The following is a 57,671-nucleotide window of genomic DNA, read 5'->3' on the forward strand; positions in this document are numbered from 1 at the left end:
ATTTGAGAATGGCTTTGAAGTTCCACTTGAGAGTTACTTTCATTCTGATCAAGGGTTTCATTATACACATCCAGAATTTCAAAAAGAAATTAATGAGCAAGGTTTTACACAATCCATGTCCCGAAAGGGAAACTGTTGGGACAACGCACCGATGGAATCCTTCTTTGGCCATTTGAAAGATGAAGTAGATATAAAGAGTTGTCATACCATCGAAGAATTGAATTCATTAATCAATGAATATGTGTTAAATTACAACATATCAAGATATCAATGGACACTAAAAAAGATGACCCCGAATCAATATCGAGATCATCTTTTAGCTGCCTAGTTTTTTTAAAACTGTCCACTTTTGAGGGTACAGTTCAATGATGCGGGAGTTTTTTATAGGCTTAATGACTTTTTTACTATTTTTTAGAAATGCCTAGTACTTATTTAATCAAAATTGATCTCCATCCCTATATAATAAGGCTTTTTATAAGGTGAGCAGTCTATTCGACATTCAGAATAAATTGTGATACTATTTAGCCTAGCGAAATAATCGGCTTCCGAAATATCAGAAAGAAGGGTCAACATTGGATCAACAATCATTAGCAAAGCGTAACTTGGCGATCATGTGGTTCGCCAATTTTTTTGTTGCAGGTAGTATGACTATGGTTATGCCGTTCCTCTCTTTATATATTGAAACGTTCGGCAATTTCTCAGACGACTTTGTTCAAACATGGTCAGGTTATACGTTCGGTATTACATTCTTAACTGCCTTTTTAGTCTCTCCTATTTGGGGAAGAGTCGGTGACCGTTACGGTCGAAAACCTATTTTAATCATCGCCGCCTTTGGTTTAGGAACAAGTGTCTTTTTAATGGGAGAAGTGCAAACAGTTTTCCAATTATTTTTATTAAGATTTATCATGGGAGTTTTTACTGGATTTATCCCGCTATCACAAGCCTTGATTTCAACACAAACTGAAAGAGGCATCTCGGGTCGAGTATTAGGAACTCTACAAACAGGAACCGTTACAGGAACGTTGATGGGACCAATGCTCGGAGGAATCCTCGCTGATACATTTGGCTATGCTCAAGCATTCCAGTTAACATCTGTCACGATCTTTATAGCAGGATTCTTAGTCATATTTGGCCTTAAAGAATTTAGAGTAAAAGATGATGAAAACGAACAGGAAAGCTATTCTAGAAAAGAAGTCTTTACGTTTATACTCAAACAACCAATGTTGATTTCTGTAATCATTCTATCGATGTTTATCCAAGTTGCTCACTTTGCCGTTCAACCAATCTTGGCTTTATACGTTAGTGAATTAAATGGACCAGCGAATATAGCATTCATTTCTGGAATCGCCTTTTCTATTACAGGTTTGGGAAACTTGTTAATGACAAGACGTTGGGGGCGACTGGCTGATAAAGTTGGATATGAAAAAATTCTTATCCTCCTATTGATGGCTGCAGGCATTGTCTATTTACCTGGAGCATTTGTCAATGAAGTATGGCAGCTCGTGATTGTAAGATTCTTACTCGGCGTCACGTTAGGTGGCATTATCCCTGTAAGAATGGCTTATATCCGTCAGGCTGCACCTATCAATATGCAAGGTGAAGTCATGGGCTATAGCACAAGTCTACGTTTCTTAGGTAACGTTCTTGGCCCAATCTTAGGTGGAGTCGTTGCGGGATGGTATAGTATATCAACCGTCTTTATTATGACGAGTGTCATGTTATTTGCATGTGGCGCCATACTTTTATTTATTAAATTAAAAGAAGATCACGCAAACTCTTCTATGCACTCAAGCACTAAGCATTCAACATCATAATGTTTTACTAGCATAACTTATTTGTCATGCCTGTGAAATTGCCTTAAAATACAAACAGGATGAATGAAAGTGAGGGAGTTTTTATGAAAAAAGCGTTAGTATTAGCTGGTTCCGACACAAGCGGCGGAGCTGGGATTCAAGCAGATATTAAAACGTCACAAGAAATTGGAATTTACCCAATGACAGCGTTGACGACGATTGTTGCCCAAAATCCATCAACCAACTGGGCTCATGACGTTTACCCAATAGATTATGATACCGTCAAAGCACAACTACACACTATTTTAGATGGTGTCGGTGTCGATATCATGAAAACAGGTATGCTCCCAACGGCTGAAATCATTGAATTAGCAGCAGAAGTTATAGAAAAACATGATCTTCCAGCTGTGGTGGACCCTGTTTTAGTTTGTAAGGGTCAAGATGAAGCTTTACACCCCGAAAACTCAGAGGCTTTACGTAATGTTTTAGTACCTAAAGCACTCGTTACAACACCTAACTTATTCGAGGCGGGTCAATTAGCTCAGATGTCTAATATCACAACAGTTGATGAAATGAAAGAAGCGGCTGAACGTATTTATGATTTAGGTGCAAAAAACGTAATTGTAAAAGGCGGCTCAGACGTTGAAGGCGACAAAGCGGTCGATGTCTTTTATGCAGGTAATGAGTTTATTTTAATTGAAACATCCACAATTGATACAACATATACGCACGGCGCTGGTTGTACATTTGCCTCTGCCATTACGGCTTATATTGCAAAAGGTCAAGAGCCATTAGAAGCTATTAAATCAGCTAAAACATTTATTACAAATGCGATCGAAGGTGCTTCAGAGCTCAACCAGTACGTTGGTTCGGTTAATCAATTTGCCAACCGTCACAACCACGTTAAATTATAACTGAGAAGTCGGTTTTGACCGATTTCTCAGTTTTTTATATCCTCCCCCTCCCCTTTTTAACCATTTTTATCAATTTGCGATATTGCCCATTCACATGATATAATATTATTGAATATAATTCCTATTAAACAGGTAGGAATACTATTATTTAGAGGTGACAACAACTTGGGACGAGAGTTTATGAATATATTTGATGAATGGGCAGAGTCTTATAACGACGCTGTACAAGGTCGAAACCTTGAATATCAAGATGTCTTTAAAGACTATGAATCCATTTTAAATTCTGTAGCATCAAAAGCTTCAGGATTAACTGTTGAGTTTGGAGTGGGAACGGGGAATTTATTTGAACAATTAATAGATCATCATTTGGATGTTATTGGGATTGAGCCAAATGAAAAAATGCGAGCCATTGCTAAAGCTCGTTTTCCAAAAGAACGAATATGGGATGGAGATTTTTTAATATTTCCAGAGTTAGGTCAAGTCGATTCAATTACAAGTAGTTATGCCTTTCACCATTTAACGGATGATGAAAAATTTGAAGCATTTCAAATCTATTATGACCTTCTATCTGATCAAGGTCAGATCATTTTTGCAGATACGATTTTTGAAGATGATTTATCATATCAACAGACCATTCAAGACGCTGAACAAAAAGGATATCTCAAATTAGCCGCTGATTTAAAGCGAGAATACTATACAACGATTCCGAAAATGAAATCAATTGCAGAAAAAGCTGGTTTCAATGTAAGTTTTCAGAAATTAAATGATTTTGTATGGTTAATGAATGCTAAAAAACAATGAATTCGTTATCATAAAAGTAAACATAGTATTGAGAGGAGAATGTATATGACTAAAAAAATGAACGTCGAAAGCTTCAACCTTGACCATACGAAGGTTAAAGCACCTTATGTACGTTTAGTCGGTGTTACAAAAGGTCAACATGGAGATACCATTCATAAATATGATATCCGTTTTAAGCAGCCAAACAAAGCTCATATGAAGATGGATGCCCTACATTCCATTGAACACTTAATGGCGGAGAACATTCGTAACCACTTAGACAATGTAATCGACATTGGTCCAATGGGATGCCAAACAGGATTTTATCTAGCTGTCTTAAATCATGACAACTATGAGGAAATTCTAGAAGCTCTTGAAAAAACCTTTAAGGATGTTTTAGAGGCCAAGGAAGTACCAGCTTGTAATGAGGTTCAGTGTGGATGGGCAGCCAATCACAGCTTAGAAGGTGCGAAAGAACTGGCACAAGAAATGCTTGATCAGTCTGATGAATGGTCTGATGTTTTTGGAGAGGAAGCATAATGAATGAATTACGTTTCTAATATTCAAGATTTAATTGGAAACACTCCACTTCTTGAAATTAAAAATGTCGACATCCCTAATCAATGTCGAATCTTTGCTAAATTAGAATACTTCAACCCAGGCGGCAGTATAAAAGACCGCCTGGGCATTGAATTAATCAACGACGCCATGGAAAAAGGCAAGTTAAAACCTAATGGAACGATTATTGAACCAACAGCTGGAAACACAGGAATTGGCTTAGCACTCGCTGCGATTAATAAGGGATTTAGAATCATCTTTGTTGTCCCAGAAAAATTCAGCATTGAAAAACAAACACTTATGAAAGCATTAGGTGCCGAAATTGTTCATACCGATACCGAACGTGGTATGGAAGGTGCTATTGAAAAAGCGAAAGAATTGCAAAGCCGAATTAAAGATTCCTTCTCTCCTTCCCAATTTTCCAATCCTGCAAATCCCAACGCATATTATAAAACCCTTGGACCCGAAATTTATCGTGATCTGGATGGACAAATAGATATGTTTGTTGCCGGTGCTGGTACAGGTGGTACTTTTATGGGAACAGCAAAATATCTTAAAGAACAAGATTCATCTATTAAGACTGTTATTGTAGAACCTGAAGGCTCAATTCTAAACGGCGGTGAATCAGGACCACATGAAACAGAAGGAATTGGTATGGAATTTCTCCCTAATTATATGGACACAAAATATTTTGATAACATTCATACCATCCCTGATCAAGAAGCTTTTCAACAAGTTAAAATGTTAGCAAAATATGAAGGGTTATTAGTTGCTTCATCGTCTGGATGTGCCTTTCAAGCTTGCCTAAATGAGGCTTCAAAAGCAAAGCCTGGAAGTCATATTGTCACCGTATTTCCAGACAGTAGTGAACGATACTTAAGTAAACACATTTACGAAGGATGGGATTAAATGAGAAAGAAAACACAATTTATTCATGGTGGGATCTTTGGAGACGAAACGACTGGTGCCGTATCAACCCCAATATATCAAGTCAGTACGTACCAGCAAGAATCAGTAGGAAACCATAAAGGTTATGAATACTCAAGAACAGGAAATCCAACACGTCACGCTTTAGAAGAGCTTATTAAAGATATTGAAGGTGGTAAACGAGGGTTTGCTTTTGGTTCCGGAATGGCAGCTATTACATCCGTGATGATGCTATTAAATAGTGGCGATCATGTCATTTTAACAGATGATGTGTATGGCGGTACTTATCGTGTTATGACGAAAGTGTTAAATCGCCTTGGTATTGAATCCACATTTGTTGATACAAGCGATGTGACAAAAATTAAAGAAGCTGTTCGTGAAAACACTAAGGCTCTTTTTATCGAAACGCCTACAAACCCGCTTCTTAAGGTGACAGACATTAAAGAAGCTGTTCGTGTAGCTAAAGACCACAATTTATTGACGATCGTCGATAATACGTTTATTACACCATACTTTCAAAATCCATTAGCACTTGGTGCCGATGTCGTGTTACACAGTGCAACGAAGTACCTTGGTGGCCACAGTGATGTTGTAGCTGGTTTAGTTGTCGTAAATGACGAAACATTGGGTGAGGAATTACATTTTGTCCAAAACTCAACTGGAGCTATATTAGGACCACAAGATTCTTGGTTGTTAATACGTGGAATTAAAACTTTAGGAATCCGTATGGAAGAACATGAGCATAATACAAAAGCAATTGTTGAATTTCTAGAGGATCATCCAAACGTAGAAAACGTTTTTTATCCAGGTCTTTCTCATCATCATGGCCATGAAACTGCACAAACCCAAGCATCAGGATTTGGAGCAATGGTTTCATTTGATGTAGGGACTGAAGAAAAAGCTGGAGAAGTCATCTCGAAGCTTAAATATTTTACTTTAGCCGAAAGCTTAGGAGCTGTTGAAAGCTTAATTTCTGTTCCGGCTAAAATGACTCACGCCTCTATTCCTAAAGACCGTCGTGAGGAATTAGGGATCACAGACGGTTTGATTCGTATATCTGTTGGTATTGAAGATATTGAAGATTTATTAGAAGATCTTAAACAGGCGTTATCTTAATAAAAGTCGAAGCTGTTCCAAATACTTGGAGCAGCTTTTTTCTGTTTCAGATAAACACTTTGCTCACATTACATTCATTACCTTTATCTTAAGTATTTTCTTAACATCTATTCTCCTCATTTACTGGAAAGATCTATAGTATTTTTAAATAACTAACAACCTTAATTGTGCATAATTAAAGTCGATTTTACCCACCTTAATATTGTATTACTATATACGAGGAGGATGAGTATGCAACAACAGCAAAATCCAAATAGTCAGATGAAGAACTCTAATCAAATGCCAGCTCAACAAAGCCATTCAGCTCACGAAATTTATGATGTTAAGGAGGTTTTAGGTGGATTAATTGGCGCAATGGAGCACTATAAACTTTACGAACAAGGTATTCAAGACACTCAGTTAAAAAATATTTTAAACCGACAATACCAATATATGCAGCAAACGTATAATACACTTGTAGATGCTTTTCAAACTGGACAACGCCCTCCACAACCAACAACTACGTATAACATGGAATTAAGTAATGATGTCACGTATGGATTAACTCCAGGACAACCTAAACAGCCTAAAGAAAACCCTCAACAATTCAATGATGAATGTTATTCTGGCTTTATGCTAGGTCATTTAAAACAGTGTGCTTCTGGAGCAACGATGGCCGCGCTTGAAGCAACAAACCCTGTTGTACGTCGTGTATTACAAGATAGTGTTCCAAACTTTTGTGAGATGGCGTATGAGATTTTCCTTTATCAAAATGACAATGGTTATTATCAAGTTGCACAATTTGATCAACAAACACAAAATCAGCTGTTAAACGGATTTACTCACGCTTCACAACAACAGCACTAATGAGTAAGAGCTGCCCTAAGTTTTTTATGAATAGGGCAGCTTTTGTTTATCTGTCTCCTCTTGCAATGAATCACTAGTCTCCTCTTAGACACTAATGTTTTCAATTATTGAAAATATTTAGTGAAATTTAGCCCTATTTGACTAACATATTTGAAGAAACAGAGGGTATATAAACTATAAATCATAAGAAAAGGAGGCTGATTCAAATGACTTCTAACAATCAGAATCGTGGAAGAAGCGGTGAAGAGCGTAGTAGACAAACGAACAAAGAATACGGCCGCCAAGGTAAATACTCTAAAGGAAACAAAAAGAATAGTGATTCATAATACAAAAAAGGGGCTGCCCCTAAAGTCTTATAGCATGACTGAAGGGGCACCCCTTTTTTATTGCAATCCAACGACTTGTAAATCCTCTGACTCTAAGTGACTAAGAATTTGAGGCAATGCTCGAACGGTCTCAGCATTTTCGTGCAAAATATAAATTCCGCCTGAAGAATCGACTGAGGAAAAATAACTGACTATATCTTGAGCATTTTCCGCTTCCCAATCTTTTGGATCACGGTTCCACATCACGGTCTTTAACCCATTCTCTTTTATAACTTCAACAACTTCATCATCAGCCGAACCGAATGGTGGGCGAAATAACTCTACTTGTCGTCCAACTAAACCCTCAAGACCCGTAATGGATTCAAGGATGTCATTTTCTAATAAAGGTGGAGTTAATTCATTTAAATTACGATGATCATAAGAATGACTTCCAATAATATGCCCTTGTTCTTCAACATACCGAACTATCTCGGGATAATCTTCAATATTCTTACCAATAAAGAAAAACGTTCCTGCTACACCATGCTCAGCTAAGATGTCCGCAATATCTTTCGTATATTCCGATGGTCCGTCATCAAAAGTTAACGCTACATAACCATCTGGTAGACCTGTAATATAGTCTCGGTTGACCTCATAAACCGGGAAAGCTCGCTCTCCTTCCACCTTATAAGGCATAGATAAGCAAGTAATTCCAAGACACCCCAACATAAATAATTGTTTGACCATCAATGATGCCTCACTTTCTTAAGGCATTTTTACTCGGTGTGTCATAATTTCTCCAATTATAGCAAAAATTATTCATCCTTTTTTAATCATTTCTTTTAACTCACGAATTTCCTGTCTTAAATGACTAATTTCTTCTTTTAATTTTTCTTCATCGTCATCCCCATTTTCGATCTTTTCAACTTTCTCAAAGTTATTAACAATAACACCGACAAATAGATTAAGGACAACGAAAGAACCCGCTAAAATAAATGTTACAAAATAAATCCATGAATAAGGCGCATCCTCCATCACTGGCCGCATGACACCACTAGCCCATGACTCTAATGTAATCATTTGGAACAATGTTAAAGCCGTATGCTGAATTGTACCAAAATACTCGGCATTAACATCACTATATAACACGGTTCCAATAACACTAAAAATGTAGAACACGATACCTAACAAGAGCATAATCGTTCCTAATGACGGCAGAGTCATTAATAGTGCATTCACTAACTTCCGTAACGAGGGAATGACCGAAATCGTTCTAAATAACCTTAAAACACGTAATATACGTAATACGGTAACGTACGTGGAACCAACAAAGATAAAGCTGAAGGCAACAATGACAAAGTCGAACACATTCCACCCGTCTTTAAAAAACTTACCCGTTGGTTCTGAAGCGATTAATTTTAAAATAATCTCAATGGTGAAAATCGCTAAAATCACAACATCTAACACATTCAATATCGATCCATATTGCTCATATATGTTAGGGTATGTTTCCATACCGATTAAAACTGCATTTATTAAAATTAATAAGATAATAGTATTTTGAAACGCTTTATTCTCAACAATACGTTGACTCCATACTTGCATCGGCTTACTCTCCCTTTTTTATATCCACACAATGATTATACGTTTAATAGCTAACCTGTTTCAATAGAATTAACCTTTAGGTCGTGATAAAATGATGACATCATGATGGATTAAAAAACCCGGGAGAAATTTAACTCTCGGGTTTCCTCTATCTTAAAGGAATGATTCGATGCAAAAAGCGTGGTTACAAGTCTTTATTGGTGCATTCTTTGAAGTGATTTGGGTCATTGGCTTAAAACATGCAAGCCATTACATAGAATGGGCAGGAACGATTGTTGCGATATTTATTAGTTTCTACTTACTCATTAAGGCTGGTGAAACATTGCCGGTCGGTACGTCTTATGCGGTATTTGTCGGCCTTGGAACCGCTGGTACAGTTGTTTCAGATATTGTCTTCTTCGGTGAACCATTTAGCTTTTTAAGAATTGGCTTCATTGCTTTTCTGTTAATTGGTGTCATCGGTCTAAAATTAGTAACAGAAGAACGAGGTGAAGCTTAATGTATTGGGGATCTCTGATTGTTGCAGGTTTATTTGAAATGATTGGAGTATTAATGATTAATATTTACCATCAAAGGAAAAGCTGGGGTGCTCTTGCCTTGCTTATTTTATCCTTTTCATTAAGCTTTGCATTACTTTCTTTTTCAATGAAGGTTTTACCAATGGGTACCGCTTATGCGGTATGGACCGGTATTGGGGCAGCCGGAAGTGCAGTCATTGGAATCATTTGGTTTAAAGAACGGGCTAATGCTATTCGCATTTTAATGATTGCCACTATTATAACGGCAACAATTGGACTCAAACTAATTGCTTCATAACAATAACCACCCCCTAAACGGCAGGAAATTGGTCGAATAACACGAATGTTATATTATGACGAAATTTGAAATTGCGGGTTTAGGGGGATCTAAATGGTAAATCACCAGCAACGAGAATCACTGGCAAAGCTTTATATGATGATCATCACACTAGGCGGGTGGGCCATCATCATAGGAGCTTTTACTCAACTCCATCCCACACCTGATTCACTTTTCATATTACTCTTATTAATCTTTTTCTTAGGGATCACTGAATACTACCCTTTCCCTGTATGGAAAGGTTTTACCACCATTAACTTTCCTATTATATTTATTATTTTAATCATGTATGGGCTTTCGATGACCATTGTTGTATACAGTATGATTGTTTTGGTAGTAAACTTGTTACACAAACGCCCAATTCGTTCAATCTTATTCAATCCCGCTCAATTGGTCATTAGTGTATTTATAACTTATATATTCGTCACTTCAATCTACTCAATTGATGAATTAGCTTTTACTTCGAATAGATTAGATGGCATCATGACATACCTCACCTTCCTAATCTTTTTTTACGTCATTAATAACCTACTCGTAGACATTGTATTATGGTTACGACCACAGCCATACACATTTGAAAATTGGAAACACAAATTAATCTCAGAATCTGCTAGTGGAGCTTTTTCTTTCTTATATGGAATCATCCTTTATGTATTAGGTAATCAAAACAGAGGTAGTGCGGACGTCTTTTCTTTCTTCTTCTTTTTCTCCCCGCTTATTGCGATGGCTTTAATTGGTTCTAGTTTTGTTCGATTAAACACTGAGAAGAATCGATTAAAAAGAATGTTTCGTCTAACTCGTAACTTGAACACTTACATGCTAAAAGATGGTTTTGCCCAATCCATGACTGAACTGAAAGACTTCATGAATTGTGACGAAGTGAGTCTTCTAATCAAAAGTGACGATTGGAATATAGCCTTCCCTAGCAACTATTTGTCCATCTCACGTGAGATTGAACATCAACTAGAAAACATGAAGACTATGGTAAGCTATGAACAAAAACCTGGTGAATTAAAAGGACCGCTATCTCACCTGTTCACTAAAGACATGAGATCGTTTATTTATGTCCCATTAAGAATGGATCACGAAATTGCTCGCCTTTATTTTGTAACTGATTAATAGAATCATTAGTTCTAGTTCTACTTTCCCTACATTTCTTACAAATATTCTTCTAATATCGACTATTTTTCTTAAAAAAATAAATCATAAAAATAGACGTAAAACCTTCCACGACAGGGATTTACAATTTCTTAACCTTATCTTTACACTTACTTTACAGACATTTGTCCCCATTCTTATTATGATGAATTTGTACCAAAAAATTAGAAAATTCCTAAGGGGGACATGACAATGACTAAATGGTCAAAGGTTTTCTTTCTATCGATCTTAACTCTATTATTAGTAGCACTAGCTGCTTGTGGTTCAGATGATAATTCAGATGATAGTTCAAATAACGAATCTGAAGAATCAACTGAAACTAGCGGTGAAAGCAACGAGGAAGAAACTAGTGAAAATAACGAAGAAGAAAATACAGACAGCGAAGAACTAGAAGGTAGTGTCGTCATAGACGGCTCGGGAACAGTTTATCCGCTAATGTCAAAAATGGCTGAAGAATATATGGTCAATGCTCAACCAAATGTCTCAGTCGAAGTTAGCCGTTCAGGAACAAGCGCAGGCTTTGAAAAGTTCTTAGTAGAAGACGGAACAGACTTCAACGATGCCTCTCGTTTAATTAAAGATGAAGAAGCAGAAAAAGCTGAAGAATTAGGAATTGACGTAAAAGAATTAAAAGTAGCTCTTGATGGGTTAACGATTGTCATTAACCCAGAAAATGATTTCGCAACTGAACTAACCGAACAACAAGTCATCGATATTTTCTTAGGTGAATATACGAAATGGTCAGATATTGACGATTCTTGGCCAGATGAAGAAATTCAGACTTACGGTCCAAATGAAAACCACGGAACTTATGAGTTTTTCTATGAGAACATATTAGAAGAACAAGACTTAGTTGACAGCATCAACTTACAACAAGAATATTCAACACTTGTTACATTAGTAGCAGAAGATAAAAACGCAATTGGTTTCTTCGGATTTGGTTACTATGACAACAACCAAGACCAAGTAAAAGCCGTTCATGTCGATTTCGGTGATGGCCCAGTTGAACCATCATTAGATACGATTGCTGAAGATGGAGAATATGCAAACTTCACACGTCCAGTCTTCACATATTTAAATGTGAATCAAGCAGAAGAAAAACCTCAAGTATTAGATTACGCAATTTGGCTAATGGAAAACGTTAATGATTACGCAGGTGAGGTTGGTTTCGCACCTTTACCAAATGAAGAAACAAATCAATTAGCTGAAGAGCTTAAAGAACTTAAGTAATGGCTAAAATGAGAGCTTCTCTGCTCTCATTTTAGTTTGCTTTTTCCCTGGAAGGAGGAAAGTCACCATGACATCTCATAGCCAAACGAAGAAACAAAAACTCTCAGTTAGAGAGATGATTGATCATAAGAAAAATACCAAAAGTCTATCCACCATTACCGAAAAATTAGTCCCAATCATTTTATTCTTATTTGCATTAATATCGATTTTAACAACTGTAGGAATTATTTATACGTTATTGAACGAAACAATTGAATTTTTTAAGCAAGTACCCATCATAGATTTCTTTACAGGAACGGTTCTTAAGCCGTTAAGTCAAAATCCAGAGTTCGGCATTTTGCCATTAATCAATGGAACGATTCTCTCTTCTTTGATTGCAATGTTAGTAGCTGGTCCGATTGGGATCATGGCAGCCATTTATCTTAGTGAATATGCTTCAGATCGTGTAAGACGTGTGCTTAAACCCATGTTAGAAGTTTTAGCAGGAATCCCAACCATTGTATATGGTTTCTTTGCCTTTACGTTCGTAACACCTATATTACGTTCTATTTGGCCATCAATCGACGCGACGAATATTTTAAGTCCTGGAATAGTAATGGGAGTTATGATTATCCCTATGATCGCATCATTATCTGAGGATGCAATGAGCTCAGTACCGAATTCAATGCGAGAAGGTGCATTTGCCTTAGGTGCGACAAGACTGGAGTCAACGTTTAAAGTTGTTATTCCAGCTGCCTTATCAGGTATTATTGCTTCATTTATTTTAGGAATTTCACGCGCAATCGGTGAAACAATGATTGTCACCATTGCAAGTGGTAGCTCTAAAAACTTTACCTTTGATATTACCGAATCTATGCAAACGATGACCGCTTATATTGTAGAAGTTGCCGGTGGTGAAGCACCAGCCGGATCAACGATATATTTTAGCTTATATGCTGTTGCGATGACATTATTTGTCTTCACATTAATTATGAACTTATTAGCACGCTACGTCTCTCGCAAGTTTAGGGAGGAATACTAGCATGAATTATATTGATATCCAGCAAGTACAAAAGAAAATGAATACCCGGATTGTTAAAAATAACATCCTTAAATATATATTTTTTATCTCAACAACCATTGGATTAGTCGTATTAGCTGCCTTACTCATACAAGTTTTCACACAAGGGCTAAGCGCAATCAATATGGATTTTATAACCGGACGTCTTTCTACTGAAGCAAGTAGAGCAGGAATTATGGGAGCCATCTTAGGAACGTTCTGGCTTATGGTAGTCGTCATTCCAGTAACAATCGTCATTGGAATTGGGACAGCTTTATTCCTTGAGCTTTACCTAAAAGGCGGTAAAATACAGTCTCTCATTCAGACCAACATTTCGAATTTAGCAGGTGTACCATCCATCGTATACGGAATTTTAGGATTAACCATTTTTGTTCGGGCTATGGATTTCGGCAACATCGTATTAGCAGGAGGTCTAACGCTTTCCTTGCTTATTTTACCGATTGTGATTGTAGCAGCTCAAGAATCTATTCGATCAGTGCCGCAACACTTAATGGAAGCGTCTTACGGTATGGGAGCTACAAAATGGCAAACAATTCGACGGATTATCCTTCCAGCAGCACTACCTGGTATGTTAACAGGAGCCATTTTAGCTATATCGCGTGCCATTGGTGAGACAGCACCATTAACCGTAATTGGAATTCCAGCATTGCTTATTCCGTTTCCAGGAGGCATTTTTGATAAATTCACAGCATTACCAATGCAAATTTACTATTGGACATTAGATTCATCCCTAGTAGAAGAATACGCAAACCTTGCTGCCGCAACCATTATCGTATTACTTTTACTGTTATTCTTATTAAATTCAGCTGCGATCTTTATTCGTAACAAGTTCCAGCATCGTTATTAATTTTGAGGAGTGATTTAGATGAGTTTAGCAACTGTGAAAAACCCAAGCATAAAAAAAGCTCCAGATACTAAACAGAACATCGTATTTAATACTAAAAATTTAAATCTTTGGTATGGCGATACACACGCGTTAAAAGATATCAACCTAGCGATTAATGAAAAGGAAATTACAGCCATTATCGGTCCATCTGGTTGTGGTAAATCAACCTATCTTAAAACGTTAAATCGAATGGTCGATATGGTCCCTACTGTTAAAACATCAGGAGATATTGAATACAGAAGCCAAAATATTTTAAATAAGAACTTTAAAGTGGAAGAACTACGCACTCGCGTAGGTATGGTTTTTCAAAAACCGAACCCGTTTCCAAAATCAATTTATGAAAATGTAGCTTATGGGCCTAAGATTCATGGCATCCGTAACAAAAAAATATTAGATGAGATTGTTGAAAAGAGCTTCAAAGACGCCTTTATCTGGGATGAAGTTAAAGATCGTCTAAAAGAGAATGCCTATGGTTTATCTGGTGGACAGCAACAACGTTTATGTATCGCTCGAACATTAGCAATCGAACCAGATGTCATTTTAATGGATGAGCCAACATCTGCCTTAGACCCAATCTCGACTTTAAAAGTAGAAGAATTAGTACAACAGCTTAAAGAAGATTACAGCATTGTTATTGTGACTCATAACATGCAGCAAGCTGCTCGAATTTCAGACAAAACTGCCTTTTTCTTAAACGGAGAAATTGTTGAATTTGCAGACACTGAAACATTATTCTCTAACCCTTCTGATCAACGTACAGAAGACTATATTACGGGTCGTTTCGGATAAAACTCATACGAGAGGAGCTTGCTTTTATGGTAAGGGAAAATTTTGAAGAAAAATTAAGTGCATTAAAACAACAAGTGCTTAAAATGAGTGAAATGGCTAAAACATCTTTATCTAAATCCCTTTATGCGTTAGAACATCAAGACTTGCAACAAGCACAAGATGTTATTAATCAAGACGAAAAAATTAATGCTATTGAAGATGAGATTAACGACCAAGCCATTTGGTTAATAGCGAAAGAACAACCGGTTGCAAAAGATTTAAGAAGGCTTGTAATAACGTTAAAAGTAACAAATGACATAGAACGAATTGGCGATCTTGCCGTAAATATCGCCAAATCAGTCATTCGCATTGGAACAGATACTTTACCAGAAGAAAAGCAACAAATATTAATGACCGCATCTGTCGTTGAACAGATGATTGACCTTGTAATTGAAGCTTATATTGAAGAAAATATGGAAACAGCATTCGAAATTTCTCGTATTGATGATAAAGTCGATCATCAATATGGTTCATCAATTGAAACACTTCTCACGCACATGACAAAGCATCCAGACGAAATTAGTCAAATTACACAGCTTGCTTTTATCAGTCGCTATTTAGAACGTGCAGCAGACCATGTCACGAACATCGCAGAAGGCATTATTTATTTAGTGAAAGGCAAGCATGTTGATTTAAATACCTAATCCCCCTAATTGATATATATAGGTTACCCCCTAAAGAAAAACTTGGCGAAATGCTGAGTTTTTCTTTTTTATAACAAAAAAGCGAATGAGTTGTTTTTAAACAGCTCATCCGCTTAACTTAAACGAGTTATCTGCCGGGCTCTGTTCATTAATGTTTCTACCGTTTCTAAATCCGTTTTCGTTCCAAGTGCAAAATTCCCTTTATATTGTTCATGCCCTTTTCCGGTAATAATAATCCAATCACCATCATTGGCTAATTTAATAGCTCTTTCGATTGCGATTGTTCGGTCAGGTATGACTTCCCCTTTACTAGATCCATGATGGTCGTGGAAATATTTTAATATTTGTCTCATCTCTTCTTCCGTTGATCCGTTTAAATCATCAAACGTTAATATATAATAATCGCTCACCTTTAGCGATTCATTCATCATCACTTCACGCTTTGTTGAATAGCGCGACCCTCGGAATCCAAATACATGAATGATGCGATTAGCACCTGATTCTCTTACGGCGTTTAAGCAATGATAAAACCCTTTTGGTGTATGAGCATAATCGACAACAACTGTTATATTTCCTGGGAAATTGACAACTTCAAACCTTCCTTTTACCTTTTCTACATGATTTAGTGCGTCTACAGTTTCACTTAACTCTAAATCAAATAACTCTCCTACCATTAGGCTGAACGCTGCATTAAATCGATTATGAATTCCAGGCATTTTTAAATTTAGCAAAACATTAGTATTAATCGCCTTCAATGTCACACTCGTATCTTGTCGATGAATTTGTGCATCAGCTTTTGAGCTTGTCCCAACAGTGTAGACATGAGTGCCTTTTTCTCTTAATAAATGATAAGCTTTTTCTCCCCACTCATCATCCCTATTTACCAAAGCATAACCATGTGGCTTTAACAAATCGAATATTTTAAACTTCGATTCAAAATACTCTGTCATACTTTTATGATAATCTAAATGCTCTGAATCTAAGTTAGTAAAAATAGCCGCATCTAATTGAACTCCTTCTACTCGGCATTGTTTTAAGGCATGAGATGAAATTTCAATAATAATGACATCATCCACGCTCTCATAAAGGAGCTTTTGTAACATGGCTGTCCCAGGCGTCGTGTTTTGACTTGGACGTGATTCACCATTAATAAAATATTCAATCGTACCAATAATCCCAACGGAATAGTTATTTTGTTCAAAAATCGCTTTTAGCATATAACTTGTCGTTGTTTTACCATTCGTCCCCGTTACACCTATCACTTTTTTACAAGCAGATGGTTGCTTATAATATTGACATAATATTTGACCTAACGCTTTTTTACTATTTCGAACTTGTACATACGGTACTAATAGTTCTAGATCCTTCTCTCCTACTATTACACTGGCACCATTTTGAATGGCTTCATCTATATAAACGTGTCCATCATGCTCATAGCCTCTAACAGCGACAAACATGGACCCAGGTTTAACTTCTCTAGAGTCGTCGGTAATAAAATCAACATTGATATCGTCAAGGTTACGGTGATGTATAACATCGACGTTTGTCAGTAGCTCGTTTAAATTCATTGTAGTTCCTCCAAACATCTTTGAAACCTTGTTTTAGTTTACCCCATTATACTTGATGAATAACTAATTTTCTGTAATCCAAAAGTACATTTATTATGTTAATTTCTCCCTAAACATACCGTATTTTGTTAAGTATGAAAAACGCTTCGCGAGAATGATCCCCCGAAGCGTTGTTATTTAAGAAGTTGCTTTAATTGATTGGTCAACAGTTGTTTGTTTCTGCTTCCTCGTTAACCAATAAAAAATTGGTGTATCGAGAGCAGCAATACCTAACTTAATGACATATTGACTTAGAATCATCATCCAAAGATTAGGCACTGAACCGATAAAAGCAATTGTGATAAATACGGTTGTATCAATTAATTGTGAAGATGCCGTACTCACATTATTTCTTAACCATTTATATTTAGTATTCGTCATTTTCTTCAATTTAGAGAATATGAGAACATCAAGGTATTGTGATGTGAGATAAGCTGCAAGTGAAGCGATGACAAAGCGCGCATTTTGCCCGAGCAACGTTTCATATGCTTGTTGTGACTCCTGCGCAAATGGTGCCACTGGTAATAGCTGTCCTAAAAAAATCATGATACTGGCGAAAATTTGGGCAATAAACCCAAAAATAATTGTCTGTTTTGCTTGTTCTCGTCCATAATTCTCATGAATAATATCTGTTATTAAAAACGTGACTGCATATACGACAACGGCTGCTGGAATAGTAAAGTTTTCGCCTAACATGACAATTTTACCAGCGATCACATTTGCGACTACTAACGCGCTGGCAAAGATCACATTGAGTAAAATAAGCTTCTGATCTTTATTTGTCATGTTCACGCACCGCTTTCGTGGTTAGCTCAATACCACCACGCGCCGATTGATAGACCGTCACTTCAACACGTTTTGGATCAATCGCATACATGACATCATCCGCAATTTGTGCCGCTAATGACTCACAGAAGGCACCTTGATCCCTGAAAGACCAAAGATAAAACTTTAATGACTTAGATTCAATACATTTATCTTGTGGCGTATATGAGATTTCAACTCGGCCAAAATCAGGCTGACCAGTCTTCGGACAAACCGCCGTAAATTCTAATGCATTAAACGTGATTTCTTGGACGTTTGGCGCACCAAAGGCTTCGTTCTTTAATATTTCGCGCCCTTCCTCGACGCTATTCGGTCTTGGCATTGGCCCTGACCTAGGTAAATAATAGTTCTCTGACATATTGATCATCTCCTTAGTTTTGATTAAGCAGGATTTTTCGAACTGCTATGTGCTTTCACACACAAATATCAATTATAACAGCATATGTCCATTTATAAAAGGACAAAAAAAGACGGGAAAACTCCCGTCTTAATCAATTAAGCCTTTGCCTTTCAAAAATTCTTCTGCGACAACTTCTGCCTTCATATCATCAATATCGACTTTAGCATTCATTTCTTGCATTTCTTCTTCAGAAATTTGACCAGCCAATTCATTTATGACGTCCTCAAGCTCAGGATGATTTTCTAGCGTTTCCATTCTAATTAGAGGTGCTGCATCATACTTCGGGAAAAATCCTAAATCATCAGTAGTTGCTTGTAAGCCATACCGCTCAATTTTACCATCAGTCGTAAATGCAGGGATTAAATCAACTTCCTTATTGTATACTGCTTCATACATCACGTTAGGATCTAAAGAGTCTGTTCGACTGAAGTCAAATGGATAGGTTTCAATCATAGCATCATACCCATCACCTTCACGCTCATAAAATGGGTGAGGAGCTCCAAATGACATCTCTTGGTTTTGTGACACCTCAACTAAATCAGAAAAAGTCTGAGCATCATAATCAGCATCAGGATGGTATGCCAGTGTGTAAGTATTTTCGAAGCCTAAAGGCTCTAACCAAGTCACGTTAAACTTTTCTTCATATCCTTCCTTCACTCGTTGAAAAACACTTTCCGAAGATTCTCTTTCTTCCGCCTGTTCATTCAAAACCGCTTCTAAACCAGTTCCTGTATATTCTACATAAATATCAATATCACCTTGATCAATGGCAGGTGTGATGACAGCTACTTCACCTAATCCATCTTCATATTGAACATCTAAATCCGTATGGGCTTCTATATACTGCCCTACAATTTGAGGTAAAATGTATTGCTCTGTCCATGGCTTACCGCCAATTTTAATTGTTCCTTCATCACTACCTGATGATCCACAAGCTGCTAATAAACTTACAAATAATATGCTGATCATAAAAAATAACCTTTTTCGCTTAACCATCATAATCCTCCCTATTTAATCCTCATACCTTTAGGTGTCGATTTTTTCTCTAGATGTTTTAAAATAAAATCAAACATATTAGCTAAAACTGCCACAGGAATGGCTCCCGCTAAAATTAAATATGGTTTATATGATTGAAGACCGCGATATATGACATCTCCTAATCCACCAGCACCGACGAACGTTGCCAATGTCGCGACTCCAACCGTTAAGACTGTAGCCGTTCGAATTCCTGCCATAATAAAAGGTATGGCTAAAGGGAATTCAACTTTGAATAAACGTTGTCTTGAAGTCATACCCATTGCACTTGCTGCCTCAATCATCGCAGGACTGACTCGCGAGATCCCCGTGTAAGTGTTTCGAACAATCGGAAGTAATGCATATATTGTAAGCGCGATTAAGGCTGTGTTCGTTCCTATTCCAATCAGTGGGACGAGAAATCCAAATAAGGCTAGGCTCGGAATCGTTTGTAAGACCGCTGTAACTCCAATCATAGGTTCTGCAAACCGTTTAGCTCTAGCAATCCATATGCCTAATGGTAATGATATTAAACATGCAATAGAAATTGAAACAAAAGATAACCATAAGTGCTCAATAAAAGCCATTTGAATCAATTCCCTACGATCAACGACTGTTAAGAAGAACTCATTAAACCCGTTATACATTCCTTTTAACCAACTCACGATAGCTCACCTCTTTCTGAGGTTAACGCTTTAATAAATGAATCTTTTGTTAAATAACCTAATAGTTCATCGTTTTCTTTTACAGCGACTACGTCAAACTTTTCATCAACAAACAAATGAATTAATTCATCAAGTTCTGCTAAGGCTTGTACTTCTTTGCTAGGGTCAGAAGGTGCAGCCATCGTAAACCAATCCTGATAATATTTTGCCGTTTTATTAGTGGTTTTTAAATACCGAGTCATTCTGTCTTCCCCAATAAACGATTTTACAAATTCAGTACGCGGAGACTGTAAAATTTCGTCTGGAGTTCCATATTGTTCGACTTCACCTTTCCGTAAAATCACAATTTGGTCAGCAATCTTTAAGGCTTCATCCATATCATGCGTTACAAAAACGATGGTTTTTTGTAATTGACTATGTAAATCTTTAAGCTGATCCTGCAGTTGCTCACGACTGATCGGGTCTAATGCACTAAAAGGTTCATCCATTAAAATAATATCTGGATTACCGACTAATGCTCGTGCCACCCCTACCCTTTGTTGCTGCCCACCACTGAGTTCCAGTGGAAAACGATTGCGGAAAACATCTGGCTCTAGGTTCACCATATCTAACATATCATTGACACGTTGATCAATTTGACCTTTCGTCCATCCGAGTAATTTGGGGACAACCGCTATATTTTCAGCAATCGTCATATGCGGAAATAAACCAATTTGCTGAATGACATATCCTATTGAACGCCTTAGTTCAACAACATCTTTTCCATAAATGGATTCACCATCAATTATAATATCACCTTCACTCGGGGAAATAAGGCGATTTATATGTTTTAATAGAGTTGTTTTTCCACAACCACTTGGACCAATAATACAAGTTAATGCACCGGGTTGTAGATTTAGATCTATTCCTTTTAATGCTTCAGTACCGTCGTCAAAATCTTTATTTAAATTCTTAAATTGAATCAACCATTTCTCCCTCCTTCTGTTACATACCCTACTTTAAAAAAAGTATATCAAAACAAACTAGTTTAACATAAAGATTTTTATCAAGTGGGAGGAGTATAAGAATTTTATTAGGGAGGAGGCTGAGACAAGAATAATTATTATATAAAAAAGGCGAACATTAGACTGTATTAAACATCCTTAGTTCGCCTTCTTTATGGTAGCTACGTCAAAATGCTTCGCTTTCCGCAGGCACGGCTTCAACTTCCCCAAACTCACTTCCGTTCGAAGATTTAAGGATGTTCGGGCTAATGACGCAACATCCTGTGGCCCCTCAGCTCGTGCTGTTCTGCGACGATCTGGACGATCTAGTGTCGGCGTTGGCCACAAATGCTACTTGTGATACACCTGTGCATTACTTTGCGCCGAGTAATCGCAGGCGCAGGACGTGGCCACTTTAAACCGACCTGGAGTCTCGCATTTTGACTACGCTAACTCCATTTTTGTTCGGTATATTAACCTATTTATCTTTTGTCCCATACTCCTCTTTAAACTATTCATCACAAACTTTTTCAACAAAGCGTTTCAACACATGCACCGTTTGAACACAATCGTTTAAAGAAGACCATTCTTTAGGATTGTGGCTAATACCGTCCTTACTTTGAATAAATAACATGGCTGCTGGCACATACCGTCCAACAATCATCGCATCATGTCCTGCACCACTTGGCAAGTGATAAGCTTCTGAACCTAATACTTCTTTGACGGCTTCACTCGCTTTTTGCTGCATATGTTGAGGAATTTCAACGGGGTCCACGCTCATTAATTCCTCAAGTTCGACCGCAATTTCCTGCTTACCTGCTACTGTTTGAGCACAAGTTTTAACCAAACGAACGATCTCTTCTTTCCATTCGTTCTTAATATCACGTATATCAACTGTTAGCTCAACTTCACCTGGGATAACATTTACACCGTTTGGTTTTACTTCTAGTTTACCAACAGTCGCCACGCCTGAATCACTCACTTGAGGTGGGAAGTCCTTCACTTGGCGAATAAAATCACTCGCTGCTACCAATGCATCTTGGCGATCATTCATCGGTGTATTCCCAGCATGTCCTGCCACACCTTTAAATATAACTTTTAACCAAGTTGGTCCTGCAATTCCTGTTACAACACCCGTCGGAAGATTCGCTTTCTCCAAACGTTTCCCCTGCTCAATATGGACTTCGATAAAAGCATACACGTCATCCAGATCGCGCTTGGCACTAGCGACACTCTCCGGAGTTAGACCAACCTCTTTTAATACTTCTTCATACGAACGTCCTTCATAATCAACCCGTTTCCGCTCTTCATCCGCTTCAATTTGCCCAATAAAGGCTTGACTACCTGTTAAACCTCCGTTAAAGCGAGCTCCTTCTTCATCAGAGAAAATAACGACTTCAAATGGACGCTTGGGTTGATAACCTTCCTCACGCCATGCTGAGACCACTTCTAAAGCAGACAAAACACCTAAAGGACCGTCAAAATGACCTCCATGTGGAACACTATCTACATGGGAACCAGATAGAACAGCTGGTACATCTTCTTGCCCTTTTAAGCGACCAAATACATTCCCGGCACCATCCATCATAACGTCGAGTCCTTCTTCTTCCATCCACTTCATCACTAATTCTTTAGCTTTTAGTTCTTCTTGCGAAAATGATATTCTCTCGCAACCGCCTTCTTCGGTCCAACCGATTTTAGCAAGCTCAGCTAGTCGTTTAGCCAATCGTTCACCATTTACTCCAGAGTGCGTAAGTTCATTTTGGTATCCATCCATTAGTCGATCGTAAAAGTTCAATTAAATGTCCCTACCTTTCAATAAATTGTGGACCTCTAAAAAATCGATTTTTTATCAATAATGCTTGGAAAACCTCTAAAATTACTCATCGATTTTTTTACTTAAAGTTACTAGGAAAAATAACACAAAACTCACTAAAAGGGTAGTCCCGCCAACTATGAAATACACCGTTACCAAACCATCTGGTAATCCAAACGGGCGTACATAATAGACCCACATACCTGTTGTAAGCCCAAACGCACCTATGATTGCGGTCCAAACATGCAACGTCGCTAGCTTTGTTTTCACTTGATAAAAAACTTTATAAAACACCGCCCACGCAAAGAGCGTTAACCAACCCACAACTAATATATGAGCGTGCACCGTTCTAAATTGGTAATCCATTGACCCTGCCATATGAGAACCAATGAACGCTCCAACTACTGCGAATAAAGCTGAAAAACGTAATAAGGTTGTACTATAATTCTGCATCACTAGACCCCTTTCCACGTGTTATAATAAGATTATATTTATTATGTCATAGATATAGGTAGGAGAAATGAATAATGAATGAAAAATCAGTGAAGAACTTGTGGCAAAACTTCTTGTCTACATTAAACCCAGAAGAAGCCAAGCATGCAACGTATGAAGCATGGGCATTTGGCGATGGTCCTGAGTTAGCGAATGAACTGGCTCAATTAGTTAAAAGTGGAGATAAAACAGCGACTTGCTCTTTATATCAATCTTACATAGATGAAAACGAAGAATTGCCTAAAGTCGGTGAATACAACATTATTACCGATTGGGACGGCCAGCCTATTTTGATCACTAGAACGATGAAGGTTGAGCTAATCCCGTTTAATGAAGTAACTAAAGAGTTTGCTTATAAGGAAGGAGAAGGCGATAAAAGTTATGATTATTGGCGCCGTGAACATATTAAATTTTTTAACCGAGAATTAGCTGACAAAAATCAAACATTTGAGGAAAAAATGTATGTCGTTTGCGAAGAGTTTAAAGTCGTCTATGAGGGTTAACCCAACACACCCTCATAGATTTTACGGACTTTTTCATCAAACTGATTCACTTGAACAATACGAGCTTCCCGCAAGTACTCTTTGCCATCGACAAATAAAATGAGTACTGGAACGGTAAAAATTGAAAAACGCCCTGCGACTTCTGGTACATCATGAACATCTATATGTCCGAGTTCTATTTGAGGGTATTGGTCCATTAGATATTGAACCTGAGGCAATAGACTATGGCACACACTGCAACCTTTCCGTGATATATACAAAAAAGACAGCTGATGCTCTAATAACTGGTCAATGTCCCCATTATGATGCAACTCTTTAAATTCACGCATTGACTCCACTCCTAAATGTCTTACCCCCTGAAACAGAGGTGTTTCGCCAAGATGAGTCTTTTTTTCGCCGATTCGATTTTGCTTTTCGCGAATTTGAGCCCTCTTTTCGCCAGAATGAAGCTTCTTCTCGTCAAAACTAGTTTTCTTTTCGCCAAATTAAAGGATCTTTTCGCCGATTGTTTAAAAGTTAACAAGCTACTCTTGAGACTCTTTATAATTCATCTCAACATATTGCTTTAATTGATACAAATGATTGCCGTCTTCCTTTTTAATGATTCGGTTGATCACTGGCTTTGTTAACATATTTCGGAGCCCTTTTGTTTTAATATTCCCTTCAAAGTGAATATCTGTCCCTCCATCCACTTCACTTAACGTATAAATGTAATGAAGGTCTAAACCATTCTGTTTACTATACGTCGCAAATTTCGTGTAGGGTTCATACTCAGTGACTTCTAATGTGTTTTCAACTTGTTGATTGCCAATCAGTCGAACCTCTTTAATATGCGTCCCCACTTTCACCTCTTCATCTAATACTTCAACTTCTTGTATGTGGTCTAACACTTTAGGTGCATATTCAAACGTTGTTAACACACGAAACACTAAATCAATCGGATATTTAATATGTACGTCTCTCTTAAATCCCATTACATTCACCTCTCTGTCTGTTATTTTATCACAAAAAAAAAGAACCCGCCTTACGCGAGTTCCAATATCTATTCAGATATTAAGGGGGCATTTTTAGCAACTTTTATTCCACGTTCAATTAACGTATTCCACTCTTCATCTAACGTTTTAACGTGATTTAATTCATCAGTCACACGATCTAATAAGGTACAAGAAAGTTTTTTAGCCACTAAGATTTCAAAAATCTCAATTCTTAACAACCAATCATCATTTGATATAACTTGTAATTCATCTAAAACACGTTCTAATTCAGACTCTGGGTCTGCTATATGACCTTCACGAACATTGCGTACATCTTGGAATAACTGTTCAAGTGATGTAAGCTCTGGGAGTGCCGGTGTTTCCATTGGTTCAGATTCCACTATTGAGTGGAAAGCTTCTCCGTCAGCCGCTCCAGCAAAAACAGATACAATATCCGTTCCAACCGCCATATCAAATACTCCCCACTCGGGTTCAAATAATACGTCATCCCCTAATGTCACACGACAGTTTTCAAAAGAAACAATAACTACTTTACCATCTTTACGTACCAAATCTTTAACAGTACCTGTAACAACAATGCCGCTTTCAAATTCCAAAGTCGTTTCTTCACCCACCAAGACACCTTGGGCTTCCAGCTCAGAATCGGTTAAATTTTCTAAGCTTTTGCCTAAGTCTTTTAACTTACCAACCGGTGAACCAAAACCATCGGAATGGTAATCTGTACCGTGCCCGGAAAGCTCTTGGTGATCAAACGCGAGGTTTGTTGGACCAGAAGTTTTAATGTAAATGAGATCACCGTTTTCATCTGTGATTCGATCAGAGAAAATACCTGTGACTTGAAGACCTGAACTAAACACTGCTGTTGCGACATTCTCTGATTGGATCGCTTTATCCAAGCTTTCTGTTCCACCCTTCATAAAGGACATTTCTTGAGCAAACTCTTTTAACCCTTCAATGAGTTGCTCAAAACTCTCACAAACGAACAACTGTGGCTGTGGTTTTGTAATATCAAATGAAGTATTAACCATTTCCTGAACATCAAACGGACGTTTTTCAACTTCAGGACTTAAAATATTACTACCTTCCGCAACAGACGATAGTAATCCTGCACCATAGATTTTCGGATCATCGACTGTTCCAATTAGCCCGTACTCAACCGTCCACCAGTATAAACGACCAACTTTTTCAGCTTCTGAGACTCCTTTAATTGCTACCTCTTTTTCTTTAACATTTTGTTCTGCCGCCTTGATCTCTTCCTCAGTCGCGTCACCTTTTTCCAACAAGTTCGAGTAATGACGGACAGCATCGAAATGATCATGTTCTTCTTTAGAGGCAATCGCTTTTTTCCCAATCTCACCGAACATTTTAACGTACTCGGAGTATTTCGGATTACATAAAATAGGAGCATGACCAGCCGCTTCATGAATAATATCAGGGGCAGGTGTGTATTGAATATTCTCTAGTTTACGTATTTCTGTTGCAATCGGTAGAACTCCATTTCCTTGGAATTCAAAGAAAGCAACCCCAGGAATAAATCCATCAATCGTCGAGGCTCCCCAACCGAAAGGAGCTAATGCTTCGTTCATTTCATCCACATTTGGAATCTTCTCAATCGTAATCCCCGAAGCTCTTAAACCATCTGTATAAGCCTCATGAGCAAGATCCTTTAAAGTATGGTGATTCTGCCGCATGACATAACGCCAAACCGCATGATTAATGGGTGTATATGTATGATAATGTTGTTCCGCTGTATATTTTTTTAAATGCTTAGGTACTTTTTGAACCGTTAAAGTCATTTGACTCATCCTTTCCATTACTTAATCGCATAAATGCTTAAACGCTTAAACGCTTTTATTTACTAAAGTATTGGTTATTAATTTACACCTGATTCAGAAAAAAGTCAACCCAAATATTTATTTTGACATAAAAAAAATACGCGCATCGATACTAGTGGGGAGTTCTAGTACCGAGCACGCATCTTTTAGCCGCTTCCCGAACTTACCTGGAGGTAGATTGTCGTCGATATCGACTAAACCTTTTGATAAATACACAACATCAATGGGGTAATGAAGAATTGTGTATACCGATCGATAGGGTAAAAAATAATGGAACCTATCCCTGAGAGCCATCCATCTACACTCAAGGTAGGAAGGATGCAGATGTCACCTCCATTTCTATTAGATTACCTCGGCAATACCGAATGACGAGGTTAGTGGTAAGATAGGGGCTGTTCATTTCCTACTTAACCGGTCACGTTTTAAGTAAGAATGAATAACCGCTAATCTTACTGCCCTGATCTTTCGGTAGCTGGCTGGCATTGTGCATATGCACAGAAGCCCCTATAGCTTTGCGTCACTGGTTTTCACCAGTTTTGCCTTTGTCGAGATTAGGTCATTTGAATATTCTGACTAATCTCTTATTGTTATCATAATTCATTACTTGATTAGTAGAAATCCGTCAAACAACCTAATTTTTTGTCGAGATTCCTTTATATGATACACCATCAAAAATAGAAAATAGGTCAAAAGAAATACCATTTTAATGTTCTTGATTATATTTTTGTCGAAAAATTAGAATTAACTCTATAAAAGTAATCATTAATAACTATTTAAAAATGTTTCTATTCTATTTCATTTTTTGTCTGTCACATTACAAATTAGACCTTTTGTACTATTCTTCCAAGGGGATTTTAATTTATTATATTGGATCTATTCAGGATAAAGGAAGGTAGGAACAATAATAGGTGTTTGTTAAGATAATAGAAGACTATTCCATTTGAGAGTGTGATACTATGAGACGTCTACTTTTTCATTTATACACGAGCTATGTAGCTTTATATATATTCAATCTTTTCCTAAATAACGAAACCGTTATGACAATACAAGGTTGGATTGGGATATTGGCGCTATTCTTGTCAATTGCTGGGGCTAATCGAACTTATCAGATTATTGGTGTTGTATTTCTCATCGTTTCTGGTGTGATTGCTATTGGGTATGAGTTACCTTTTAACGAATTAGTTGGGCATTTCACCTCTATGGGCTTATTATTATCGTTACTCTATCTCATCCCGTTTATTAACCATTACATGATTATTGGTGGGTATGAACAATCACTTTTTAATATATTGCAGAAAAACACACCTAATTTGGGTAAGTTTTATGTGAAGTCTTATTTAACTAGCTATGCCTTAACCCTATTTATCTTTATATCTACTATTCCATTAGTTTACACCCTGGTTAAGGAAAAAACAGCGCACTTAAACGAACGGATCACTCATCAATTAGCGACCAGGGCCATTTTAAGACCATTTGCTGCAGCAAATACTTGGAGTCCAATTGAAGTTTATATTGCGATGGTAGTGGCCTTTACCGGATCTTCTTATTTAGCGCTACTTCCTATTTTGTTCGCTTTTTCAGTCATGATGCTTTTACTTGACACATCACTTGGCTATTTCAAATATCGAAATGTGAATTTAGAACCCGTGGAAGAGGAAGATACCCAACAAAACACTAACTATCGCCATCTCCTATCGTTAGCAGGTTTTCTCATTCTTTTTATCGCGACGGCTGCCATTACGCATTTACTGACGGGACTAGAATTTTTTGATTCAATCATTCTAGTCATCCTTCCATACACGTTTACCTGGGCGATGGTAACGAAGAAGCATCGCACTTTCATTCGTTATACACAAAAAGTGTGGGGCGATCATATATGGACGATGCAAAACTTTATGATGCTCCTACTTCCAATCGGATTATTCAATGAATTGATCGGTGAAACCCCGTTATTAGAAATCGCAATTGAATCGTTCGCCTGGCTTGAACGAACACCATTATTATTATTCATTTTTATCCAGTTGAGTTCAATGGTATTAGCATTCTTCGGCTTTCACCCGCTCGTAACTCTTAGCCTACAAGGGTTATTCGTCACACCATTTTTAGAGTCTATTAATCCATTAAGTGTATCAGTTGTGATGATTATATCCGTGATCGCTAATGACATGACAGGAACCTTCAACATTCCAATCACAATGTTGAATCAATATTTTAAGCGCAATCCATACCAATTGACACTTTGGAATATTGGGTATGCATTGATTTTTGGAGGAACGGGTGTACTAATCGGATGGATGTTGCTCTAATTATATAAAAAAATTATAATTATTTTAAAATTTTTCAACAGGAAAGTTAGGGATAAGATGCTGAGGCGACTCCTGAGGGTTTCACTACAAACAAAAATTACCGGGCTAGTAATAGGTATTACTTCCTCTTTGATTATATTGCTACTTGGAGTTTTCGCATACCTTGACATACAACAAATTTACTTAAATAGAGAAGACTTAAGTCTTCAAACAGCGAAGACTCTATCATTTAACCCCGATGTACAAGAGGCTATTATTGATCGTGATGAAGACGAGCTTCAACTATTAATCAACCAATACAGTGGTCAGAAAGAGGGAATGTTTGCTGTTATACAAAGTAAGGACGGCCGTTTTGTATATCATCCGAACGAAGAATTAATTGATGAATATTACCCTTTTGATGATGGTTACATGGCAGTGGTATTTGGTGGATATTATACGATGGAATCTGACGAATTTATTGGGTCCGCTATCGTAGGAAAGGCCCCTGTCTATTCAAATTCTGAACGCATTATTGGTGTTGTCACAGTCGGTTACTTAAAATCAGAGATCAATCAGGCAATTATGAACCGAATTAAAAGCACTCTTTATTTCTCCTTAATTATCTTTTTATTAGGGGTTCTATTAAGTTATCTCCTAGCCAGACATATTCGAAAAGAAACATTTGGGCTTGAGCCTAGAGAAATAGCAACCCTATATCGCTCACAATCCTCTATTCTAAATTCAATTAGTGAAGGTGTTATAGCCACAGATGAAAACGGATACATAACGTTAGTAAACGATACAGCCAAAAAACTATTAAACATTAATGAACCATATCATTTACAGGTCATTGATTCGTTGTTACCCGAAATCAATTTTCAAGAGATTAAATCATTGTATGCCAGAATTAATAATAAGGAAATTCGTTTTAATCAGCGGGTAATCATTATCAACTTAGTCCCAATCATTGAGAATAGTAAGCTTATTGGAACTGTAACGACATTCAGAGATAAAACACAAATTACCGAAATGTTATCTACTCTATCAGAAGTAAAAGAGTACTCAGATAACCTTAGAGCCCAAACACATGAATTTTCCAACAAAATGCATGTCATATCAGGATTAATACAGCTTGAAGAATATGACCAAGTTCGAAAGATGATAAACGAAGAAATAGTCGATATACAGAACAACAATAAGTTAATTTTTGAACATATACAAGACCCGAAAGTACAAGCCGTGTTATTAGGAAAATTAAGCAAAGCATCTGAAAAGAAAATCAAGTTTACAGTTGACCCTAATAGCTCTTTAAATGTTTTACCAAATTATATAGATATCTCCCATATTATCACCATTATGGGTAACCTTATTGATAATGCTTTTGATGCTGTCGCGCATAAAAAACAACCCGTCGTTTCATTTTTTACTCTAGACATTGGTCAAGATATTATTTTAGAAATTACGGATAATGGTGACGGAATTAATGAAGACTTAGATTTATTATTTAAAAAAGGCTTCTCAACTAAAGGTACGGGGCAAAGAGGGTTTGGTTTATATAACGTAAAAGAATCTATTAATTCTTTAAATGGTAGCATTGAGGTTGAATCTGACGATCATGGAACAACTTTCTCAGTCTTTATACCAAAATTAAAAGGTGGTGTCACAAAAAATGATAAAAATTATAGTAGCTGAAGATGATTTCCGCGTAGCAAATATACATGTGGGGTTTTTAAATAAGATTGATCATGTACAAGTAGTAGGCAAAGCAATGAATGGACAAGAAACACTAGAATTAGTGCAATCTACAGATTTTGATCTATTATTTTTAGATATCTATCTACCTGACATACTAGGAACCGAATTAATCGATCAGTTACGAGAGATTAAACCTGATTTAGATATCATCATGATTACGGCAGCAACTGAAAAGCATTTACTCGAAGATAGTTTAAGAAAAGGGATTGTCAATTACATTATGAAGCCTGCTTCATTAGAAAAATTCCAAGAAGCTATTAATCAGTATTTTAATAGACAATATTTATTAGCCGAGCAAGATCATATCGATGAAGAATTATTAAATAAAATCTTTTCTAATCAGACAAATAGTATTCAATCACCCAAACAAAATTCTCTACCAAAAGGAATTGATAAAATTACGCTTGAAAAAGTGATAGAACATTTCGATGACAAAAAAGGACCTTGGTCAGCAGATGAAATGGGACAAGCAATAGGTTCATCTAGAACGACAGCACGACGCTACTTAGAGTATTTAGTTTCCACTGAATATATTAAAGTTGAGCAAGAGTATGGTGTGATCGGTAGGCCAGAAAGAAAGTACTATGCGAAATAAAATCCATGAACAAAATGAACAAAAATAATTTATTGTTGTTAATGGAATAAATTTTGAAAACGGTTACAAGATGAAATTTTCAAATTATTATGTACCCAGACACTCATTTTCTGAACAAAAAATTGAAAGGATGGTTTATGTGAATAAGTATTTATTCTCTTTATTATTAGTTATCGCTGTCGTATTAACAGCTTGTTCTGACACTGGTGGTTCTGATGATGCATCTGAATTTCCAACAGACAATATTGAAATAGTAGCACCAGCTTCTCCAGGTGGAGGTTGGGATGGTACGGCTCGTGCCATGCAAAAAATCTTTGACGATGAAAATATTATCGAAAAAAACATGAATGTCGTTAACAAACCTGGCGGAGGCGGTGAAGTAGGTTGGCAATATCTAAAAGATCAAGACGCGCATACCTTCGCCATTAACTCAAGTCTTGTGATCACTAACAATCTATTAGGGCAAAGCGACTTAACTTACAAGGATTTTACACCATTAGCCATTTTAACAACGGAATGGATTTCAGTAGCAGTGGCACCTGATTCTGAGTTCGATAATGGAATTGACATATTAGAACAACTTAAGGAAGACCCTACATCACTCAAGATAGCTGTCGCTCCAAGCCTAGGTAATAACGACCACTTAGCCTTCGTTCAAGCAGCTAAAGAATATGGTGTCGATGTTACTCAACTTGAATTTATGATTTATGAAAGTGGAGGAGATGTTGTAACTGCTTTATTAGGTGATCATGTTGATGTTGCAACAATGTCTGTATCGGAAGCTAAAGAACAACATTTAGCAGGTAAATTAAAAATGGTAGCTGTAGGTTCTAATGAGCCTATTGAAGGACTAGAAGATGTTCAGACTTGGAAAGAACAAGGCATCGATTTAGAATTTCCTCACTGGAGAGGTGTAATGGGACCTCCAGACATGAGTGAAGAAGAAATTGCTTATTGGGATGAGACCATTTCAACACTTGTAGAAACAGAAGCTTGGCAAGAATTATTAGTCAATAACGAATGGGAATCTTACTACATGAATAGTGAAGAAGCTACTGAATTCTTAGAAGAACAAACTGAAAACTATAATCAGCTACTTAAAGATGCAGGTTTAATTGACTAGTAGACTAGTAGGAATAAATCCACATGAAGTGGATTTATTCCAATTTTATAAGGGGTGTTTATATTGGTTCGTTTAGCAATGCCTTTATTTTTTATCATTACGAGCATTGTTTATTTAATACTGACATTTGACTTAACAAAATCAAGAACGGGTGATCCGAATGCCCCACTATACTTCCCAGCTATCATTGGTATTTTCTTGTTAATTATGGGAATCATTTATTTCTTCCAAGAATGGAAGAAACGCTCCGAAGCTGTGGAAGAATTTAAAGGGTTAATTCAAGGTCGAACCCCCGTCTTAATCATTTCAAGCTTAGTATTGATTTTTATTTATACATTTCTATTTGAAAGAATAGGCTTTTTATTTTCTACAATGATTTTCCTTGGCGGATTATTATTTGTTGTTAATGGAATACAAAAATGGCTTCAAAACATTTTAATATCAGTTATTTTCTCATTTGTAACTTGGTATTCTTTTTCAGAATTATTAAATGTTAGCTTACCTTAGTGAGGAGAATTATTTATGGGTGTAGATATTCAGAACTTCATAGAAGGATTAATGACTGCCCTTCATCCGATGAACATTTTATGGGTACTTATCGGAGGATTTTTAGGTACGGTAGTTGGTATGTTGCCAGGTCTAGGTCCTGCCACAGCTGTAGCCGTTTTGATCCCTATAACTTTCGGTATGGATCCAACGAGTGCCTTAGTATTGATGGCAGCCATTTACTATGGTGCTATGTATGGCGGTTCACGTAGTTCAATCCTAATAAACACACCTGGTGACGGGTCAGCTATTGCTGCTACATTTGATGGTTACCCCATGACCAGAAACGGTCAGGCAGGTCAAGCCTTAACCATTTCAGCGATAGCTTCATTAATCGGTGGTATATTCGCAATTATAGGTTTTATTTTGTTAGCAAAACCTTTAGCTGCATTTGCATTAAAATTTGGCCCTGCTGAGTATTTCCTCCTTTTCTTATTTACTCTTTCTGCAATCGTCTCTTTATCAAGAGGCAAAATGGTCAAAGGGTTTATTGCTATGGCAATTGGATTAATGCTTAGCACAGTAGGGATTGACCTACAAACAGGTGTTCACCGTTTCACCTTTGATATTCCACAGTTAAGTGAAGGAATAGATTTTTTAGTGGTCATCATAGGTGTCTATGCAGTCGGTGAAGTGCTTTACAACTACTTAAATTTAGATCGTTTAAAAAATAAAAATAAACTCGGGAAAAAATGGATTACAAAAGATCAATGGAAACGCTCCAAATGGCCAATCATTCGTAACGGTCCAATAGGATTTTTAATTGGGGTTTTACCAGGTGCAGGTGGCTCCATCGCTTCGATGTTAAGTTACACGACAGAAAGACAAATTTCAAAAGAACCTGAACGTTTTGGTAAAGGGGCCATAGAAGGAGTGGCGGCTCCAGAGTCTTCTAACAACGCAGCATCGGTCGGTTCTTTTATTCCATTATTAACAATGGGTGTCCCTGGTTCAGGTACGACAGCAGTCATTTTAGGTGCTGTTATCATGTTAGGTTTACGTCCTGGACCATTATTATTTGAAGAAAGTCCAGAAATGGTGTGGACACTAGTCAACAGTATGTTTATCGGAAACATTATCTTAGTGATTATTAATATTTTACTCATTAGCGTTTTAGTCAAAATATTAAATACACCACCACGTGTCTTATATCCATTAATATTAGTCCTAGCATTTATTGGGACATACACATTAAGCTATAGTGTCATTGATTTTTACATTTTAGTCATCTTTGGAATAATCGGACTCTTAATGAAACTACTAGATTTCCCAATAGCTCCATTAATCCTAGCATTAATTGTTGGTTCAGACATGGAACAAAACTTTAGAAAAAGTGTCGTGGCACACGATCATATAATGAATGTGCTCTTAGCATCTCCTGTAACGATTACACTTTCAATTTTAACTATTTTATCAATCTCGTATCCATTTATAATGTCATGGGTTCAAAACCGTAAATCAAAGCAAGCAGATGCAGCTTAAGTAAGGCGGGCTTGATATGACGAAAAACAATATACTCTTAGCTTTAGCCATTGTGATTTATGGAATATTTTTCATTCCAAACTGGGATATTCACATTCAAGCTTTGGGGGCACTTCTTGTAGTCCAGATTTTATGGATTGGAAGGGTGTTCCCTTTAGCATTTAGTTCTTTAATTTTGATTTTAATATTATCCTTTCATTTCTTTACGTATGATGAAACGTTGAGTTACTTTGGTTCTAGTTTAGTTTGGCTTTTATTTTCAACTTTCATATTATCGTATGCGTTTATCAAAACTGGCTTAGCAAGTCGAGTTTCACTTAAAATACTGGCTTTAGCAAAAGGTTCAAGCAAAGCACTAATTTTCGTCTCTTTTATGATGGAGTTTGTCCTTACTGTTTTTATTCCATCTAACATAGGGAAAGGACAGCTTGTTAGTTCTATATTAAATGATTTAATTAACAACTTAAGGAAAATTCAGGAGACCGAAAACTTAGGAAAGTCCTTATTCATTGGAATTGCATATGTCAGTGCGATATCGGCAGCTTTCGTTCCAACTGGTGCAAGCTCAACCATCTATGCTTACGGAATGTTTTCTTCAGTTTCCGATCAAATAAATTACTTTACATGGATCCTATATATCGGAGTTCCCATCGTCGTTTTCATTTTGATCTTATGGGTGATATTCCTAAGCAAATTTCCAGTCCATAAAGTTAATTTTAATTTAGTTAATAATTTAATTAATTCTAAAATGAAAGAACTGGGTAACTGGAAACCAGAAGAAATTAGAATGGCCATCATCATTGGTTTAACGTTATCACTTTGGTTAACCCAACCGATCCATCATCAGCCTATCCCTTTAATCGGTTTGTTAGGGGCTGTTTTTGTTGTTCTTCCTTATATAGGCGTTATGAATTGGGATGAAGCTAAAAAAGGGATTAATTGGGATATGATGATATTCTTTGCTGCTACATTAATGCTTTCCAATATGTTAATCGAAACTGGGACATTAAATGGTCTAACCAATCTAATATCTCAAAGCAGCCAAAATCACTCAAATATCTATATCATTATCAGTTTCATAATTGTTACTTCTTTAATCAGAATTGTCTTTGTAAATGTATTAGGTTTTTTAACCATTATGTTACCACTGGCAATCACTTTAGGTCAGCAAATTGAATTCTCACCGTTATTATTAGCGATGGGAGTTTACTTAGCAGGTGTGCCTGGTTTTCTACTAATCACACAATCACCTGTCCATTTAATTAGCTACTCTTATCATCACTTCGAAACACGCGACTTATTAAAAAGTGGTGTAATCGCTTTGCCTATTTGGTTAGTAATTATTATTTCATCAATATTCCTGTATTGGAGCTTGATAATTTAAAGGAGGTTTTTTTATGACTTGGCTCGTTTCCAATCAATCATCACAAAAAGAATTAGCTAAACAATTAAAAAATGAAATGAATCAACAAGGTATTTTAAAAATTATCGGTGCACATGATAGCATGGCAGGCCTTGTAGCTAAACAAGTCGGATTTAGCGCTCTTTATCTTTCTGGTGGTGCTTTAACCGCTAGTAAAGGCTATCCGGATATTGGGTTATTAAATTCTACAGAGGTGGCCAATCATGCAAAGGAGATTGTTCGTGCAACCAATTTACCTATGTTAGTAGATGTAGATAATGGCTTTGGTGGTCCTCTTAATGTTGCTCGTACCGTGAAAGAAATGGTTGAATCTGGGGTGGCAGCTATTCAAATGGAAGACCAAAAGATTCCAAAAAAATGCGGTCACTTGAATGGAAAACAACTCATTTCTAAGGAAGAAATGGTCGAGAAAATAAAGATGGTAAAAAAAGTCGCCCCATCTTTAGTTTTAATTGCTCGAACCGATGCGCACAGTGTTGAAGGCATAGATTCGACGATTGAACGTGCCAAAGCATACGAAGAGGCTGGCGCAGATGCCATTTTTCCAGAAGCCATTGGTAAAGAAGATGAGTTTAAACGATTTACTGAAGCTATTAATATTCCTTTACTAGCTAACATGACGGAATTCGGTAAAACGCCTTATTATACAGATCAGCAATTTGAAGATATGGGTTATGATATGGTGATTTATCCAGTCACATCATTACGCGTGGCAGCTAAAGCATACGAAATCGCCTTTACAGAAATCTTCACTCAAGGTACTCAAAAAGGGGTATTGGACCAAATGCAAACTAGAGAACAACTTTATGAAACAATTCGTTTAGAGGACTATGAGGATTTAGACAAAAGCATTGCTAAAACGGTCCTACCCACCATTGAAGGAGATGAATAAAGATGACAAACAATAAATTTGATGATGTCATAGAAGCTATTGCTGATTATACATTGCAAGATAATGTAGGTGACCAAGAGTCCTTATCCGTCGCTAAAGATGTCATTATGGATAGTATGGGTTGTGCCATCCTATCATTAAACTATGAAGCATGTACTAAACTACTTGGTCCCATCGTCCCCATGAATATTGAAGTAGGGAGTAAAGTGCCTGGGACTTCTTACTATCTAGATCCTGTTCAAGGTTCTTTTAATTTCGGAACCATGATTCGATGGTTAGATTATAATGATTGCTGGCTTGCCCAAGAATGGGGGCATCCTTCCGATAATCTAGGTGGAATCCTGATGATTGCAGACTACATAAGCAGAAAAAATGTAAGCGAAGATCAAGCACCATTAACTATGAAAGACGTCTCCCAAGCCCTCATTAAAACCCATGAAATACAAGGTGTTTTAGCATTAGATAATAGCTTGAACCGCCAAGGGCTAGACCATGTGTTATTCGTTAAAGTTGCAACAGCAGCTGTTGCGACACAACTACTAGGTGGATCTAAACAACAGATTATGAATGCCGTTTCTAATGCTTGGATTGACAACTCCAGTCTAAGAACCTATAGACATTTTCCTAATGCTGGTTCTAGAAAATCATGGGCTGCAGGAGATGCAACAAGTAGAGGTGTTTGGCTAGCACTTATGTCTCTACGACATGAAATGGGCTATCCAACTGCATTGACAGCCGAACAATGGGGGTTTGAGGATGTCTTAATGTCAGGAAAATCTATTACATTAGCACAACCTTTTAAAGACTATGTTATGAAAAACATTTTATTTAAAATTTCTTATCCTGCTGAGTTTCATGCACAAACGGCGGCGGAATGTGCTATAGAACTACACCCTCAAGTCAAAGACCAATTAGATGAGATTAGCGAGATTATCATTCATACACATGAATCAGCAAAACGAATTATAGATAAAACAGGGCCACTAAACAACCCAGCAGACCGTGATCACTGTTTACAATACATTACAGCGATTGGACTGATCTATGGCGATATTTCCGCAAACCACTATGAGGACGAAACAGCTGCTAATCCATTGATTGACCAAATACGTGCTAAAATGACGGTTATTGAAGATGAAAGATATTCAAAAGACTACCTTGAACCTAATAAGCGTTCTATTGCAAACGCTGTCCAAATTGTTTTTAAGGATGAATCTAAAACAGATAAATTAGAACGAGAATATCCTGTTGGCCATCGTTTCCGCCGTAAAGAAGGACGTCCATTATTACATGATAAATTCCATGACAATATTTCCACTCAGTTTAACGAGCACCAACAATTAGCTCTTAAAAAGACATTTAATGATCACGAACAATTTTATAATCTACCTGTTCATGAATTCGTTAATCTTTGGGATCGTTAATATAAAACAGACAACCTCAATCCTAGCGAGGTTGTCTGTTTTACTATTGTTCCTGCTCTTCATACAACTCATCAAAATGCTGAGCCATTTCAAAGTCCAGATCGGTCAACCCACGCATTTCCCAAGATGAAATTTTAAGCGTTACGACCTTATAATCAATCGCAATGTTTGGGTGATGATTCTTTCCTTCTGCATACTCAGCAACTTTACGAACAAATTCAACCCCGTTAAGGTAATCTTTAAACTTGTAACGACGGCGAATCCATTTTTCATCGACTAATTTCCAATTAGCCAAATTCTCTAATTCTATTTCAATTTGTTCATCAGATAAACGTTCCATCATTCACCCTCCTCCTACAACATAATCCGTGCGTCTCCCCTTTTTTAACTATCGTACATATTTCTCTATTAATTGTTGGTCTATTCCTTTTTTCTTACCTTTCTTAACTAACCATCTCATAAATAGTTTTAAGATTAAAGGCAGCTCAACTACTTGGGTATCTTGCATCTCATACACCAGGGCGAGATGTATCCGATCATTTGGAAGACCTTTTTTATCTGTTTGACCATCTTCCATTAATCCATACAAGATCCGTATCGATTCTTCAAAGTAATGAGCAGGTTTAATCTTGGTCCGAAAAGTTACAGGTTTATTCGTCGAAGCATTCATGAACATGTGAGGTGTTTCTTTTGGGATCAATAATGTTTCTCCTTCAGTTAAAAACTTTGATCCATGACCTATAACAACTTTAAGTTCACCTTCAACAACCTCGACCTCTTCTTCAAATCGCTCATGACTATGAAGAGGGGCTCCAGACATACCTGGTGGTAAAAATACCTCAATGTATTCATATTCACCATTTGTATCCTGACTCGTTTCAAGAAAAGTAATTTTTTCACCGGTAAACTTGTTCGAAAACGAGCGATCTTGGCTGACTTTCTGCATACACTCCCTCCTTCATAAAATTCTTATAATCTATATTCGATAAAAAACTATAAATCCCTTTATACACAAAAAAGAACTGCCCATTACAGGCAGCTCCATCTATATGATTTAGGGGGAGATTAAAATTGTTCAAGATAGTCCTTCCAGCCTTCTAAAGTCAGAGGCTTACTAAAATAATAACCTTGATAAATATCACACCCAAAGTCACGAATAATTGTCAGATGTTTGGTACTTTCAACCCCTTCTGCGATCACATCTAAATTCAAATCACAGCCAAGTTGAATAATCGTTTTACAAATCCTACGATCTATCGGACTCTTATCCACATCGTGAATAAATGCTTTATCCAATTTAATGGTATCCACCGGAAGATATTTTAAATAGTTTAACGAAGAGTAAGTCGTTCCAAAATCATCAATTGAAATCTTAACACCTAAGCTTTTTAGATGCTGGAACGTGACTGCAACATCTTTTAGATTTTCTATCAGCGATGTTTCCGTAATCTCGATGGATAGATAATTAGCTGGAAAACCTGTCTCATGTAAAATTGTTTCAATTCTTTGCGCAAAATCCTTCTTACGAATATGAACAGCAGAAATATTAACAGATAACATAAACTTCTTACCCGTTAAATCCATTAACTGCTTCATATCCTCACATGCTCGTCGACATATGACTTCATCTAACCAGTCAATGAAATCATATTCTTCAGCATGATCAATAAAATCAATTGGCGGCACAAGCCCTTTTTCAGGATGTTCCCAGCGAGCCAACGCTTCAACTCCATGCAACTTTTGACCATCCGATGTTAAGACAGGTTGATAATAAGGGAAGATATCTCCATTTTTTAAACCAGTCTTAATCGATTCCGCGTACAACAACTTTGAATCTAATTCATCCTCTTGATGTTGATTTAGCGGCTGGATGTCACCACAATCATGGACCTTATAGTTGGAAATAATAAGCCCTAACAATTCATTATAGGCTGCTAATGTATCAAGCTCTCGTTGAGTTGGATATCGACTATATTTTGAATACACGCCAAAAACTGCTACTACCTCACTCGTCCCAGGCTTAAACACCGGGACCGACCAACAAGATTTTAGCCCATAAGGCTCCACTACATTCGAAAAAGTCTTCCAACTCTTATCGTTATACACATTTGGAGTAACCATTAGCTCGCCGCGAACAGCCGCCGCCCCGAACGTCCCTAGCCCATCAAATAACCGAATGTGTAAAAACTTTTCCAACATGTCATCTGGCAACGAATAGGCCGTACCATTTACAAACTCTGTACGTTTTGAATTTAAAAGCATAATCGTACAGTAAGAATCCACAAACTGATCCTCAAAGTACTTCAATGCTCTTTTTAACACATCACATAACGGAAGCCCTGCTTTTAAATATTCCGTTATATATTGATAACCAGCCACAAACTCTTCTGGGCTTAACACTCTTTCTTCTAGTAAACTTTTTTCACCCATTTTAAGAGCCTCCCGATCATAAGACTTTTAATCTACTAAATATGACATTTGCCAGATTGATTGTAACGTACACTTGGATAAATAGGCCTAAAATACGACACTTTGGAAAATTAAACCTTTATCATTTAGTCATTTTCGAGTATGATGAAAAAAAAGTGCTACCAAAAATCTCAGAAGAATTTCTGGTAGCATATAAAATTATGGACGAATAAAATATGGACGACTTATAAGGAAATGCTTTTGAGTTAAGTAATTTTGGAAATTAATCCATTGCACCTAGGTCATCTTCACCGTTGCCTTTACCTAGTAATTCAACCTGTAAAGCTGCATCGTTAAGATCACCTGCAGCACTTACGTTCATAGAGAATCCAACGATTAGAGCAGTGATCACAGCAATACCTAATAATCTTTTCACGGACTCACCTCCCTTTAAACTGAACCTTAATTTATAATTAGATACTATCAGAATATAAAAATCTATGAATTTGGGATGAGAGCCGATTTTTACTAGTTCAGATTTATTTTTCTTCGATTTTCTTTGATTTTCTCAAATAATATAAACATTGGAATATTTCATACTTTTGGAGGGAAATTCAGATGGATCCACGTGAAGAAATAGGAAAAAGAATATACGAATTAAGAAAATATTTCAAAATTACACAGAAGGAACTATGCGAAGGAATATGTACACAGGCCTACATAAGTAAAATTGAAAATGGTTCATTAGCTATTGCAGCTGATATTTTATTTGAAATCGCAGAACGACTCGGGGTCGATATTAATTATTTCTATGATTCATCTTATAACCCAAGAGTTGACTATGCACTTGAAGTAGAACTAGAAGCCAGAAACCTAGTCAAAAAAGATGAATTTGAAAAGCTTGAAGAATTAATAAAACGTGAAGAGAAAACACCATTAATGTACAACAATAAATTCAAACAATTCATTCTATGGCATAAAGCTATCTACACTAGGTATATCTATGATGATTTTGAAAGAGCAGAAAGTTTACTTGATGAAGCACTTACTTTATTTAATACAAGTTCCAAGTCCTATTCTGAAAGAGAAATTCACATTTTAATAAACAAAGCTAACTTACACACGGATAAAAGAAATTTTGCTTATGCAATTGAATTATACGAAAAAGCAAAGGCTACTTTAGAGAAATTACCTTACTTACATGATGATAGCTTAGTTACACTTATTAATTTCAATTTAGCAAGAACTCATTATCTAAAAGGCGAATTTGATAAAACTATATTATATTCTGAAAATGGAATTCAGCATTGTAAAAAAAAGCAATCACTTGATGGATTTGGTCAATTTCATTTTCTAAAAGGAAACGCACATCGGAAATTAAAAAATTTCAGCTTAGCTAAAAAGCATGTAGAAACTGCCATGCAAATATTCGCACTCATTGACCATGAAAAATATTTATCTAATTGCGAAAAAGTATTGCAACGTATTAAAGAAGAAGTTGATTATACTACTAGCTAATTCGAATATCCAAATTATAATATACCACATTATCTTAAATTCGAAAGACCTAATTTAAAAATGACTACTATTGACTCGTTCAATAGTAGTCATTTTTTACTAATCATGGTTAGCCTTATTTCTAATATGAATTAAAAAGCGAGTACTCCAATAAGCCGTTAAAACAACTGCAATATCAATTAAAAAAAGATGAAAATAGTTAAAGCCCTTATTCATCTCAATGAACCCTATCATTTTTTCTACATAAGCCAATCCAAATGAAAAGGCAATCGACACTCCAACCATCCAAAGATAGAAATTCTTTTTATGCTTTGTACAATATTGATACACCAAAATAAATGCAACAGGTAAGGAAGATGATACAGCCGTAAAAATAGACGGTAACATCGGTGTTAAATAATAATAGTGGATAAAGTATAACTGGTTTTCTAAGTACATTCCTGTATAATTCCAAAGAACGTGAATCGTCCAACCGAAAAAGAATAATTCAAAAATCCGCTTTCGATCCACATATTTTATCAATATAAATAATGGGATAATAAATAATAAAAATACAACCCAGAATTGCCAATCATTAAAATAGGAATAATTTCTCCAATACTCATCAGTTAATTGACTCAATTGTTCAATCGAACTTTTAATTTCTGCCCAATATTCGTGAAAACCCATGTCGGTACCCCCGGTTAGCTCATAAACTATCTAACCTTCATAATTTGAGCTAATAATGGAAAAATATACTTTTTGATAAAGGAAAAGTTCCCATTTCTAATCCAAATGGGAACTTTCCTTATTTACTCTATAGACACGTTTCATAATGTTATAGGCATGTTTTATACATCCAATATTGTATGTGAAATACCTATGAATTTATATCCATTAAATCCCGCAATTCATCTTTATTTGCAGTTAAGTCATTCAAAGTATACTGGTCGAGCACACGCAAAAATGCGATTAAAGCATCGTTTAATACATGTTTTAATTTACACGAAGGAGTGATGACGCATGTATTGGTATCTCGATCGAAACACTCCATCATCACAAAGTCGTCTTCCATCATTCTAACGACATGTCCTATATTAATATCTTCAGGCGATTTTGAAAGAGCGATTCCACCGTTTCGGCCTCTAATGGTATGAAGCAATTCAAGTTGTCCTAACTGATAAACTATTTTACTTAGATGATTTTGTGAGATCCCAAAAGTCTCTGAAATCTCTTTAATGCTTGTAAGTTCGCCTTCTTCTTTAGAATTAACATAAATTAATACTCTAAGAGCATAATCGGTATATTTTTTCAATCGCATATAAATGCTCCTAACGTCTGTCATCTCTTTTATTTTACCTTATCGAATAGATGTTCATCAAATTGAAAAACTATATTAAAAATATAGCCACAAAAGATGTATTTATGATGCATCTTTTAGTTTTAAAATAAAGATGTATACAAAATACATCTTTAAATATAAGGAGTGTCGGTTATGAGTCATAATGAAGTTAAGACTAGTTTAGATCCAAAAACAATTGAAACCGTTAAAGCCACAGTCCCCGTATTAGCCGAGCATGGTGAGGCCATTACAAAACGATTTTATCAATTGCTTTTTCAAAATCATCCCGAACTCAAAAACATCTTTAACCAAACTAATCAGAAAAGAGGGAGACAACCAAGGGCATTAGCCAATACTGTCTATGCTGCCGCTCAGCATATTGATCAGCTTGAAGAAATTGAACCAGTCGTAATACAAGTTGCACATAAACATCGGAGTCTAAATATCAAGCCTGAACAGTACCCAATTGTAGGTGAAAACTTATTACTTGCCATAAAAAATACTCTCGGTGATCAGGCAACCGATGACATCATGAGTGCTTGGGAGAAAGCATATAAGGTCATTGCTGAGGTGTTTATCAAAGTTGAACAAGAAATGTACCATGAAGTAAGCCATCAAACTGGTGGTTGGACTGGGTTTAGAAACTTCAAAGTTACAAGAAAGGTTCAAGAGAGTGATGTCATCACATCGTTTTATCTAAAACCTGAAGATCATGGGTTATTACCAGCGTTTAATCCAGGACAGTACATTACTGTAAAAGCGGAAATTCCAGGTGAACCATACACACATCTAAGGCAATACAGCTTATCTGATGCTCCCGGTCAAGACCATTTTAGAATTAGTGTTAAAAGGGAAGATAGTGTTGGGCACCCTGAAGGAGTGGTCAGTAACTTTTTACACAAACAAGTTGAAGAAGGCGATGTTCTGCCAGTCAGTGCTCCTGGAGGTGACTTTCACTTAGACACAGAAAATGATAAGCCCCTTGTATTAATTAGTGGAGGGGTCGGACAAACACCTATTCACAGTATGCTTAAAACGGTTGTAAAAAAACAGCCTAATCGTCCCGTTTATTATATACATGCTGCCACAAACGATGATGTTCATGCTCTTAAACAGGAAGTTCAACACATCGCAGCCGAGTCTTCTCAAGTCAAGACATTTACGTGTTACAGTCAACCAAATAAGGGTGATCAAAGTGATTACGTAGGTTATATCACATTAGACTGGCTAAAAGAATGTATACCATCCTCTGACTGTGAAATTTACTTCTGTGGTCCAGAAGGCTTTATGAAACATTTGAAACCCGTCTTATACGAATTAAATGTACCTAGCCAGCAAATCCATTATGAATTTTTCGGCCCTCATGTAGATTTATAATAAAAAAGGCTCCCACTTAGAGGAGCCTTCTTTCCTTAATGTCCTGCCACATCTCGTTTGTTGAAAAACACCCATGATAATGCCATGAACAGAACAAAATAAACAATTAGAACCGTTACAGAGAACCCTAATGTCATCCCTTCTATCCATACATCACCAGTTTCATATTGCTTTAAGTCTGTATTCGCAAATAAAATATATTTTGCAAAATCATACTTTTGAAATGCCGCAACAATCATATTACCACTAAGCATGAGGAAGATCGCTAAACCAATCGCAAGAGAGTTGTTCCTAAAAATAGTTGATACCATAAAGGCAAATGTCGTCATCATGATTAAGTTTACAATATTATATCCATATGACGAGAATGTCTCTCCAACTAATGATAAATGTTCATAACCATTTATGGTGCTGGTTACGAAGTAAGGATCAAAACCTTCAAACCCGAAGAATATTGCCCCAACCAGAAGTGAACTTAATAAAGTAAAGATTAGTGTAATGAGGGCAAACACCAGAACAGCTACGAATTTCGTTAGCAATATCATGGTTCGTGAAATCGGTCGAATTAACAGAAGTTTAATCGTTCCCCATTTAAATTCGCTTGAAACGATTCCAGCCCCTATAATAATTGTAAATAAGCTTACAAGCGATAATAAACTTGCGTTTTCATAGGTATACTGCCAAGCACCATATCCAAGAGGTTTAATGTCGTTATCTAAGTGAAAATTATTCTTGGAAATGGTTGACGAATTCATCTCAGCAATATATCCGCCCTCTTCTTCACTTTCTTGTATCAGCTTCTCATTTTCTTGAGTCAATTCTTCTTGCCAATTATCATCTGAATAGCTCGTTACAATTTCATCTTCAAAGATGCTCGTTATAACCGCGCCACCAATGATGATCGCCAATAAGACAATATACATTACCCAAGTCGATTTACGAATGTAAGTTTTAAACAATTCATTGTATAGTAGTTTGAAAAATTTACTCAATGACATTACCTCCCGTCAGCTCTAAGAATTGATCTTCCAGAGTTGCTTTAATTGGTGTCACGCCATAAACCTCGACGTCTTTTTCAATTAAACTCTTTACGACGTTTGGTATGTCTTCCCGATCTAGTTTTACAATTAATTTGTTGGATTCTTTTTCAATGGTTAATTCTTTTTCTTCAAAAACTTCCTGTGCCTTGTCATTTTGTTTTACTTCAAAAATAACTTTGAGCTGACTATCTGTTGATTCATCATGTACAGCACGTTCAGAAATAACTTCACCTTGTTGAATGATCCCAATCCGATCACACATAAGTTCAATTTCTGAAAGCAAATGACTCGAAATCATCACCGCGACATTATCTTTCACTGCTAGTTCACGTATGTAATCACGGATTTCACGGATACCAGCAGGGTCAAGACCATTTGTTGGTTCATCAAGGATTAATAATGCAGGTTTATGTAAAATGGCTTGAGCGATTCCAAGACGCTGACGCATCCCTAACGAGTACTTCCCAACCTTATCGTTAACCACTTTTTCTAACCCGACGAGAGAAATGACTTCTTCCACTCGTTCCTTTGTCACTCCTTGATACATACGAGCATAATGCATTAAGTTTTGCCAGCCAGTCATAAACGGGTAAAGTTCAGGATTCTCAACAATCGCTCCGATGTTTTTGGCAGCTAATTTGTAATCTGATTGAATACTTTTTCCAAGTATTTTAACATCACCGCCTGTTAGTCTCATAAGGCCAACAATCATCCGAATCGTTGTTGTTTTACCAGCACCGTTTGGCCCGATAAAACCATAAACTTCGCCTTGATTAATACTTAAATTAATACCTTTAATAATTTCCTTCTTACCAATTTTCTTCTTTACATCTTTCAGTTCTAATGCAACCTGACTCAATGGACAACCCCCTTTTTGTATGTTTGTTCCATTGTTTACTACGATTAAGGTAAGATATAGTTTCGCTAAAACAACAAAAATCTTAGCTTATCGCTAAGATTTTTAAATAAATTATAGATAATTTTTACAAACCTTACTAATCAAGCGATCACATAAACCCTGAAAACCTCGACTTCACAACAGCAGAATGCACATGGTTAATCATCGTCACATAGTCAAATACAGGTAAACCTGTAGCCTGTTGAATCGCAGCTCCGTATGGTGGAAGACTGCTACATTCAAGAAGAATCAGCTTAATATCCGGATATTCACTCACAAACTCACGAGCAATCGAAACCGCTTCTTGTTCTACAACATCAGGGTCAAGTAATCCATTTTCCACATGTGCGGCTAATCGAAAATGCTCCGCTGTTTCCATACCCATCACTCGAAGTTTTGAGGAATTAATTTGAACCCCCATGCCCTCTAATATTTCATGATCAAAATAATCAGAGTGGCTACAAATGATGCCGATTTTTTCCTCGGGTCCAAGCATCGCCTCCATAAACGGTAGTTGTAGTAAGCTGGACAAAAACACTGGGACTTTTAATTCAGAGGCAATTTCCTTCTGAAACATAGCCATATAGCCACAATCACCAGTAATTGCCTTCACACCCTCTTTAACTAAGTTATGCCCAGCTTCTAACAAAGGCTCTACTAATGCTGGATCTTTCGTTAAAAGTTTACTAAATGTAAACCCGTCAATCCGCTGAAACCGTACTGGAAATGAATAGGTTGTGGCATTCCCAACATCTCCCGGGACAAAAGGAGTATAAGTGTCTAACAATAATATCCCTATCGACTCGCCGTAACTTACCTGGCCTGGGCTCGCCTTATACAACATCTAAGTGTCCTCCTCTAATGGCTGGCGAAACAACGTCCCAAGCCCGGTTTGTTCAGTCAATTGTCCAGCCAAACGAAGCGCCTCCCAAAAACTAACTTGATTCGCGGTTAATACCGGTTTTTGAATCGCCTCTTCAATCTCATCAATCCACTCGGCTGAATGAAGTGCCGTATCTGGGATGAACAGTGTATCAGCCTGATCTGAATCGTTTTCGACTGCTAATTTTAATACTTCTTCACGTTGTAAGGTCCCTACTTCTGCTGCCGTAATAATCCCTTTACTAGAAAATTTCACGACTTCGAACCCATGATATTCTAAAAAACCTTTAAACAACTGCGCAATATCATCTGGGTACGTCGCTGCAATCGCAATTCGGTTCGAACCGATTACATCAGCAGCATGAATAAATGCCATCGCAGTAGTGGAAGCAGGAATCTGAAGTGAATGTTCAAGCACCTCGATTTGTTCTTGAACACCTTCAATCCCTAAGGTGAAACTAGCACTTGTGGAAGTCCATAATACCGATTCAATTCCTGTACCTTTTAGATGTTCTGCTCCCTCCAATAAACGGTTAATGCTTCCCATTTCTGTTAACGCTTGAACGGTGTGAGCATCTCGTTTAAATTTAGTGTGAACAAGCTCCACTTCAACTGGCGGTTGGACCATGTTGCCAAGACGTGGATAATCATCTTCAGCCGCAAATCCAGGATACAAAAAACCGACCTTCGTCACCGAAATCCCTCCCTTTTCATTACATTATGCCATGAGTAGTCCACTCTTTCTAACTTTTATTAAAAAAACTGGCATGGTACGATACGATTAAATCATTGAATATTAGTAGAATTCTTATAAGAAAGTGTGTTGGCAGTGGAAAAAATTCAAACAGATGTATTAGTCATTGGTTCAGGTACAGCAGGCCTTGCCGCAGCCACCTATGCTGCATTAGAGGATAAACAAGTTTTAATATTAGACAAAGGTGCACTTGGTCGAAGTGGATCGTCAACAGGCGCTGTTCAAATTGCAGGACTTGGCGACTGGTCACATGAAGAAGATGATACTGAGCGTTATTTAGAAGATATCTACACGAGTGGTCGTGGATTAAGCAACCCGAATCTGGCTAAAACGTTAGTCCATGACATAGATCAACGTATTCAAGACCTAATCGATTGGGGGTTAAAGCTTGACCGAGAAGGTGATCAAGTCTCTGTCTCTCACACATCAGGACACTCCCTACCTCGATCGGTAAGTGCCAAAAAGGGGAAAGCTGGACTTGGGCTACTTCATACACTTAGAAAAAAGGTCACCAAGGATGAAAGAATCACGACTTTGAGTGATGTCATGACCATTAAGTTAATCAAATCAGACGAACGAGTCGTAGGAGCTTTAGTGCTGGAACTTTCTACGAATAAGTTTTTCTTGATTCAGAGTAAGGCTACTGTTCTTGCAACAGGTGGCGCAGGACAGCTCTACCCGATTACGAGTAACCCCGTCCAATCAACAGGTGATGGGTTTTCACTTGGGTTACAAGCCGGTGCCACGTTGATCGACATGGAACAAGTTCAGTTTTACCCAGTGAGCATCATCGAGCCACAATCGATTGCTGGGCTTTGCATTAGTTTTTACCATAACTCAAAGCTGTTCAATAACAAGGGTGAACGGTTTATGAAGTACTACGCACCTGATACATTGGAAGATGCCACTCGTGATACGTTATCAATTGCGATCGCAACTGAAATATCTGAAGGTCGTGGACCGATATGGTTAGATGCAACTGATGTAATCGATCAAGTCAAAAAAGAATTTTCTCATGAGTATCAGCTCTGCCTTGATCGGGGCGTGGACCTTGCCAATAAACGTGCACAAGTCGGACCTGCCGCCCACTTCATGATGGGAGGGGTTCGAATTGATGCTGACGCTAAAACAGACGTAGAAGGACTTTTTGCAGCTGGTGAAACCGCAGGAGGACTTCATGGCGGTAATCGCTTAGGAAATAATGCCCTATCTGAATGTCTTGTTTTTGGAGCACGTGCTGGAATGAACGCAGCGAAACTCGTAGACGACGTGACAGTTTCAATCCTAGATGCCAATCCAATCAGAATTAATCAATATGGCAACCACCGACCTTTTGAAATCAAACAACACATTCAACACTCCATGTCTAGCTACGTTGAAGTGATCCGTAAGAATGAGGGGTTACGAGAGGCGTTAAATCAATTATTAAATGTCCGAGAGCAACTAGAAAATGTTCAAATATCTAATCCAGACGTTTATTCTCGAGAAATCGTAGATTACATTGAAGCACAACACATGGTGAACACAGCAGAAGCCATAGTCCGCTCTGCATTGGAACGTCAAGAAAGCCGTGGTTCCCATTACAATACAGACTATCCAGACTTAACTTCAACCATAAAACACAACTTAGTTCGTATGAAAAACCATCAGTTTCAAGTACAGCCAGAGGAGGTCGAGTCTAGTGAAACTAAACGTTAAAATCAATCGAGGGGAACACATCGATCAGTTCGAGGTTGATTACCAACCTGATATGACCGTCTTGAATGTCCTTGATGAAATCTATCAACACCACGACCCGAGTATTGCTTATCGCTACTCTTGTCGCACCGGCCTCTGTACGACTTGCATGATGATGATCAATGGTCGACCTGACCTTAGCTGTCAAAAGACTGCCGAACCTGGTGAAGATGGCTATCTGACACTTGCCCCGCTACCAAAAGGCAAGACCATAAGAGACTTAATTAAAGAATATTAATTTACAGTAATCAAAATCTGTTTACAGTCCATTTAAGTAAAATCCATTTTTTATAGATAAGGTGATCCTATGTTTTTAAAAAAAGTCACGCTTTTACACGATCAAGTCTCATCCTATAACCAATATCCATTTACAATCCCAGCGATTAAGAACTTCACAGAGCTCAACATCACCTCTAATGTCACGTTTTTCGTTGGAGAAAATGGTTCCGGTAAATCAACTCTGCTTGAAGCCATCGCTGATAAATGTGGATTTAACACAGCTGGTGGCGGACGGAATAACTTTTACAACGTGCACGCATCCGAGTCAGTCCTTGGAGATTATATCCGATTATCTTGGCTTCCTAAAGTTTCTAATGGCTTTTTCCTACGCGCGGAGTCCTTTTACCACTTTGCCTCTTACATTGACGAGATTGGAGCAGACGATCCACAGACTTATAACGCATACGGTGGTCAATCGTTACACGAACAATCTCATGGCGAATCGTTTTTATCGTTATTTAAGAATCGTTTCAAAGGAAAGGCTATTTATTTACTGGACGAACCTGAAGCAGCATTATCACCTCAACGTCAATTAACTTTTTTAAAAATCCTGCATACCTTGACTCAGTCAGAAGAATGTCAGTTTATCATCGCCACCCACTCACCTATATTATTAGGGTATCCTAATGCAACGATTTACAGCTTTGATAATGATGACATCCATGAAATAGAATACGAAGAAACAGATCATTACCAGATCACCAGGTATTTTCTTCAAAACCGTGAAAAGCTTCTACAAGACATCTTATCAGACGAGTGAGCAGAAAAGTTTAAGCCCAAACAATTCTCATCTAAAATTGCTTATGAATAGCCTTTATAGCTAAACGCAAACTATATTAAAAAGAAGGTGACCTCATGAAAGCAATTGTGATCAATGAATATGGTTCTAAAGATGTTTTACAAGAACAAGAATTTGAAAAACCAACACCTAAAGACGGACAGGTCATTGTTAAAGTACATGCAACATCCATCAACCCGATCGATTGGAAGTTACGAGAAGGCTATCTTAAAGACATGGTTCCATTCGATTTTCCGATTATCCTAGGGTGGGATGCTGCAGGAGTTATATATGAAGTTGGAGAAGGTGTGACCGATTTTCAAGTCGGAGATAAAGTCTTTGCTCGCCCTGAACTGACAAACCGTGGCACATATGCTGAATATACGGCAATCGATGCTCATTTATTAGCTAAAATACCTGACAACGTAAGTTTTGAAGAAGCTGCTGCAACACCACTTACTGCTCTAACAGCATATCAATGTTTATTTGAACACGGAAACGTAAAAGAAGGAGACAAGGTTCTCGTCCATGCAGGCTCTGGAGGTGTCGGCTCATTTGCGATTCAGCTTGCTAAAAACGCTGGCGCTTATGTCGCAACCACATGTAGCACAAAAAACGTGGATTTAGTAAAAGACCTCGGAGCTGATGAGGTCATAGATTATACGAAAGAGAACTTTGAAGAAGTGCTATCCGATTATGATTTCGTACTGGATACATTAGGTGGCGAAATCCAAGAGAAAAGCTATCAAATTCTAAAATCAGGCGGAGAACTAGCTACTGTTGCTTCACCACCTCAAGAAGAAAAGGCTAACAAACACAAGGTCAAAGCATTCTTCGTATGGTTAGAGCCAAAAGGCGAACAGCTTAAGCAAATCGCTAAACAAATGGAAGAAGGCAAGCTCAAAGTAATCATAGGGCACCATTTCCCATTAACTCAAAAAGGCTTACAAGATGCTCATGAATTAAGTGAGACTCACCATGCTAAAGGAAAAATCGTCATTAACGTCATATAAATGGAAAGAGCACTCAATCACAATGAGTGCTCTATTTTATTAACTTACTTTCCCACTTATTTAATTTTTGGCTGATAAAACCTTCAAGCTCTTCTTCACTTTCAGCTAGTTTGTAAAACATGGCCAAAGATACCAAAATCACATCTACACATTCTTCTTTAACATCATTAATTCCTAATTGTTTATACTCACTTCCACTTGCTTTTAAATACGATAATACAGCTTGTGATGTTTCTCCTGCTTCCTCTGATAACTTCAAAGCCATTTGCTCCAAAGATTTTGGTTCTTTCTCAATTTCTCTTAAGAGTTGTTCCATGGTACCCCTCTCCCAACTACAAAGTTTAATATTAGATCATTATTTCAATCTCGTCCTCATACTTTTGAAATAACTCCTCAACGATTTCATCTATTTTTTCATCCATTTCTTCAAGCTCTTCTTCTGTTTCAGGTTGGCTAAATGGTTCTAAATGTTCTTCAAAAAATGCATTTTGATATGCACTTATCTCTGCACTCATTTTCACGTATTCTTTATGATATTCTTCGGGTTCCATATCAAACCGTTCCGCTTGAGCTTCTGCAAATTCTCTAGTCTCATTTGTTTGATCAGTATCTATATCTTCAGATGGATACTGTCCAAAGAATTCAACTGACTCATTGACCTCGTCTGATACATCAATTCCCATTTCCTTTGCTTCTTGAACAACTAAAGTTACTTTCACACGAGCTTCAACTGCATCAGGGATCTTTTCGTCGTCTATTTCTGCCATAAAACGAATATCCCCTATCGTAATTTCTTCACCCCTTACAATGGCAACCACGTCTTCATTTTCATATTTGGATGCATCAGAACAACCAACCATAAAACCTAAGCATATGACAACCATCCAACATGCAATCCTATACATTTAATTCCCCTTAGTTTTATACTACAAATACATTACCCTTGATTTTCTAACAACTTCATATACCTGGATGGATCTAAGTCTTCCCCCTCTATAACTAAAGCTGTTAGACCCGTCTCGGTTTTAGTTTCATGCCATTCACCATTCATCCAAAAAACAGCATCGCCAGCTTTCACATGGATCCATTCTGAGTCGCCCTCTCGCACAATGCCTTCACCACTAATCACTAAAAAAAGTTGCGGTAAAGTGGCTTGATGATATCCTACAACCCCTCCTTCTCCTAAGTACATACAACCTATTTGAACAGACTGACTAGATTGTAAGATGCGTGTCATAACAAAGTTTGAGCGATACTGATTAATTTGTTTACCGACCTCTTTATTAAACTTATAAAACTCCATATGACACCTCTTAACTTAATTAATGTTACCTAAATATACAGGCGATGGTTCCCCTTTTATGTATTGGAGTAAATAATCTTTTAATTTAGTGGGATACATATGAATCAATTCCAACCTTTCGAAAGGCACCCATTCCACATCAACCTGATACTTATCAGGTTCAGTTGGCTCAAGCAGTTGTGAATCTAATAAATGACAATGAAAATAACATTCTACTGCATGCTGACCAGGCTTGCCGTCTCTATCTTCAATATATTCTCGAACAAATAAAAGCTCACCCGCATCGACTTTAGCCCCTGCTTCTTCGAGACACTCTCGTTTTAACGTTTCATGAAAACTTTCCGCAAAATCCTGCCCGCCACCAGGACAGAGATAAAATTCATGACCATCATTATTTTTAGTTAATAAAATATGATGATTTTGAATGATGATTGCTTTTATTGAATTACGTATATGCATGATTTCCTCCTTATATTCTTCCAAATGTTTTTAAAATCTTATATCGATCAACTGTTATAATGCCTTGCCAATAACGCCTAGAAATGGCAAATTCATTCGGATACTTACCCCATTCCCAAGAGATATCCCAAATACCTTCCTCTGACATTTGTTCAATATAGAAGTCTAAATTTTGATCGATCAAGGATCCGAATTCACTTACTAAAGCATCTTCTGGACCATCGACAAAATCGAGTGGTAATGGGTTATATCCAGTTGCCCACTTTGATGGATCTTGTTCTACGCATTTTAAAATATGTGATTCTACTGTTTCGACCACCTGATTATAGGAATATGAAACGGTCTTGTTAAACATTTCTTGATAAGGTTTTAATAGTTTTATCATCTGTTTAAAGTTGCTTACCTCGTGAAAGTCCATCTCATCCGCGGACATTAATCGCTCAACCGCTTTAGTAACAGAAGCCCAACCAGTGCTCCATGCACGATCTTCTTCGTCTGTCCAATGTATTAAAAATGCGGCTAATTCTGCACCGGGGTTGAACATCCAATTCTTCTGAACTCCTTCTTGATAACCCCACCAAGGCGCATGTGGAAAATTATTGTTTTCAGGGAGGACAGATGCCCACATTCCTGAATCTGAATCGTAGGTGTTCACTAAATATGAAATCATAGTCTGTATAACATCGTGACTAGAACTAACCTCTAAGTCTACTAAAATTCTCCCCGCCGTCCAGGTCGCCATTGCATTAGACTTCGGTAACCAGAAGTCAGGTTCCAAACCATGACCAAAGCCGCCATCATCATTTTGGAAAGCTTTTAAATAATTCAAAACCTCTTCCTTCGTACCACCATCAAACTCATAGGACCATCTCGCCGCCTCCAATGGTCGTGCATGACGCTTCATCCACCTTGCCGACTTTTCAAAGATCCCAACTTTTAAGGCTTGCATGCTAACTCCCCCCTATTATCGACTCTAGGAATACCCTTTTGCCTCTCCCTTCTGATTCGACACCAATTTCAGGAAAACCTTCCTGTCATTGGCGAAAGCCTTACAGATTTTGACGAAACAAACTATATAGTTAGCGAGACATTAAGGCGTTTGAGCGAAAGCATTGTCAAAACTAGCGAAACAACCATTTATTTTAGCGAAAACATAATCCAAACTGGCGAAACACTTCCACCTTGACCTCTATCTTTTGTTATACTAATTTAAAACTAGATAAAATTGGCAGGTGAAAGCCATGTTTAAATTACTCATCATTGAAGATGACGAATCACTTTTTCATGAAATAAAAGAACGACTAGCACAGTGGTCATATGATGTCTATGGGATTCAGGATTTTGAAAAAGTCATTGAAGAATTCACCCAGATCAAGCCAGACCTCGTCGTGATTGATATTCAACTCCCAAAGTATGACGGATTCCATTGGTGTCGTATCATTCGCTCGCATTCGAATGTGCCAATCATTTTTCTATCATCACGAGATCACCCGACAGACATGGTCATGTCGATGCAGCTTGGTGCAGATGACTACATCCAAAAACCCTTCCACTTCGATGTCCTGATTGCAAAGATTCAAGCCGTACTACGCCGAGTCTATAACTACAACACAGACCAAATTCAGCTCAAGACATGGTGTGGAGCGACGATTGATTATGAAAAAAATTCCGTCACTAACGAACTCGGAACCATTGAATTAACGAAAAATGAAACCTACATTTTAAGGCAATTAATTGATCATAAAAATAAAATCGTCAGTCGTGAAGAATTGATTCACAGCCTTTGGGAAGATGAACGGTTTATTAGCGATAACACGCTTACGGTAAACGTTAACCGTCTACGTAAACGACTGGATGAAATTGGGCTCGGACAATACATTGAAACAAAAGTCGGTCAAGGTTACATGGCGAAGGAAGGCAGTCCATCATGATTGGAAAATTTTTAACGGAACGACGTAGCTGGATCTTACTTTACATCACGTTGCATGGTTTAATCTTATTTATCGCTTACATTGATTCACAAATCGCCTTTGAGGCCATTGCGTATTACACCTTTTTATCCAGCATTATCTTTATCATGTTTCTAGCGGTAAGGTATCAAAGAGAAACAAAATATTACCAGAAGTTAATAGACCGTGCAAGTCACTTCGACGAAAACGAGTTACCTAAACCTAGGTCTCCTTTCGAATCGATTGTCGCAGATCAATTAAGCACACAAACCAAGAAATTAAAACAACTTGAATCCGACAATCGCACCAATTTAGAACAAGAAAAAGACGAATTACTATCTTGGATCCACGAGGTCAAAACACCTCTGACGGCGATGCAACTCATCATCGATCGAATCGAGGATTCAGCACTAAAAACTAGCCTTAACTATGAATGGTTACGAATCCATTTATTACTCGACCAACAATTACACAAAAAACGCATGGCCATTATTGAAAATGACCTTTACATTGAAAACACTGAATTAGAACCGATTATTCACCAGGAAATTAAGAACTTAAAGTCTTGGTGTATACATAGAGGAATCGGATTCGATATAAATTTAGAGGAAAAAGAAGTGTTAACAGACGGCAAATGGCTTGCCTTTATCATAAGACAACTGCTGTCCAATGCCGTGAAATATAGCGAGAACTCCGACATCGTCCTTTACAGCTACAAAGACCATGACCAAATCAAACTCAATGTTCAGGACTATGGAAGAGGCATAGATTCAAAAGACTTGCCTCGAATATTTGAAAAAGGGTTTACTTCCACTGCCAAACACCAGGATAACTCGGCAACCGGCATGGGACTTTATCTAACAAAGCAAGTGGCTCATTCATTAAAAATCATATTAAATGTCAAATCGACATTAGGTGAAGGCACGACATTTACGCTTACATTTCCTAAGAAAAACGACTTCGTAGAAATCTCGGATGCACTATGAATTTAACATCTAACATGCATGTGACAATAATGTCACATGCTTTTTTCAATTGTTAGGTAAAATAAAGGAAAAGGAACCTCTTCCCCATATACAATGAATTCAGATTAAAAGAAAGGAGCACTAATTATGAACATTTTACAAGCTCATAAAATCCATAAAAGCTATGGAAACAAATTTAATAGACAGGAAGTATTACAAGGGATCGATCTTAACATCGAACAAGGTGAATTCGTCAGTATTATGGGGGCATCTGGTTCAGGTAAAACAACCTTACTCAATGTACTATCATCGATCGATAAAGTCAGCCACGGAACGATTAAAGTCGATGGCAATATGATTACGAGTATGAAATCGAAAAAACTGGCCGAATTTCGCAAGCATCACCTCGGCTTTATTTTCCAAGAATATAACTTGCTCGATACCCTGACTGTTAAAGAGAATATTTTATTACCATTATCCATCCAAAACGTTTCAAAAAAAGAAGCGAACGAACGATTCGAAGATGTCGCTAATGAACTTGGGATCTATGATGTAAGGGATAAATACCCTAATGAAATTTCAGGCGGTCAAAAACAAAGAACATCAGCTGCGCGTGCGTTTATCCATGAACCAAGCATCATATTTGCCGATGAACCAACTGGTGCACTCGATTCAAAATCTGCTTCAAATTTACTAAACAAGTTAAGCGACTTAAACCAAAAACGTAAAGCAACGATTATGATGGTGACACATGATCCTGTCGCTGCAAGTTACAGCAGTCGCGTTATTTTTATAAAAGACGGGCAAATTTACTCGCAACT

Annotated in this window: 63 protein-coding genes and 1 riboswitch (1 of these 64 running past the window's edge); of the genes, 35 read left to right on the plus strand and 28 right to left on the minus strand. The window is 37.3% G+C overall.

Features of this window, described 5'->3' with window-relative positions; all coding sequences use genetic code 11:
• The 8 genes from BMY57_RS07665 to BMY57_RS07700 all read left to right on the plus strand — a co-directional run.
• The coding region (locus tag BMY57_RS07665; RefSeq protein WP_143063799.1) for an IS3 family transposase at positions 1–328 on the plus strand (328 nt) is incomplete at its 5' end.
• Between the two features lie 244 nt (positions 329–572).
• Positions 573–1,814: an MFS transporter gene (locus BMY57_RS07670; RefSeq protein ID WP_256205272.1), complete on the plus strand. Its 1,242-nt coding sequence runs from the start codon at positions 573–575 to the stop codon at positions 1,812–1,814.
• 83 nt (positions 1,815–1,897) lie between these two features.
• A complete protein-coding gene (pdxK, locus tag BMY57_RS07675; protein WP_091773437.1) occupies positions 1,898–2,707 on the plus strand; it encodes a pyridoxine/pyridoxal/pyridoxamine kinase in 810 nt (269 codons plus the stop codon).
• A gap of 165 nt (positions 2,708–2,872) precedes the next feature.
• Complete coding sequence (locus tag BMY57_RS07680) at positions 2,873–3,508, plus strand: class I SAM-dependent DNA methyltransferase (protein ID WP_091773438.1); 636 nt, start codon at positions 2,873–2,875, stop codon at positions 3,506–3,508.
• A 45-nt stretch (positions 3,509–3,553) separates the two neighbouring features.
• The gene (locus BMY57_RS07685) at positions 3,554–4,027 is read left to right on the plus strand and encodes an S-ribosylhomocysteine lyase (protein WP_091773439.1); all 474 of its coding nucleotides are present in this window, start codon (positions 3,554–3,556) and stop codon (positions 4,025–4,027) included.
• Between the two features lie 3 nt (positions 4,028–4,030).
• Entirely contained in the window at positions 4,031–4,954 is a 924-nt protein-coding gene (locus BMY57_RS07690) for a PLP-dependent cysteine synthase family protein (RefSeq protein WP_091773440.1), read from the plus strand.
• Positions 4,955–6,088 carry a bifunctional cystathionine gamma-lyase/homocysteine desulfhydrase gene (locus BMY57_RS07695; protein ID WP_091773441.1) on the plus strand — a complete coding sequence of 378 codons (1,134 nt, stop codon included), beginning with the start codon at positions 4,955–4,957 and terminating at the stop codon, positions 6,086–6,088.
• A gap of 231 nt (positions 6,089–6,319) precedes the next feature.
• On the plus strand, positions 6,320–6,934 hold the full coding sequence (locus tag BMY57_RS07700) for a spore coat protein (protein ID WP_246247430.1): 615 nt from the start codon (positions 6,320–6,322) through the stop codon (positions 6,932–6,934).
• 383 nt (positions 6,935–7,317) lie between these two features.
• Here the strand turns inward: BMY57_RS07700 and BMY57_RS07705 are convergent, their stop codons facing one another.
• A complete protein-coding gene (locus BMY57_RS07705; protein WP_091773443.1) occupies positions 7,318–7,986 on the minus strand; it encodes a polysaccharide deacetylase family protein in 669 nt (222 codons plus the stop codon).
• 72 nt (positions 7,987–8,058) lie between these two features.
• Complete coding sequence (locus BMY57_RS07710) at positions 8,059–8,844, minus strand: ion transporter (protein WP_091773444.1); 786 nt, start codon at positions 8,842–8,844, stop codon at positions 8,059–8,061.
• Between the two features lie 169 nt (positions 8,845–9,013).
• On the opposite strand from BMY57_RS07710, the gene BMY57_RS07715 reads away from it, so the two are divergent.
• From BMY57_RS07715 to phoU, 8 genes are all read left to right on the plus strand, one after another.
• Complete coding sequence (locus BMY57_RS07715) at positions 9,014–9,343, plus strand: DMT family transporter (protein WP_091773445.1); 330 nt, start codon at positions 9,014–9,016, stop codon at positions 9,341–9,343.
• Complete coding sequence (locus BMY57_RS07720) at positions 9,343–9,660, plus strand: DMT family transporter (RefSeq protein WP_091773446.1); 318 nt, start codon at positions 9,343–9,345, stop codon at positions 9,658–9,660. The genes BMY57_RS07715 and BMY57_RS07720 overlap by 1 nt, the downstream gene beginning before the upstream one ends.
• A 93-nt stretch (positions 9,661–9,753) precedes the next feature.
• Positions 9,754–10,818, plus strand: coding sequence for a hypothetical protein (locus tag BMY57_RS07725; protein ID WP_091773447.1), 1,065 nt, complete (start codon positions 9,754–9,756; stop codon positions 10,816–10,818).
• Between the two features lie 231 nt (positions 10,819–11,049).
• Complete coding sequence (locus tag BMY57_RS07730; RefSeq protein WP_091773448.1) at positions 11,050–12,087, plus strand: PstS family phosphate ABC transporter substrate-binding protein; 1,038 nt, start codon at positions 11,050–11,052, stop codon at positions 12,085–12,087.
• A gap of 67 nt (positions 12,088–12,154) precedes the next feature.
• Positions 12,155–13,108 carry a phosphate ABC transporter permease subunit PstC gene (pstC, locus tag BMY57_RS07735; protein WP_091773449.1) on the plus strand — a complete coding sequence of 318 codons (954 nt, stop codon included), beginning with the start codon at positions 12,155–12,157 and terminating at the stop codon, positions 13,106–13,108.
• A gap of 1 nt (position 13,109) precedes the next feature.
• The gene (gene pstA / locus BMY57_RS07740) at positions 13,110–13,994 is read left to right on the plus strand and encodes a phosphate ABC transporter permease PstA (RefSeq protein ID WP_091773450.1); all 885 of its coding nucleotides are present in this window, start codon (positions 13,110–13,112) and stop codon (positions 13,992–13,994) included.
• An 18-nt stretch (positions 13,995–14,012) separates the two neighbouring features.
• Positions 14,013–14,822: a phosphate ABC transporter ATP-binding protein PstB gene (gene pstB / locus BMY57_RS07745; protein WP_091773451.1), complete on the plus strand. Its 810-nt coding sequence runs from the start codon at positions 14,013–14,015 to the stop codon at positions 14,820–14,822.
• 26 nt (positions 14,823–14,848) lie between these two features.
• Positions 14,849–15,505 (plus strand): phosphate signaling complex protein PhoU, encoded by a 657-nt coding sequence (gene phoU, locus BMY57_RS07750; protein ID WP_091773452.1) that lies wholly within the window; start codon positions 14,849–14,851, stop codon positions 15,503–15,505.
• A 113-nt stretch (positions 15,506–15,618) separates the two neighbouring features.
• On the opposite strand, the gene BMY57_RS07755 is transcribed toward phoU, so the two are convergent.
• The 8 genes from BMY57_RS07755 to BMY57_RS07790 form a co-directional block, all read right to left on the minus strand.
• On the minus strand, positions 15,619–17,073 hold the full coding sequence (locus BMY57_RS07755) for a UDP-N-acetylmuramoyl-L-alanyl-D-glutamate--2,6-diaminopimelate ligase (RefSeq protein WP_177176348.1): 1,455 nt from the start codon (positions 17,071–17,073) through the stop codon (positions 15,619–15,621).
• A 177-nt stretch (positions 17,074–17,250) separates the two neighbouring features.
• On the minus strand, positions 17,251–17,898 hold the full coding sequence (locus BMY57_RS07760; protein WP_091773454.1) for a queuosine precursor transporter: 648 nt from the start codon (positions 17,896–17,898) through the stop codon (positions 17,251–17,253).
• A complete protein-coding gene (gene queF / locus BMY57_RS07765) occupies positions 17,888–18,295 on the minus strand; it encodes a preQ(1) synthase (protein WP_091773455.1) in 408 nt (135 codons plus the stop codon). Before queF ends, BMY57_RS07760 begins: the two co-directional genes overlap by 11 nt.
• 129 nt (positions 18,296–18,424) lie before the next feature.
• Positions 18,425–19,333, minus strand: a complete 909-nt coding sequence (locus tag BMY57_RS07770) for a glycine betaine ABC transporter substrate-binding protein (RefSeq protein WP_256205273.1) — start codon at positions 19,331–19,333, stop codon at positions 18,425–18,427.
• 11 nt (positions 19,334–19,344) lie between these two features.
• On the minus strand, positions 19,345–19,998 hold the full coding sequence (locus tag BMY57_RS07775; RefSeq protein ID WP_091773495.1) for an ABC transporter permease: 654 nt from the start codon (positions 19,996–19,998) through the stop codon (positions 19,345–19,347).
• Positions 19,999–20,012: 14 nt separating this feature from the next.
• The gene (locus BMY57_RS07780) at positions 20,013–20,981 is read right to left on the minus strand and encodes an ABC transporter ATP-binding protein (protein ID WP_091773456.1); all 969 of its coding nucleotides are present in this window, start codon (positions 20,979–20,981) and stop codon (positions 20,013–20,015) included.
• A gap of 529 nt (positions 20,982–21,510) precedes the next feature.
• Positions 21,511–22,797 carry a M20 family metallo-hydrolase gene (locus tag BMY57_RS07785; protein WP_256205274.1) on the minus strand — a complete coding sequence of 429 codons (1,287 nt, stop codon included), beginning with the start codon at positions 22,795–22,797 and terminating at the stop codon, positions 21,511–21,513.
• Positions 22,798–22,878: 81 nt separating this feature from the next.
• Entirely contained in the window at positions 22,879–23,268 is a 390-nt protein-coding gene (locus BMY57_RS07790; protein WP_091773457.1) for a hypothetical protein, read from the minus strand.
• A 74-nt stretch (positions 23,269–23,342) separates the two neighbouring features.
• Between BMY57_RS07790 and BMY57_RS07795 the strand changes: the two genes are divergently transcribed.
• Positions 23,343–23,810: an ASCH domain-containing protein gene (locus tag BMY57_RS07795; protein WP_177176349.1), complete on the plus strand. Its 468-nt coding sequence runs from the start codon at positions 23,343–23,345 to the stop codon at positions 23,808–23,810.
• Here BMY57_RS07795 and BMY57_RS07800 read toward each other — a convergent pair.
• The 3 genes from BMY57_RS07800 to BMY57_RS07810 form a co-directional block, all read right to left on the minus strand.
• Complete coding sequence (locus BMY57_RS07800; protein WP_091773459.1) at positions 23,807–24,139, minus strand: thioredoxin family protein; 333 nt, start codon at positions 24,137–24,139, stop codon at positions 23,807–23,809. The genes BMY57_RS07795 and BMY57_RS07800 overlap by 4 nt on opposite strands.
• A 195-nt stretch (positions 24,140–24,334) precedes the next feature.
• Complete coding sequence (locus tag BMY57_RS07805; protein ID WP_091773460.1) at positions 24,335–24,784, minus strand: SRPBCC family protein; 450 nt, start codon at positions 24,782–24,784, stop codon at positions 24,335–24,337.
• Positions 24,785–24,852: 68 nt separating this feature from the next.
• Entirely contained in the window at positions 24,853–26,601 is a 1,749-nt protein-coding gene (locus BMY57_RS07810; protein ID WP_091773461.1) for an aromatic amino acid hydroxylase, read from the minus strand.
• A gap of 503 nt (positions 26,602–27,104) precedes the next feature.
• Positions 27,105–27,191, minus strand: a riboswitch (cyclic di-GMP riboswitch).
• Positions 27,192–27,596: 405 nt separating this feature from the next.
• On the opposite strand from BMY57_RS07810, the gene BMY57_RS07815 reads away from it, so the two are divergent.
• The 9 genes from BMY57_RS07815 to BMY57_RS07855 all read left to right on the plus strand — a co-directional run bounded on the left by BMY57_RS07815 (position 27,597) and on the right by BMY57_RS07855 (position 38,168).
• Positions 27,597–28,946 carry a hypothetical protein gene (locus BMY57_RS07815; RefSeq protein ID WP_091773462.1) on the plus strand — a complete coding sequence of 450 codons (1,350 nt, stop codon included), beginning with the start codon at positions 27,597–27,599 and terminating at the stop codon, positions 28,944–28,946.
• Positions 28,947–29,075: 129 nt separating this feature from the next.
• Complete coding sequence (locus tag BMY57_RS07820; protein ID WP_177176350.1) at positions 29,076–30,620, plus strand: ATP-binding protein; 1,545 nt, start codon at positions 29,076–29,078, stop codon at positions 30,618–30,620.
• Positions 30,598–31,278 (plus strand): response regulator, encoded by a 681-nt coding sequence (locus BMY57_RS07825; RefSeq protein WP_091773464.1) that lies wholly within the window; start codon positions 30,598–30,600, stop codon positions 31,276–31,278. The genes BMY57_RS07820 and BMY57_RS07825 overlap by 23 nt, the downstream gene beginning before the upstream one ends.
• A 139-nt stretch (positions 31,279–31,417) precedes the next feature.
• The gene (locus tag BMY57_RS07830; protein WP_439895793.1) at positions 31,418–32,401 is read left to right on the plus strand and encodes a tripartite tricarboxylate transporter substrate binding protein; all 984 of its coding nucleotides are present in this window, start codon (positions 31,418–31,420) and stop codon (positions 32,399–32,401) included.
• A gap of 54 nt (positions 32,402–32,455) precedes the next feature.
• The gene (locus tag BMY57_RS07835; RefSeq protein WP_369678856.1) at positions 32,456–32,908 is read left to right on the plus strand and encodes a tripartite tricarboxylate transporter TctB family protein; all 453 of its coding nucleotides are present in this window, start codon (positions 32,456–32,458) and stop codon (positions 32,906–32,908) included.
• Positions 32,909–32,923: 15 nt separating this feature from the next.
• Positions 32,924–34,429 (plus strand): tripartite tricarboxylate transporter permease, encoded by a 1,506-nt coding sequence (locus tag BMY57_RS07840; protein ID WP_091773466.1) that lies wholly within the window; start codon positions 32,924–32,926, stop codon positions 34,427–34,429.
• Positions 34,430–34,445: 16 nt separating this feature from the next.
• Positions 34,446–35,813: an SLC13 family permease gene (locus BMY57_RS07845; RefSeq protein ID WP_091773467.1), complete on the plus strand. Its 1,368-nt coding sequence runs from the start codon at positions 34,446–34,448 to the stop codon at positions 35,811–35,813.
• A gap of 13 nt (positions 35,814–35,826) precedes the next feature.
• The gene (gene prpB, locus BMY57_RS07850; RefSeq protein ID WP_091773468.1) at positions 35,827–36,744 is read left to right on the plus strand and encodes a methylisocitrate lyase; all 918 of its coding nucleotides are present in this window, start codon (positions 35,827–35,829) and stop codon (positions 36,742–36,744) included.
• Positions 36,745–36,746: 2 nt separating this feature from the next.
• Positions 36,747–38,168 carry a bifunctional 2-methylcitrate dehydratase/aconitate hydratase gene (locus BMY57_RS07855; protein ID WP_091773469.1) on the plus strand — a complete coding sequence of 474 codons (1,422 nt, stop codon included), beginning with the start codon at positions 36,747–36,749 and terminating at the stop codon, positions 38,166–38,168.
• Positions 38,169–38,211: 43 nt separating this feature from the next.
• Here the strand turns inward: BMY57_RS07855 and BMY57_RS07860 are convergent, their stop codons facing one another.
• The 4 genes from BMY57_RS07860 to BMY57_RS16060 form a co-directional block, all read right to left on the minus strand.
• A complete protein-coding gene (locus BMY57_RS07860) occupies positions 38,212–38,508 on the minus strand; it encodes a 4a-hydroxytetrahydrobiopterin dehydratase (RefSeq protein ID WP_091773498.1) in 297 nt (98 codons plus the stop codon).
• Between the two features lie 48 nt (positions 38,509–38,556).
• On the minus strand, positions 38,557–39,114 hold the full coding sequence (locus BMY57_RS07865) for a cupin domain-containing protein (RefSeq protein WP_091773470.1): 558 nt from the start codon (positions 39,112–39,114) through the stop codon (positions 38,557–38,559).
• A gap of 119 nt (positions 39,115–39,233) precedes the next feature.
• A complete protein-coding gene (locus BMY57_RS07870) occupies positions 39,234–40,598 on the minus strand; it encodes a sensor domain-containing phosphodiesterase (RefSeq protein WP_091773471.1) in 1,365 nt (454 codons plus the stop codon).
• 262 nt (positions 40,599–40,860) lie between these two features.
• Positions 40,861–41,013 carry a hypothetical protein gene (locus tag BMY57_RS16060; RefSeq protein ID WP_177176351.1) on the minus strand — a complete coding sequence of 51 codons (153 nt, stop codon included), beginning with the start codon at positions 41,011–41,013 and terminating at the stop codon, positions 40,861–40,863.
• 182 nt (positions 41,014–41,195) lie between these two features.
• Here BMY57_RS16060 and BMY57_RS07875 point away from each other — a divergent pair, with 182 nt between their 5' ends.
• The gene (locus BMY57_RS07875; protein ID WP_091773472.1) at positions 41,196–42,095 is read left to right on the plus strand and encodes a helix-turn-helix domain-containing protein; all 900 of its coding nucleotides are present in this window, start codon (positions 41,196–41,198) and stop codon (positions 42,093–42,095) included.
• Positions 42,096–42,194: 99 nt separating this feature from the next.
• Here BMY57_RS07875 and BMY57_RS07880 read toward each other — a convergent pair whose 3' ends face one another.
• Positions 42,195–42,764 (minus strand): hypothetical protein, encoded by a 570-nt coding sequence (locus BMY57_RS07880; protein ID WP_091773473.1) that lies wholly within the window; start codon positions 42,762–42,764, stop codon positions 42,195–42,197.
• Between the two features lie 190 nt (positions 42,765–42,954).
• The gene (locus BMY57_RS07885) at positions 42,955–43,395 is read right to left on the minus strand and encodes an Rrf2 family transcriptional regulator (RefSeq protein ID WP_091773474.1); all 441 of its coding nucleotides are present in this window, start codon (positions 43,393–43,395) and stop codon (positions 42,955–42,957) included.
• Positions 43,396–43,569: 174 nt separating this feature from the next.
• On the opposite strand from BMY57_RS07885, the gene hmpA reads away from it, so the two are divergent.
• The gene (gene hmpA, locus BMY57_RS07890) at positions 43,570–44,793 is read left to right on the plus strand and encodes an NO-inducible flavohemoprotein (protein WP_091773475.1); all 1,224 of its coding nucleotides are present in this window, start codon (positions 43,570–43,572) and stop codon (positions 44,791–44,793) included.
• Positions 44,794–44,828: 35 nt separating this feature from the next.
• Here hmpA and BMY57_RS07895 read toward each other — a convergent pair whose 3' ends face one another.
• The 4 genes from BMY57_RS07895 to BMY57_RS07910 all read right to left on the minus strand — a co-directional run bounded on the left by BMY57_RS07895 (position 44,829) and on the right by BMY57_RS07910 (position 48,307).
• Positions 44,829–45,785: an ABC transporter permease gene (locus BMY57_RS07895; RefSeq protein ID WP_091773476.1), complete on the minus strand. Its 957-nt coding sequence runs from the start codon at positions 45,783–45,785 to the stop codon at positions 44,829–44,831.
• Positions 45,778–46,692 carry an ABC transporter ATP-binding protein gene (locus BMY57_RS07900; RefSeq protein WP_091773477.1) on the minus strand — a complete coding sequence of 305 codons (915 nt, stop codon included), beginning with the start codon at positions 46,690–46,692 and terminating at the stop codon, positions 45,778–45,780. Before BMY57_RS07900 ends, BMY57_RS07895 begins: the two co-directional genes overlap by 8 nt.
• A gap of 148 nt (positions 46,693–46,840) precedes the next feature.
• Positions 46,841–47,575: an aspartate/glutamate racemase family protein gene (locus BMY57_RS07905; RefSeq protein ID WP_091773478.1), complete on the minus strand. Its 735-nt coding sequence runs from the start codon at positions 47,573–47,575 to the stop codon at positions 46,841–46,843.
• Complete coding sequence (locus BMY57_RS07910) at positions 47,576–48,307, minus strand: maleate cis-trans isomerase family protein (RefSeq protein WP_091773479.1); 732 nt, start codon at positions 48,305–48,307, stop codon at positions 47,576–47,578. It lies immediately after the preceding gene.
• Between the two features lie 135 nt (positions 48,308–48,442).
• Here BMY57_RS07910 and BMY57_RS07915 point away from each other — a divergent pair, with 135 nt between their 5' ends.
• The 4 genes from BMY57_RS07915 to BMY57_RS07930 all read left to right on the plus strand — a co-directional run bounded on the left by BMY57_RS07915 (position 48,443) and on the right by BMY57_RS07930 (position 52,174).
• Entirely contained in the window at positions 48,443–50,065 is a 1,623-nt protein-coding gene (locus BMY57_RS07915) for an L-aspartate oxidase (RefSeq protein WP_177176352.1), read from the plus strand.
• Complete coding sequence (locus BMY57_RS07920) at positions 50,049–50,342, plus strand: 2Fe-2S iron-sulfur cluster-binding protein (protein WP_091773481.1); 294 nt, start codon at positions 50,049–50,051, stop codon at positions 50,340–50,342. The genes BMY57_RS07915 and BMY57_RS07920 overlap by 17 nt, the downstream gene beginning before the upstream one ends.
• Positions 50,343–50,411: 69 nt before the next feature.
• On the plus strand, positions 50,412–51,143 hold the full coding sequence (locus tag BMY57_RS07925; RefSeq protein ID WP_091773482.1) for an AAA family ATPase: 732 nt from the start codon (positions 50,412–50,414) through the stop codon (positions 51,141–51,143).
• A gap of 95 nt (positions 51,144–51,238) precedes the next feature.
• Positions 51,239–52,174: an NADP-dependent oxidoreductase gene (locus BMY57_RS07930; RefSeq protein WP_091773483.1), complete on the plus strand. Its 936-nt coding sequence runs from the start codon at positions 51,239–51,241 to the stop codon at positions 52,172–52,174.
• 31 nt (positions 52,175–52,205) lie between these two features.
• Here BMY57_RS07930 and BMY57_RS07935 read toward each other — a convergent pair whose 3' ends face one another.
• From BMY57_RS07935 to BMY57_RS07955, 5 genes are read right to left on the minus strand one after another with little or no spacing between them, the layout of a single operon-like run.
• Positions 52,206–52,490 carry a MazG-like family protein gene (locus tag BMY57_RS07935; RefSeq protein WP_091773484.1) on the minus strand — a complete coding sequence of 95 codons (285 nt, stop codon included), beginning with the start codon at positions 52,488–52,490 and terminating at the stop codon, positions 52,206–52,208.
• Between the two features lie 31 nt (positions 52,491–52,521).
• Positions 52,522–53,079 (minus strand): SurA N-terminal domain-containing protein, encoded by a 558-nt coding sequence (locus BMY57_RS07940; protein ID WP_091773485.1) that lies wholly within the window; start codon positions 53,077–53,079, stop codon positions 52,522–52,524.
• Between the two features lie 32 nt (positions 53,080–53,111).
• Positions 53,112–53,477 carry a cupin domain-containing protein gene (locus BMY57_RS07945; RefSeq protein ID WP_091773486.1) on the minus strand — a complete coding sequence of 122 codons (366 nt, stop codon included), beginning with the start codon at positions 53,475–53,477 and terminating at the stop codon, positions 53,112–53,114.
• Between the two features lie 15 nt (positions 53,478–53,492).
• Positions 53,493–53,936, minus strand: a complete 444-nt coding sequence (locus tag BMY57_RS07950; RefSeq protein WP_091773487.1) for an NUDIX domain-containing protein — start codon at positions 53,934–53,936, stop codon at positions 53,493–53,495.
• Between the two features lie 10 nt (positions 53,937–53,946).
• Positions 53,947–54,885 carry a hypothetical protein gene (locus BMY57_RS07955; RefSeq protein ID WP_091773488.1) on the minus strand — a complete coding sequence of 313 codons (939 nt, stop codon included), beginning with the start codon at positions 54,883–54,885 and terminating at the stop codon, positions 53,947–53,949.
• A 292-nt stretch (positions 54,886–55,177) separates the two neighbouring features.
• On the opposite strand from BMY57_RS07955, the gene BMY57_RS07960 reads away from it, so the two are divergent.
• The 3 genes from BMY57_RS07960 to BMY57_RS07970 form a co-directional block, all read left to right on the plus strand.
• A complete protein-coding gene (locus tag BMY57_RS07960) occupies positions 55,178–55,867 on the plus strand; it encodes a response regulator transcription factor (RefSeq protein ID WP_091773489.1) in 690 nt (229 codons plus the stop codon).
• The gene (locus BMY57_RS07965) at positions 55,864–56,871 is read left to right on the plus strand and encodes a sensor histidine kinase (RefSeq protein WP_091773490.1); all 1,008 of its coding nucleotides are present in this window, start codon (positions 55,864–55,866) and stop codon (positions 56,869–56,871) included. Before BMY57_RS07960 ends, BMY57_RS07965 begins: the two co-directional genes overlap by 4 nt.
• 126 nt (positions 56,872–56,997) lie before the next feature.
• Positions 56,998–57,671, plus strand: partial view of an ABC transporter ATP-binding protein gene (locus BMY57_RS07970; RefSeq protein WP_091773491.1) — the 5' portion only. 88 nt of this gene lie beyond the right edge of the window; the window shows 674 of its 762 coding nt (coding positions 1–674); the start codon lies at positions 56,998–57,000; its stop codon lies off the right edge, out of view.

This window comes from Piscibacillus halophilus, from assembly GCF_900110685.1.
Classification (GTDB): domain Bacteria; phylum Bacillota; class Bacilli; order Bacillales; family Alkalibacillaceae; genus Piscibacillus; species Piscibacillus halophilus.

Coding starts and splice junctions, on each gene's coding strand:
- pdxK (WP_091773437.1), top strand. CDS start 1,898: ATGAAAAAAGCGTTAGTATTAGCTGGTTCCGACACAAGCGGCGGAGCT.
- BMY57_RS07685 (WP_091773439.1), top strand. CDS start 3,554: ATGACTAAAAAAATGAACGTCGAAAGCTTCAACCTTGACCATACGAAG.
- BMY57_RS07690 (WP_091773440.1), top strand. CDS start 4,031: ATGAATTACGTTTCTAATATTCAAGATTTAATTGGAAACACTCCACTT.
- BMY57_RS07695 (WP_091773441.1), top strand. CDS start 4,955: ATGAGAAAGAAAACACAATTTATTCATGGTGGGATCTTTGGAGACGAA.
- BMY57_RS07700 (WP_246247430.1), top strand. CDS start 6,320: ATGCAACAACAGCAAAATCCAAATAGTCAGATGAAGAACTCTAATCAA.
- BMY57_RS07705 (WP_091773443.1), bottom strand. CDS start 7,986: ATGGTCAAACAATTATTTATGTTGGGGTGTCTTGGAATTACTTGCTTA.
- BMY57_RS07710 (WP_091773444.1), bottom strand. CDS start 8,844: ATGCAAGTATGGAGTCAACGTATTGTTGAGAATAAAGCGTTTCAAAAT.
- BMY57_RS07715 (WP_091773445.1), top strand. CDS start 9,014: ATGCAAAAAGCGTGGTTACAAGTCTTTATTGGTGCATTCTTTGAAGTG.
- BMY57_RS07720 (WP_091773446.1), top strand. CDS start 9,343: ATGTATTGGGGATCTCTGATTGTTGCAGGTTTATTTGAAATGATTGGA.
- BMY57_RS07725 (WP_091773447.1), top strand. CDS start 9,754: ATGGTAAATCACCAGCAACGAGAATCACTGGCAAAGCTTTATATGATG.
- BMY57_RS07730 (WP_091773448.1), top strand. CDS start 11,050: ATGACTAAATGGTCAAAGGTTTTCTTTCTATCGATCTTAACTCTATTA.
- pstC (WP_091773449.1), top strand. CDS start 12,155: ATGACATCTCATAGCCAAACGAAGAAACAAAAACTCTCAGTTAGAGAG.
- pstA (WP_091773450.1), top strand. CDS start 13,110: ATGAATTATATTGATATCCAGCAAGTACAAAAGAAAATGAATACCCGG.
- pstB (WP_091773451.1), top strand. CDS start 14,013: ATGAGTTTAGCAACTGTGAAAAACCCAAGCATAAAAAAAGCTCCAGAT.
- phoU (WP_091773452.1), top strand. CDS start 14,849: ATGGTAAGGGAAAATTTTGAAGAAAAATTAAGTGCATTAAAACAACAA.
- BMY57_RS07755 (WP_177176348.1), bottom strand. CDS start 17,073: ATGAATTTAAACGAGCTACTGACAAACGTCGATGTTATACATCACCGT.
- BMY57_RS07760 (WP_091773454.1), bottom strand. CDS start 17,898: ATGACAAATAAAGATCAGAAGCTTATTTTACTCAATGTGATCTTTGCC.
- queF (WP_091773455.1), bottom strand. CDS start 18,295: ATGTCAGAGAACTATTATTTACCTAGGTCAGGGCCAATGCCAAGACCG.
- BMY57_RS07770 (WP_256205273.1), bottom strand. CDS start 19,333: ATGGTTAAGCGAAAAAGGTTATTTTTTATGATCAGCATATTATTTGTA.
- BMY57_RS07775 (WP_091773495.1), bottom strand. CDS start 19,998: ATGTATAACGGGTTTAATGAGTTCTTCTTAACAGTCGTTGATCGTAGG.
- BMY57_RS07790 (WP_091773457.1), bottom strand. CDS start 23,268: ATGCAGAATTATAGTACAACCTTATTACGTTTTTCAGCTTTATTCGCA.
- BMY57_RS07795 (WP_177176349.1), top strand. CDS start 23,343: ATGAATGAAAAATCAGTGAAGAACTTGTGGCAAAACTTCTTGTCTACA.
- BMY57_RS07800 (WP_091773459.1), bottom strand. CDS start 24,139: ATGCGTGAATTTAAAGAGTTGCATCATAATGGGGACATTGACCAGTTA.
- BMY57_RS07805 (WP_091773460.1), bottom strand. CDS start 24,784: ATGGGATTTAAGAGAGACGTACATATTAAATATCCGATTGATTTAGTG.
- BMY57_RS07810 (WP_091773461.1), bottom strand. CDS start 26,601: ATGACTTTAACGGTTCAAAAAGTACCTAAGCATTTAAAAAAATATACA.
- BMY57_RS07815 (WP_091773462.1), top strand. CDS start 27,597: ATGAGACGTCTACTTTTTCATTTATACACGAGCTATGTAGCTTTATAT.
- BMY57_RS07825 (WP_091773464.1), top strand. CDS start 30,598: ATGATAAAAATTATAGTAGCTGAAGATGATTTCCGCGTAGCAAATATA.
- BMY57_RS07840 (WP_091773466.1), top strand. CDS start 32,924: ATGGGTGTAGATATTCAGAACTTCATAGAAGGATTAATGACTGCCCTT.
- BMY57_RS07845 (WP_091773467.1), top strand. CDS start 34,446: ATGACGAAAAACAATATACTCTTAGCTTTAGCCATTGTGATTTATGGA.
- prpB (WP_091773468.1), top strand. CDS start 35,827: ATGACTTGGCTCGTTTCCAATCAATCATCACAAAAAGAATTAGCTAAA.
- BMY57_RS07855 (WP_091773469.1), top strand. CDS start 36,747: ATGACAAACAATAAATTTGATGATGTCATAGAAGCTATTGCTGATTAT.
- BMY57_RS07860 (WP_091773498.1), bottom strand. CDS start 38,508: ATGGAACGTTTATCTGATGAACAAATTGAAATAGAATTAGAGAATTTG.
- BMY57_RS07865 (WP_091773470.1), bottom strand. CDS start 39,114: ATGCAGAAAGTCAGCCAAGATCGCTCGTTTTCGAACAAGTTTACCGGT.
- BMY57_RS07870 (WP_091773471.1), bottom strand. CDS start 40,598: ATGGGTGAAAAAAGTTTACTAGAAGAAAGAGTGTTAAGCCCAGAAGAG.
- BMY57_RS07875 (WP_091773472.1), top strand. CDS start 41,196: ATGGATCCACGTGAAGAAATAGGAAAAAGAATATACGAATTAAGAAAA.
- BMY57_RS07880 (WP_091773473.1), bottom strand. CDS start 42,764: ATGGGTTTTCACGAATATTGGGCAGAAATTAAAAGTTCGATTGAACAA.
- BMY57_RS07885 (WP_091773474.1), bottom strand. CDS start 43,395: ATGCGATTGAAAAAATATACCGATTATGCTCTTAGAGTATTAATTTAT.
- hmpA (WP_091773475.1), top strand. CDS start 43,570: ATGAGTCATAATGAAGTTAAGACTAGTTTAGATCCAAAAACAATTGAA.
- BMY57_RS07905 (WP_091773478.1), bottom strand. CDS start 47,575: ATGTTGTATAAGGCGAGCCCAGGCCAGGTAAGTTACGGCGAGTCGATA.
- BMY57_RS07925 (WP_091773482.1), top strand. CDS start 50,412: ATGTTTTTAAAAAAAGTCACGCTTTTACACGATCAAGTCTCATCCTAT.
- BMY57_RS07930 (WP_091773483.1), top strand. CDS start 51,239: ATGAAAGCAATTGTGATCAATGAATATGGTTCTAAAGATGTTTTACAA.
- BMY57_RS07935 (WP_091773484.1), bottom strand. CDS start 52,490: ATGGAACAACTCTTAAGAGAAATTGAGAAAGAACCAAAATCTTTGGAG.
- BMY57_RS07940 (WP_091773485.1), bottom strand. CDS start 53,079: ATGTATAGGATTGCATGTTGGATGGTTGTCATATGCTTAGGTTTTATG.
- BMY57_RS07945 (WP_091773486.1), bottom strand. CDS start 53,477: ATGGAGTTTTATAAGTTTAATAAAGAGGTCGGTAAACAAATTAATCAG.
- BMY57_RS07950 (WP_091773487.1), bottom strand. CDS start 53,936: ATGCATATACGTAATTCAATAAAAGCAATCATCATTCAAAATCATCAT.
- BMY57_RS07955 (WP_091773488.1), bottom strand. CDS start 54,885: ATGCAAGCCTTAAAAGTTGGGATCTTTGAAAAGTCGGCAAGGTGGATG.
- BMY57_RS07960 (WP_091773489.1), top strand. CDS start 55,178: ATGTTTAAATTACTCATCATTGAAGATGACGAATCACTTTTTCATGAA.
- BMY57_RS07965 (WP_091773490.1), top strand. CDS start 55,864: ATGATTGGAAAATTTTTAACGGAACGACGTAGCTGGATCTTACTTTAC.